This window comes from Janthinobacterium aestuarii, from assembly GCF_051380835.1.
GTDB classification, from domain to species: Bacteria; Pseudomonadota; Gammaproteobacteria; order Burkholderiales; family Burkholderiaceae_D; genus Janthinobacterium; species Janthinobacterium aestuarii.
The window spans coordinates 338,365-396,035 of the sequence record NZ_JBNYXU010000002.1 but is presented as its reverse complement, the minus strand read 5'-3'; the positions used below and the strand labels follow the sequence as shown (position 1 = coordinate 396,035).

Annotated in this window: 44 protein-coding genes (1 of these 44 running past the window's edge); 25 read left to right on the top strand and 19 right to left on the bottom strand. The window is 64.4% G+C overall.

Features of this window, described 5'->3' with window-relative positions; translation table 11 throughout:
* From ACQ4WO_RS07930 to ACQ4WO_RS07920, 3 genes are all read left to right on the top strand, one after another.
* Positions 1-1,252, top strand: partial view of a TonB-dependent receptor gene (locus tag ACQ4WO_RS07930; RefSeq protein WP_436480938.1) — the 3' end only. Its footprint begins 1,790 nt before the window's first position; the window shows 1,252 of its 3,042 coding nt (coding positions 1,791-3,042); its start codon lies off the left edge, out of view; it ends in the stop codon at positions 1,250-1,252.
* Between the two features lie 66 nt (positions 1,253-1,318).
* Positions 1,319-2,710: a Gfo/Idh/MocA family protein gene (locus ACQ4WO_RS07925; protein ID WP_436480937.1), complete on the top strand. Its 1,392-nt coding sequence runs from the start codon at positions 1,319-1,321 to the stop codon at positions 2,708-2,710.
* 129 nt (positions 2,711-2,839) lie between these two features.
* On the top strand, positions 2,840-4,141 hold the full coding sequence (locus ACQ4WO_RS07920) for a DUF3472 domain-containing protein (protein ID WP_436480936.1): 1,302 nt from the start codon (positions 2,840-2,842) through the stop codon (positions 4,139-4,141).
* 10 nt (positions 4,142-4,151) lie between these two features.
* On the opposite strand, the gene ACQ4WO_RS07915 is transcribed toward ACQ4WO_RS07920, so the two are convergent.
* The 3 genes from ACQ4WO_RS07915 to ACQ4WO_RS07905 all read right to left on the bottom strand — a co-directional run bounded on the left by ACQ4WO_RS07915 (position 4,152) and on the right by ACQ4WO_RS07905 (position 5,691).
* Positions 4,152-4,664, bottom strand: coding sequence for a hypothetical protein (locus tag ACQ4WO_RS07915; protein WP_436480935.1), 513 nt, complete (start codon positions 4,662-4,664; stop codon positions 4,152-4,154).
* A 118-nt stretch (positions 4,665-4,782) separates the two neighbouring features.
* Positions 4,783-5,160, bottom strand: a complete 378-nt coding sequence (locus ACQ4WO_RS07910) for a SirB2 family protein (RefSeq protein ID WP_436480934.1) — start codon at positions 5,158-5,160, stop codon at positions 4,783-4,785.
* Positions 5,161-5,244: 84 nt separating this feature from the next.
* A complete protein-coding gene (locus ACQ4WO_RS07905; protein ID WP_436480933.1) occupies positions 5,245-5,691 on the bottom strand; it encodes a GNAT family N-acetyltransferase in 447 nt (148 codons plus the stop codon).
* Between the two features lie 282 nt (positions 5,692-5,973).
* Here ACQ4WO_RS07905 and ACQ4WO_RS07900 point away from each other — a divergent pair, with 282 nt between their 5' ends.
* The 3 genes from ACQ4WO_RS07900 (at position 5,974) to ACQ4WO_RS07890 (ending at position 9,372) form a co-directional block, all read left to right on the top strand.
* A complete protein-coding gene (locus tag ACQ4WO_RS07900; RefSeq protein ID WP_070279442.1) occupies positions 5,974-7,218 on the top strand; it encodes an MFS transporter in 1,245 nt (414 codons plus the stop codon).
* Entirely contained in the window at positions 7,215-8,600 is a 1,386-nt protein-coding gene (locus ACQ4WO_RS07895; protein WP_436480932.1) for a NarK family nitrate/nitrite MFS transporter, read from the top strand. Before ACQ4WO_RS07900 ends, ACQ4WO_RS07895 begins: the two co-directional genes overlap by 4 nt.
* 61 nt (positions 8,601-8,661) lie before the next feature.
* On the top strand, positions 8,662-9,372 hold the full coding sequence (locus tag ACQ4WO_RS07890; RefSeq protein WP_436480931.1) for a carbonic anhydrase: 711 nt from the start codon (positions 8,662-8,664) through the stop codon (positions 9,370-9,372).
* A gap of 107 nt (positions 9,373-9,479) precedes the next feature.
* Here the strand turns inward: ACQ4WO_RS07890 and ACQ4WO_RS07885 are convergent, their stop codons facing one another.
* Complete coding sequence (locus ACQ4WO_RS07885) at positions 9,480-9,851, bottom strand: ribonucleotide reductase subunit alpha (RefSeq protein ID WP_219308833.1); 372 nt, start codon at positions 9,849-9,851, stop codon at positions 9,480-9,482.
* A 233-nt stretch (positions 9,852-10,084) separates the two neighbouring features.
* On the opposite strand from ACQ4WO_RS07885, the gene ACQ4WO_RS07880 reads away from it, so the two are divergent.
* From ACQ4WO_RS07880 to ACQ4WO_RS07840, 9 genes are all read left to right on the top strand, one after another.
* Positions 10,085-13,783, top strand: coding sequence for a nitrate reductase subunit alpha (locus ACQ4WO_RS07880; RefSeq protein ID WP_436480930.1), 3,699 nt, complete (start codon positions 10,085-10,087; stop codon positions 13,781-13,783).
* A 1-nt stretch (position 13,784) separates the two neighbouring features.
* Positions 13,785-15,335, top strand: coding sequence for a nitrate reductase subunit beta (gene narH, locus ACQ4WO_RS07875; protein ID WP_034751243.1), 1,551 nt, complete (start codon positions 13,785-13,787; stop codon positions 15,333-15,335).
* Between the two features lie 21 nt (positions 15,336-15,356).
* Positions 15,357-16,001: a nitrate reductase molybdenum cofactor assembly chaperone gene (gene narJ / locus ACQ4WO_RS07870; RefSeq protein ID WP_436480929.1), complete on the top strand. Its 645-nt coding sequence runs from the start codon at positions 15,357-15,359 to the stop codon at positions 15,999-16,001.
* Positions 16,002-16,028: 27 nt separating this feature from the next.
* On the top strand, positions 16,029-16,715 hold the full coding sequence (narI, locus tag ACQ4WO_RS07865; protein ID WP_046685050.1) for a respiratory nitrate reductase subunit gamma: 687 nt from the start codon (positions 16,029-16,031) through the stop codon (positions 16,713-16,715).
* A 15-nt stretch (positions 16,716-16,730) separates the two neighbouring features.
* Positions 16,731-17,477 carry a peptidylprolyl isomerase gene (locus ACQ4WO_RS07860; RefSeq protein ID WP_436480928.1) on the top strand — a complete coding sequence of 249 codons (747 nt, stop codon included), beginning with the start codon at positions 16,731-16,733 and terminating at the stop codon, positions 17,475-17,477.
* A gap of 102 nt (positions 17,478-17,579) precedes the next feature.
* Entirely contained in the window at positions 17,580-18,566 is a 987-nt protein-coding gene (moaA, locus tag ACQ4WO_RS07855) for a GTP 3',8-cyclase MoaA (RefSeq protein WP_436480927.1), read from the top strand.
* Between the two features lie 45 nt (positions 18,567-18,611).
* Positions 18,612-20,498, top strand: a complete 1,887-nt coding sequence (locus ACQ4WO_RS07850; protein ID WP_436480926.1) for a type IV pili methyl-accepting chemotaxis transducer N-terminal domain-containing protein — start codon at positions 18,612-18,614, stop codon at positions 20,496-20,498.
* A 23-nt stretch (positions 20,499-20,521) separates the two neighbouring features.
* Entirely contained in the window at positions 20,522-21,184 is a 663-nt protein-coding gene (locus ACQ4WO_RS07845) for a response regulator (RefSeq protein WP_034751227.1), read from the top strand.
* 134 nt (positions 21,185-21,318) lie between these two features.
* On the top strand, positions 21,319-22,527 hold the full coding sequence (locus ACQ4WO_RS07840) for an NnrS family protein (RefSeq protein ID WP_436480925.1): 1,209 nt from the start codon (positions 21,319-21,321) through the stop codon (positions 22,525-22,527).
* On the opposite strand, the gene ACQ4WO_RS07835 is transcribed toward ACQ4WO_RS07840, so the two are convergent.
* The 8 genes from ACQ4WO_RS07835 to ACQ4WO_RS07800 form a co-directional block, all read right to left on the bottom strand.
* Positions 22,524-25,967: a response regulator gene (locus tag ACQ4WO_RS07835; protein WP_436480924.1), complete on the bottom strand. Its 3,444-nt coding sequence runs from the start codon at positions 25,965-25,967 to the stop codon at positions 22,524-22,526. The two genes, ACQ4WO_RS07840 and ACQ4WO_RS07835, sit on opposite strands and share 4 nt — an antisense overlap.
* A 57-nt stretch (positions 25,968-26,024) precedes the next feature.
* Complete coding sequence (locus tag ACQ4WO_RS07830) at positions 26,025-27,716, bottom strand: sensor histidine kinase (RefSeq protein ID WP_436480922.1); 1,692 nt, start codon at positions 27,714-27,716, stop codon at positions 26,025-26,027.
* Between the two features lie 120 nt (positions 27,717-27,836).
* A complete protein-coding gene (locus ACQ4WO_RS07825) occupies positions 27,837-29,330 on the bottom strand; it encodes a response regulator (RefSeq protein WP_436480921.1) in 1,494 nt (497 codons plus the stop codon).
* Positions 29,327-29,689 (bottom strand): Hpt domain-containing protein, encoded by a 363-nt coding sequence (locus ACQ4WO_RS07820; protein WP_436480920.1) that lies wholly within the window; start codon positions 29,687-29,689, stop codon positions 29,327-29,329. Before ACQ4WO_RS07820 ends, ACQ4WO_RS07825 begins: the two co-directional genes overlap by 4 nt.
* 34 nt (positions 29,690-29,723) lie before the next feature.
* Positions 29,724-30,350 carry a response regulator gene (locus tag ACQ4WO_RS07815; protein ID WP_436480919.1) on the bottom strand — a complete coding sequence of 209 codons (627 nt, stop codon included), beginning with the start codon at positions 30,348-30,350 and terminating at the stop codon, positions 29,724-29,726.
* 73 nt (positions 30,351-30,423) lie between these two features.
* On the bottom strand, positions 30,424-31,338 hold the full coding sequence (locus ACQ4WO_RS07810; protein ID WP_436480918.1) for an HDOD domain-containing protein: 915 nt from the start codon (positions 31,336-31,338) through the stop codon (positions 30,424-30,426).
* Complete coding sequence (locus tag ACQ4WO_RS07805) at positions 31,335-31,979, bottom strand: hypothetical protein (RefSeq protein WP_436480917.1); 645 nt, start codon at positions 31,977-31,979, stop codon at positions 31,335-31,337. The genes ACQ4WO_RS07810 and ACQ4WO_RS07805 overlap by 4 nt, the downstream gene beginning before the upstream one ends.
* A 49-nt stretch (positions 31,980-32,028) precedes the next feature.
* Complete coding sequence (locus ACQ4WO_RS07800) at positions 32,029-33,708, bottom strand: methyl-accepting chemotaxis protein (RefSeq protein WP_436480916.1); 1,680 nt, start codon at positions 33,706-33,708, stop codon at positions 32,029-32,031.
* A 311-nt stretch (positions 33,709-34,019) separates the two neighbouring features.
* Here ACQ4WO_RS07800 and ACQ4WO_RS07795 point away from each other — a divergent pair, with 311 nt between their 5' ends.
* A complete protein-coding gene (locus tag ACQ4WO_RS07795; protein ID WP_436480915.1) occupies positions 34,020-36,470 on the top strand; it encodes a membrane-bound PQQ-dependent dehydrogenase, glucose/quinate/shikimate family in 2,451 nt (816 codons plus the stop codon).
* Positions 36,471-36,534: 64 nt separating this feature from the next.
* Here ACQ4WO_RS07795 and ACQ4WO_RS07790 read toward each other — a convergent pair whose 3' ends face one another.
* Positions 36,535-37,626 (bottom strand): hypothetical protein, encoded by a 1,092-nt coding sequence (locus tag ACQ4WO_RS07790; RefSeq protein WP_436480914.1) that lies wholly within the window; start codon positions 37,624-37,626, stop codon positions 36,535-36,537.
* A gap of 16 nt (positions 37,627-37,642) precedes the next feature.
* On the bottom strand, positions 37,643-41,113 hold the full coding sequence (locus ACQ4WO_RS07785) for a DUF748 domain-containing protein (RefSeq protein WP_436480913.1): 3,471 nt from the start codon (positions 41,111-41,113) through the stop codon (positions 37,643-37,645).
* A gap of 247 nt (positions 41,114-41,360) precedes the next feature.
* Here ACQ4WO_RS07785 and ACQ4WO_RS07780 point away from each other — a divergent pair, with 247 nt between their 5' ends.
* The 3 genes from ACQ4WO_RS07780 to ACQ4WO_RS07770 all read left to right on the top strand — a co-directional run bounded on the left by ACQ4WO_RS07780 (position 41,361) and on the right by ACQ4WO_RS07770 (position 46,138).
* The gene (locus tag ACQ4WO_RS07780; RefSeq protein WP_436480912.1) at positions 41,361-43,505 is read left to right on the top strand and encodes a TonB-dependent siderophore receptor; all 2,145 of its coding nucleotides are present in this window, start codon (positions 41,361-41,363) and stop codon (positions 43,503-43,505) included.
* 66 nt (positions 43,506-43,571) lie between these two features.
* Positions 43,572-43,967, top strand: coding sequence for a DUF2946 domain-containing protein (locus ACQ4WO_RS07775; protein WP_436480911.1), 396 nt, complete (start codon positions 43,572-43,574; stop codon positions 43,965-43,967).
* A gap of 83 nt (positions 43,968-44,050) precedes the next feature.
* The gene (locus ACQ4WO_RS07770; protein ID WP_436480910.1) at positions 44,051-46,138 is read left to right on the top strand and encodes a TonB-dependent receptor; all 2,088 of its coding nucleotides are present in this window, start codon (positions 44,051-44,053) and stop codon (positions 46,136-46,138) included.
* Between the two features lie 144 nt (positions 46,139-46,282).
* Here the strand turns inward: ACQ4WO_RS07770 and ACQ4WO_RS07765 are convergent, their stop codons facing one another.
* Positions 46,283-46,507 (bottom strand): hypothetical protein, encoded by a 225-nt coding sequence (locus ACQ4WO_RS07765; protein ID WP_436480909.1) that lies wholly within the window; start codon positions 46,505-46,507, stop codon positions 46,283-46,285.
* Between the two features lie 225 nt (positions 46,508-46,732).
* On the opposite strand from ACQ4WO_RS07765, the gene ACQ4WO_RS07760 reads away from it, so the two are divergent.
* From ACQ4WO_RS07760 to ACQ4WO_RS07745, 4 genes are all read left to right on the top strand, one after another.
* Entirely contained in the window at positions 46,733-47,470 is a 738-nt protein-coding gene (locus ACQ4WO_RS07760; protein WP_436480908.1) for an NYN domain-containing protein, read from the top strand.
* A 118-nt stretch (positions 47,471-47,588) separates the two neighbouring features.
* Entirely contained in the window at positions 47,589-48,920 is a 1,332-nt protein-coding gene (gene dsdA, locus ACQ4WO_RS07755; RefSeq protein ID WP_436480907.1) for a D-serine ammonia-lyase, read from the top strand.
* A complete protein-coding gene (gene dsdC / locus ACQ4WO_RS07750) occupies positions 48,920-49,843 on the top strand; it encodes a DNA-binding transcriptional regulator DsdC (RefSeq protein ID WP_436481178.1) in 924 nt (307 codons plus the stop codon). The genes dsdA and dsdC overlap by 1 nt, the downstream gene beginning before the upstream one ends.
* Before the next feature lie 43 nt (positions 49,844-49,886).
* The gene (locus tag ACQ4WO_RS07745) at positions 49,887-50,702 is read left to right on the top strand and encodes a ferritin-like domain-containing protein (protein WP_436480906.1); all 816 of its coding nucleotides are present in this window, start codon (positions 49,887-49,889) and stop codon (positions 50,700-50,702) included.
* A 6-nt stretch (positions 50,703-50,708) separates the two neighbouring features.
* On the opposite strand, the gene ACQ4WO_RS07740 is transcribed toward ACQ4WO_RS07745, so the two are convergent.
* Positions 50,709-54,092 carry a hypothetical protein gene (locus tag ACQ4WO_RS07740; protein WP_436480905.1) on the bottom strand — a complete coding sequence of 1,128 codons (3,384 nt, stop codon included), beginning with the start codon at positions 54,090-54,092 and terminating at the stop codon, positions 50,709-50,711.
* A 265-nt stretch (positions 54,093-54,357) separates the two neighbouring features.
* Here ACQ4WO_RS07740 and ACQ4WO_RS07735 point away from each other — a divergent pair, with 265 nt between their 5' ends.
* The gene (locus ACQ4WO_RS07735) at positions 54,358-54,588 is read left to right on the top strand and encodes a hypothetical protein (protein WP_139091840.1); all 231 of its coding nucleotides are present in this window, start codon (positions 54,358-54,360) and stop codon (positions 54,586-54,588) included.
* On the opposite strand, the gene ACQ4WO_RS07730 is transcribed toward ACQ4WO_RS07735, so the two are convergent.
* Entirely contained in the window at positions 54,542-55,657 is a 1,116-nt protein-coding gene (locus ACQ4WO_RS07730) for a DNA topoisomerase IB (RefSeq protein WP_436480904.1), read from the bottom strand. The two genes, ACQ4WO_RS07735 and ACQ4WO_RS07730, sit on opposite strands and share 47 nt — an antisense overlap.
* 92 nt (positions 55,658-55,749) lie before the next feature.
* On the opposite strand from ACQ4WO_RS07730, the gene ACQ4WO_RS07725 reads away from it, so the two are divergent.
* Complete coding sequence (locus ACQ4WO_RS07725) at positions 55,750-56,133, top strand: YkvA family protein (RefSeq protein WP_046685558.1); 384 nt, start codon at positions 55,750-55,752, stop codon at positions 56,131-56,133.
* Here ACQ4WO_RS07725 and ACQ4WO_RS07720 read toward each other — a convergent pair.
* Positions 56,130-56,300, bottom strand: a complete 171-nt coding sequence (locus ACQ4WO_RS07720; RefSeq protein WP_436480903.1) for a hypothetical protein — start codon at positions 56,298-56,300, stop codon at positions 56,130-56,132. The genes ACQ4WO_RS07725 and ACQ4WO_RS07720 overlap by 4 nt on opposite strands.
* Positions 56,301-56,391: 91 nt before the next feature.
* The gene (locus ACQ4WO_RS07715; RefSeq protein ID WP_436480902.1) at positions 56,392-57,573 is read right to left on the bottom strand and encodes a serine hydrolase domain-containing protein; all 1,182 of its coding nucleotides are present in this window, start codon (positions 57,571-57,573) and stop codon (positions 56,392-56,394) included.
* Positions 57,574-57,671: the final 98 nt, after the last annotated feature.

The following is a 57,671-nucleotide window of genomic DNA, read 5'->3' as shown; positions in this document are numbered from 1 at the left end:
CGAGCAGTTCACCAACTACAGCACCGATGGCGTGGCCTTCATTTCGCAGCGCAACATGATCGCCCCGCGCGTTGGCGCCACCTGGGATTACCTGGGTGACGGCACCCTGAAATTCTTCGCCAACGGCGGCCGCTACCACCTGCCCGTGCCATCGAATTTGTCGAGCAACATGGCCAGCCCCTTCCTGGCCACCAGCGAGATGTACACGTACACGGGCGTCGATCCGGTCACGGGCGCGCCGACGGGCCTGCACGCGATCAGCAAGCCGTATTCGGCCAACAACGCCTATGGCCAGAGCCGCGATGCGCGCGAGGTGACGGCCGTCGGCCTGAAGCCGCTGTCGCAGGATGAATTCTCGCTGGGCTTCGAACGTGCCCTGAGCAAGAAGCTGGTGGTGGGCGCCAGCGTCCTGTACCGCAAGCTGAACGACACCAACGACGACACCTGCGACGCGCGTCCGCTGCAAGCCTGGGCCACGCGCAACAGCGTCGACACGAGCAACTGGGGCGGCTTCCAGTGCGCCATCATCAACCCGGGCCGCGACAACAGCCTGATGGTGGACTTCGACGATGGCAAGGGCTTGCGCCGCGTGGATATTTCGGCGGCGGAGTGGGGCAATCCGAAACCGGCACGCACCTACCGCGCCCTGAATCTGTTCATCGAACACCCGTACACGAATGGCTGGTACGGCAAGCTGACCTACACCTTGTCTGGCCTGAAGGGCAATATGGAAGGCCAGACGGACAGCATCGGCGGCGGCGACGTGGGCCTGACGGTCAGCGACGACCACAAGGAACTGATGTACAACGCGTATGGCTACCTGCCGGGCGACCACCGCCACGCCTTCAAGGCCTACGGCTTCATGCAGGTCATCCCGGACGTGACGGTCGGCGCCAACCTGTCGTTGACCTCGGGTGCGCCGCGCAACTGCATCGGCGCGCTGCCCGACAACCTGAAGTTCGAGAACGACTACGGCGATTCCTACTTCTATTGCGATGGCAAACCGGCGCCGCGCGGCAGCCAGGGCCGCCTGCCATGGCAAGCCCAGCTGGACATGAATCTGGCCTATACTCCCAGCGCCGTCAAGGGCCTGAGCCTGAAAGTGGACGTGTTCAATGTCTTCAACAGCCAGACCGTGACCCGCTATAACGAAACGCGCGAAGACCACGGCGCCATCGCCCGCAGCTATCTGCAGGTGGCCGGCCGCACGACGCCGCGTTCCGTGCGCTTCACGGCGGAATACACCTATTAAACTGCAGCCGGCCTGCCGCGCGGCGGGCCGGCGACGATCATTACCAATGGAAGCGAGAAGAGACCAATGACGACACAAATCAATCGACGCAATTTCCTGTCCGCCAGCGCCGCGCTGGCCGGTGGCGCCATGGCCGGCAGCGCACTGCTGCCTGGCGAGGCCAACGCCGCACCCGCCGCCGGCCGCGACAAGGTCCGCCTGGGCCTGATCGGCACGGGCATGCGCGGCCAGGTGCTGCTGGCCGAACTGGTGCGCCGCGACGACGTGGAAGTGGTTGCGCTGTGCGATATCGAACCGATCATGCTGAAACACGCGTTGGGCCAGGTGGCCAAGGCCGGCAAGCCGCGTCCGCGCACGTATGGCGAAGACCGCGACCAGAAAGCCTACAAGCGCATGCTGGACGCGGGCGGCCTCGATGGCGTGATCATCGCCACGCCGTGGGAATTCCACGCGCCGATGGCGATCGCCGCCATGCAGGCAAAGATCGCCGTCGGTTGCGAAGTGGTGGCCGGCATCACCCTGCAAGACCACTGGGATGTCCTGAATACCCAGCTGAAAACGGGCACGCCGTACATGTTGCTGGAAAACGTGTGCTACCGCCGCGACGTGATGGCCGCGCTGCAAATGGTGCGCGCGGGCCTGTTTGGCGAACTGCTGCACCTGCAGGGCGGCTACCAGCACGATTTGCGCGCCGTGAAATTCAACAGCGGCAATCCGGCCAAGCCATATGGCGGCGGCGTGGAATTCGGCGAGAAGGGCTGGTCGGAAGCCCATTGGCGCACGCAGCACTCGGTCGAGCGCAATGGCGAGCTGTATCCGAGCCACGGCATCGGTCCGTGCGCCATGTACACGAACATCAACCGCGGCAACCGTTTTACGCGCATCAACGCCTTCGCCACCAAGGCGCGCGGCTTGCACGACTACATCGTCAAGCAGCCGGGCGGCGCGCAGCATGCGAACGCCAAGGTGAAATTCAAGTTGGGCGACGTGGTCACCACGACCCTGGCGTGCGAGAACGGCGAAACCATCATCCTGCAGCACGATACGAGTCTGCCGCGCCCGTATTCGCTGGGCTTCCGCGTGCAAGGCACGGACGGCCTGTGGATGGATTTGAACAATTCGATTCATATCGAAGGCGTCAGCAAGCCGCATCAGTGGGACGACTTCAAGGCTTACCAGGACAAGTATGAGCACCCGGTGTGGCGCAAGTACGCGGCGCAAGCGGAAGGCGCGGGCCATGGCGGCATGGACTTCTTCGTCATCCACGCTTTTGTCGAAGCGCTGAAAGCCAACGCGCCGATGCCGATCGATATCTACGATGCCGTGACGTGGAGCGCCATTACGCCGCTGTCCGAGCAATCGATCGCGGCCAACTTCCAGACCCTGGACTTCCCGGACTTCACGGGCGGGCAGTGGAAATCGCGCAAGCCGATCTTCGCCCTCGACGACAAGTACTAAGCCACATTCGCCCGCTACCGAACCAGTTGCCGTAGCGGGTTTTTTCTGTCCCGATCCGTTTTTCAACCGCGGCGCAGGCGCGCAGGCCCGCGTTCGCCCGCCGCCAAGCCTCACCACCAGGAGACGTCGATGAAACACAGAAGTTCATTACTCTATGCCATCCTTCCCGCCATGCCCTTGCTGCTGGCAGCCTGCGGCGGCGCCACCGCCAACGGCAACACGGCCTTGCTGGCCGCCAGTGTGGCGGCGCCCGCCACGACGGCAACCGTGGAGCTGGCCGGCAACGCCTTCATCACCAGCGGGAACGCGGGCGCCGTCATCAACGAGCGCGGCCTGGCTGGCTGGAGCAATCCGGATGCCGTCGCCAGCACGTATTTCCGCGTGGCCGAGGCGGGCTCCGTGCAGGTGGCGCTCGACGCCAGCCTGGCCGATGGCGGCAACAGCACCATCCGCGTGAAGATCAATGGCACGCCGTTCGATGTCAAGCTGGCCGGCAAGGAGCGCAAGACCTATGCCGTCGGCACGGTCAATGTGCCGGCGGCCGGCTATGTGAAGGTCGACATGCAGGGCCTGAAGCGCGTGAAGGGCACGTTTGGCGACGTGGCGGCGCTGAAGGTGACGTCGAACGCCACGCTCAATTACGCGAATGACCCCGCCAATTACTACTGGTCGCGGCGCGGCCCGTCCGTGCACATGGGTTATACGGTGCCGGCCAATACCGAGTATTTCTATAACGAGATGACGATTCCGCAGGGCCAGGACGCCATCGGCTCCTACTTCATGGCCAACGGCTTTGGCCAGGGCTACATGGGCATTCAGGTGAAGTCGCCGAGCGAGCGCTGGATATTGTTCTCCGTGTGGGACGCCGACAATGGCGCCAGGACCACCCTGGTCAGCAAGGGCGCCGGCGTGGTCGATAATGCGTTTGGCGGGGAGGGCACGGGCGGCCAGACCTATCTGTCGTATAACTGGGCGGCCGGCACGACGTACCGCTTCATCACGCGCGCGCGGCCCGACGGCAATGGCGGCAGCGATTACTCGGCCTGGTTCTTCGCGCCCGAGACGGGCAAATGGCGCTACATCGCCACCTGGAAGCGGCCGGCGATTTCCACGTATCTGACGGGCGTGCATTCCTTCCTCGAGAACTTCATCGACACCAAGGGCTACACGGAGCGCCGCGTCCAGTTCGGCAACCAGTGGGCCAGGAACGTTTCCGGTACCTGGTCCGAAGTGACGGCGGGAAGGTTCACGGGCGACGCCACGGCCACGAATGCGCAGCGCATGGATTATGCGGGCGGGCTGGAAAACGGCAAGTTCTACCTGCATAACGGCGGCTTCTTCGCAAATTACGTGCAGACTAGCCAGAACTTCACGCGCCCGGCCACGGGCCAGGCGCCGGCCGTCGATGTGAGCGCCTTGCCGATGCAATAGGCGTTGGCCCTTAGCCCGGCCGCTTGCCCACCATCGCGTCGATGCCGCGATAGTAGGTCAGCGGCCGGCCTATCGTCACGCCCATCAATGCCGCCGCCTGGATGATGTCGTCCGTGTCGCGCCGGTAGACGATCAGCGCATCCATTTCGTCGGAGCCGTTGCCGTCGATCTGGATCAGGTCATAGCCGCCTTCTTCCACGGCGCGCTGCGCCAGTTCCGTATCGAGCCACTCGAAATAGGGCAGCACACTGCCGCCGCTTTCCTTGAGCAGTGCGTACGGGAAGTCGGGGAATTCGTCGAACATGTCCTGTATCTGTTCGTGCAGTTCATCGATCTTGTCGCTCGACGCCATGTAGCCGCCCAGCTGCGAGAGCATTTCCACCGCGTAGGCTTGCGCATCGCTGTCGATCCATTCGTCTCGCGGCGCGGAGGGCGCTTCGGTGATGGCGGCGACGGCGTCGTCGAGTTCCTCGCCTTCCAGGTCACCGCAGGTCAGCTTGGTCAGCAGTTCGGATAGCAGCATGTTTGCCTTTCAGGAGTGGATGCGGGGCCACGGTGGCCCGCTTGTCGATGAAGTTGCAAATACTATCATTGCCTTCCACTTGGGCGCGCCCGGCAGAACTGGCGCGCGCCGCAATCGCTCACAGCGGCCAGGCCTGCTTGGTCACGGCCACGCCGACGATGTAGGCAAATACCAGCACGGCACCCGCGAAGGCGGTGCCGCGCACGGCTGGCGTCTTGCCCCGTTTCAGGGCGATGGTGCCCAGCACGATGTAGGCCACCAGCGCGCACAGCTTGGCGGCCAGCCAGGGCTGGCTGCCCGGCGACTGGCCGCTCCACACGGCCAGGGTGATGGCGCTGGCCAGCAGGGCCGTGTCGACCAGGTGCGGCAGGATTTTTACCCAGCGCTGCTGCAAGGCGGGCGAGGCGCGCAGCATCCATGCGCCGCGAAGCAAAAAGAGGGCACCGCTGGCGGCGGCGCAACCCATGTGGAAATGCTTGAGGCTCAGGTAGTCCATATGTCCCTGCGGTCGTTATTCAAAGTGGCGCCAGCATAGCCGCCTTTGGAGCGCCGCGCCATACGCCGTCGGAAGGACGCGCAATCAGCGGCACCATTTCATGTACACGAGCTCCGGGTCTCCCTCGTCGAGATGGTCGATCTGGCCGCTGCGCACGAAGCCCGCGCTGGCGAACAGCTGTTGCGCGGCGCCGTTGGACTGGTTCGTCGACGTGAAAAGCTTCGCCGTCGTGCACGCGGCTTCGGCTGCCGCCAGCAGGCGCAATCCCACGCTGCGCCGCTGGTGGGCGGGCGAAACCACCACCAGCGAGACAAAGCCGTAATCGAAGAAATCGTCGCGCGTGAGGACATAGCCTGCCACCTGGCCAGCCCGGATGGCTACCTGGCAGCGCCCCTGGCCGACGGCGGCGCGCACGGCCTCGCCCCGGCTGGCGTGCGCCTGCGCATAGGCATCGCAGGCCAGCATGGCGTCCACATCGCCCGGCAGCGCCGCGCGCGTGATGATCCCGTCTGTTTCGTCTCTGTTCTGCATGGTGTTCTTTTTCTCCAGGCGCCGAGTGTGCCAAAAATGCGTCCGTTTGTAAAACACCCGCCATCCAGGCTAGGTCCATACCCCGCCATCTAGTCACTTTTGCCGATACGGCTATCCAGATTGCCTTTCCAGAATCACCCTGTGGCCGATAGTGCCTTTCCCCTCTGCCACGTAAGCTGGTCGGGACGGCTGGCCAGACGGCCAGTGCATTCATGGAGAAACATCGTGGCTACCCTAGATGGCACTAAGAACAACAGTAGTAACAAGGCAGTCGAACCCGGCATGCGGCGCAAGCAGGCGTCCGTGCTGATCAGCAGCACCTTCGCATTTACCATCTGCTTTGCGGTATGGATGATGTTTGCCGTACTGGGCATCCCCATCAAGACCAGCCTGGGCTTGACTGAAACACAATTCGGCCTGCTGGCCGCCATGCCCGTGCTGACGGGCTCCCTCGTGCGCGTGCCCTTGGGCATCTGGACGGACAAATACGGCGGACGCCGCGTCTTCTTCTGGCTGATGCTGGCCAGCGTGGTGCCGATCTACCTGATCTCCTACGCCACCGCCTACTGGCACTTCCTCGTGCTGGGCATGTTCGTGGGCCTGGCGGGCGGCTCGTTTTCCGTCGGCACGCCGTACGTGGCGCGCTGGTATGAAAAGGAGCGCCGCGGCCTGGCGATGGGTATCTTCGGCGCCGGCAACTCCGGTTCCGCGCTGACCAAGTTCGTCGCGCCCGGCATCGTCGCCGCCTTCGGCTGGCAGATGCTGCCCAAGGTGTATGCGGTAGCCATGCTGGCCACGGCCATCATCTTCTGGCTGTTTTCGTACACGGACAAATCGCATCTGGCGCCATCGGGCGAAAGTTTCAGCGCGCAAATGAAGGTGCTGAAGGATCCGCGCGTGTGGCGCTACTGCCAGTACTACTCGGTGGTGTTCGGCGGCTACGTGGCGCTGGCGCTGTGGATGACGAAGTACTACGTGGCCGAATATGGCTTCGATTTGAAACACGCGGCGCTGCTGGCCGCCTGCTTCTCGCTGCCGGGCGGCGTGCTGCGCGCCGTGGGTGGCTGGATCTCCGACAAATACGGCGCCGCGAAAGTCACCTGGGCCGTGATGTGGGTGTGCTGGGTGTGCTTCTTCCTGCTGTCGTATCCGCAAACGCAGATGGTCGTGGAAACCGTCACCGGTCCGCTGGCCTTCCATATCGGCCTGTCGCCGCTGTGGTTCACTGTGCTGCTGTTCATCGTCGGTATCGCCATGGCCGTGGGCAAGGCGTCCGTCTTCAAGTTCATCGGCGATGATTTTTCCGACAACATCGGCGCCGTCTCGGGCGTGGTCGGCCTGGCCGGCGGCTTGGGCGGTTTCATCCTGCCCGTGATGTTCGGCGCTCTGGTGGACTTCACGGGCGTGCGTTCGAGCTCCTTCATGCTCCTCTACGGCACCGTTTGCGTCTCCCTCATCTGGATGCATTTCTCGTTCAAGCCGCTGCGCGCGGCGACTATCAATCAACCTGCAGGAGCTAAAGCATGAGCAGATATATGATCAATACGTGGGAGCCGGAAACCCCGAGCTTCTGGCAAAACACGGGCAAGGCCACGGCCGCGCGCAATCTGTGGATCTCGATTCCCGCGCTGCTGCTGGCATTCGCCGTGTGGATGGTGTGGAGCGTGGTGGTGGTGAACCTGCCCAACATCGGCTTCACCTACAGTAACAACCAGCTGTTCTGGCTGACGGCCTTGCCTGGCCTGTCCGGCGCCACCTTGCGCATCTTTTATTCGTTCATGGTGCCGATCTTCGGCGGGCGCCGCTGGACGGCCATTTCCACGGGTTCCTTGCTGATTCCCGCCATCGGCATCGGCCTGGCCGTGCAGGACGTGAACACCGGTTATCCGACCATGCTGATCCTGGCCTTGCTGTGCGGCTTCGGCGGCGGCAATTTCGCTTCGTCGATGGCCAACATCAGCTTTTTCTATCCGAAGGCCAGCAAGGGCTTCGCGCTGGGCATGAATGCGGGCCTGGGCAACCTGGGCGTGTCGGTGGTGCAGTTCGTCGTGCCGCTGGTGATCACGTTTGCCGTCTTCGGCGCCTGGGGCGGCGATTCGCTCACCTGGGTCAAGAATGGCGTGAGCAAGGACATGTGGCTGCAAAACGCCGGTTTCATCTGGGTGCCGTTCATCGCGCTGTCGACCTTGCTGGCCTGGTTCGGCATGAATGACCTGGCGTCGGCGAAAGCGTCGTTTTCCGAACAGGCCGTGATCTTCAAGCGCAAGCACAACTGGCTCATGTGCTGGCTGTACACGGGTACCTTCGGCTCCTTCATCGGTTATTCGGCCGCGTTTCCGCTGCTGATCAAGATCCAGTTCCCCGACGTGAACCCGCTCGATTACGCCTTCCTCGGCCCTCTCGTCGGTGCACTGGCGCGCGTGGCCGGCGGCGTGATTTCCGACAAATTGGGCGGCGCCCGCGTCACCCTGTGGTCCTTCCTCTTGATGATCGGTGCCGTACTGGGCGTGCTGTACTTCATGCCGCAAGCGGGCGTGGGTGGAAGTTTCAACGGCTTCTTCTGGATGTTCATGCTGCTGTTCGCCGGCACGGGCATCGGCAATGCGTCGACCTTCCGCATGATTCCCGTGATCTTTTTGACGGAACACCAGCGCGCGGCGGCCGGCAAGGGCAAGGCGGTACAGGAGCAAGCCATCGTCGACGCCAACAAGGAAGGCGCGGCCGTCCTGGGCTTCACCTCGGCCGTGGCCGCGTATGGCGCCTTCTTCATCCCGAAAAGCTACGGCACCTCGATCGCGCTGACGGGCAGCCCCGACGCGGCCCTGTGGTGCTTCATCGGCTTTTATGTCAGCTGCATCGCGATCACCTGGTGGTGCTATGCGCGCAAGAACGCGCCGATGCCTTGCTAGTCAGCGTCAGAACGCCGGGCGAGTCCTGCTTGCCTGGCGTTGAACACAGTAAGAGGTAGTCATGGAAGAACTGGAAAAATTCGTCAACGGCTTCAGCCTGTTTCAGCAGCAGTATTTCAGCGAGCCGCAAACCCTGTACGACAGCCTGCGCGACGGGCAGCGGCCCTCGACCTTGCTGATCGGCTGCTGCGATTCGCGCGTCGACCCCATGCTGCTGACGGGCAGCGACCCGGGCGACATGTTCGTCGTGCGCAATATCGCCAACCTGGTGCCGCCGTGTACCCCCGACGCGCCGCCCGGCGTCAGCTCGGCCATCGAGTTCGCCGTCTGCAAGCTCGAAGTGGCCAGGGTCATCGTGCTCGGACATGCGCGCTGCGGCGGCATCCGCGCGCTGCTGGAACCGCAGCCGCGCGCGGAAGGGCAGGAAACGGACTTCGTGGGACAGTGGATGCGCATCGCCGAACCGGTGGCGCAAAGAGTGCGGCGCGAACTGGCGCACCGTTCGTCGGCGGAACAGCACCACGCGTGCGAGCTGGCCAGCATATTGCAGTCGCTGGACAATCTGCTCACCTACCCGTGGCTGAAGCGCCGGGTGGAGCAGGGGGCGTTGAAACTGCATGGATGGTATTTCGATATCGACAGCGGGGCGCTGATGGCGTATTCGGCGCGCCAGCAGCAGTTTTTGCCCCTGGTCTGTCCAATAGAAAGGGCGCGTCATTTGCATGAGCGCCCTTGGCCGGATGCAGGCAGGTCATCCGAAACGTGCCGCTAACAAGGTGTCGGATTACGCGTGGCGTTGCCCCGCTAATCCGACCTACGTCACTCTACATCAATCATGTAGGTCGGATTAGGCCGCAGGCCGTAATCCGACAACTTCCCTCAGCTGAACCGTAACAAATCCCCGCTGCGGTCAAACGCCAGCAGGCTGTCGATGCGGCCTTGCTCGATGGCCGTCACCATGGCGCGCAGGGGCGCCTCGCATTCCTGCGCGGCGGGCGGCTGGCCTTCGCGGCCCGCCAGCCCCGCCACGAAGACCACATCCCAGTGCGTCTGCATTTGTTTCGACTCCTCCTTCAACGTCTCGAAGCTGCCCAGTTCCTCGGGCAGCTTGTCGGCGCACATCACGGGCGTGAGGGACTTGCCCTGGCCGCCAGGCTGGGCCTGAGCCTGGGTAAAGGTGAACAGCAGGCGTTGCGGCTGCTCCTGGTTGCGGGCGCTGCTCAGCAGGCTGGCGTAATCGGTAATCGGCATGATGCTCTTTCTCTGTGTTGAACGATGATGACAGGTATACCGCAGCTCCGCCTTGCCGCCCATAGGCAATAGTGACTACCCGCCTATGCATTCCTGGTGCCGGAAACCGACTTCTTGCCAATACCGCCGGGCACGGCGCATCGATAGACTGTTTGTATCGACGCTTGAGCCATCCTGCTTGCAGCGTTTTTTAAGACCTGGCGCCGCTGTCGGCGGCGCAATGTGGAGGTAGCATGAGTCACTTTCTGGACCGCCTGAAATTTTTTAGCAAGCCCGCCGAGCCGTTTTCAAACGGCCACGGCACCGTGGTCGATGAAGACCGTACCTGGGAAAACGCCTACCGCCAGCGCTGGCAGCACGACAAGATCGTGCGCTCCACGCATGGCGTGAACTGTACCGGCTCGTGCAGCTGGAAGGTGTACGTCAAGAACGGCCTGATCACCTGGGAAACCCAGCAAACCGATTACCCGCGCACGCGGCCCGACCTGCCCAACCACGAACCGCGCGGCTGCCCGCGCGGCGCCAGCTATTCCTGGTACGTGTATTCGGCGCAGCGCGTGAAATACCCGATGGTGCGCGGCCGCCTGATGGAAATGTGGCGCGAAGCGCGCAAGACCATGGACCCCGTCACGGCCTGGGACTGGATCAGCCAGGATCCCGTGCGCTCGCAGCAATACAAATCCATCCGCGGCCTGGGCGGCTTCGTGCGCGCCACGTGGGAAGAATCGAATGAAATCATCGCCGCCGCGAATGCGCTGACGATCAAGAAATACGGCCCGGACCGCATCGTCGGCTTCTCGCCGATTCCCGCCATGTCCATGGTCAGCTATGCTTCCGGCACGCGCTACCTGTCCCTGATCGGCGGCGTGGCCCTGAGCTTCTACGACTGGTACTGCGACTTGCCGCCGGCCAGCCCGCAAGTGTGGGGCGAGCAGACGGACGTGCCGGAATCGGCCGACTGGTACAACTCGACCTACTTGATGGTGTGGGGCTCGAACGTGCCGATGACGCGCACGCCGGACGCCCACTTCTACACGGAAGTGCGCTACAAGGGCACGAAAACCGTCGCCATCTCGCCCGACTACGGCGAAATGGTGAAGTTCGGCGACATCTGGCTGGCGCCGAAGCAGGGCACGGACGCCGCGCTGGCGCTGGCCATGGGCCACGTCATCCTCAAGGAATTCCACTCGGAAGGGCAGAGCGCCTACTTCCGCGACTATGCGCGCCAGTACACGGACTTCCCCATGCTGGTCCTGCTCAAGGAACATAACGGCACCCTCGTGCCCGACTACTTCCTGCGCGCTTCGCACCTGGACAACAACCTCGACGAAACCAACAACCCCGAATGGAAAACCCTCGTCATCGACGAGACCACGGGTGCCATCACCGCGCCGGCCGGCTCCATCGGCTTCCGCTGGGGCGAGTCGGGCAAGTGGAACCTGGAACAGAAAGCGGGCGGCAGCGGCGCGTCGATCGTGCCGATGCTCTCCATGATCAACGACAGCGACGCCGTCACGGAAGTGGGCTTTGCCTACTTCGGCGGCAAGGATGCGTCCGACATGTTGCTGCGCAAGGTGCCGGTGAAAACCATCCGCCTGGCCGACGGCACGACGGGCCTGGTCACCACCGTGTTCGACCTGACCCTGGCCAACTACGGCATCGACCGCGGCCTCGGTGGCGAAAACGTGGCGGAAAGCTATGACGACGACGTGCCGTACACCCCCGCGTGGCAGGAAAAGCACACGGGCGTCAAGCGCGCCGACGTCATCACCGTGGCGCGCCAGTTCGCGGAAAACGCGGACCAGACGCGCGGCAAGAGCATGGTCATCGTGGGCGCCGGCTTGAATCACTGGTACCACATGGACATGACCTACCGCGGCATCATCAACATGCTGATGATGTGCGGCTGTATCGGACAGTCTGGCGGCGGCTGGGCCCATTACGTGGGCCAGGAAAAACTGCGTCCGCAAACGGGCTGGACGCCATTGGCCTTCGCCCAGGACTGGGTACGTCCGATGCGCCAGATGAACGGCACCTCGTTCTTCTATGCCCACACAAGCCAGTGGCGCCACGAAAAGCTGGAAACGGGCGACATCGCCTCGCCGTCGGCGGCCGGCGGCACGGGCGACCTGACCCTGCTCGACTACAACGCCAAGGCCGAGCGCATGGGCTGGCTGCCATCGGCGCCGCAGCTGCAAACCAATCCGCTGGAAGTGGCCAAGGCCGCTGCCGCCGCAGGCCAGAAGCCGGCCGCGTATGCGCTCGACCAGATCAAGGCGGGCCAGCTGCAGTTCTCGTGCGACGATCCGGACAACCCGGCCAACTTCCCGCGCAATATGTTTGTGTGGCGCTCGAATATCCTCGGCAGCTCGGGCAAGGGCCACGAGTACTTCCTGAAATACCTGCTCGGCACGCAAAACGGCTTGCTCAGCGATGAAGAAGACTGCCTCACGCCGAAACAGGTGAAAGTGCGCCCGGCCGTCGAAGGCAAGCTCGATCTGCTCGTGGTGCTGGATTTCCGCATGTCGACCACCTGCCTGTATGGCGACGTGGTGCTGCCGACGGCCACCTGGTATGAAAAAGACGATCTGAACACGTCGGACATGCATCCGTTCATCCACCCGCTGTCGGAAGCCGTGCAGCCGCTGTGGCAATCGAAGTCGGACTGGGAAATCTACAAGGGCCTGGCCGAGAAATTCTCGGAAATCGGCGGCGAGCTGCTGGGCACCCAGCAAGATATCATCCTCACGCCGCTGATGCACGACACGCCGGGAGAACTGGGCCAGCCTTTCGATCCCAAGGACTGGCGCGCGGGCGAATGCGAAGCCATTCCCGGCAAGACCATGCCGAACATGACGGTGGTCGAACGCAATTACCGCGACGTCTACAAGAAGTTCACCTCGATCGGCCCGCTGCTGGAAACCATCGGTAACGGCGGCAAGGGCATTTCCTGGAAAACGGGGCATGAAGTGGACGTCCTGCGCGGTATCAACCGCACGGTGCTGGACGAAGGCGTGTCGCAGGGCCAGCCGCGCCTCGATACGGCCATCGATGCGGCCGAGATGATCCTGTCGCTGGCGCCGGAAACGAATGGCCACGTGGCCGTGAAAGCCTGGGCCGCGCTGTCCTCCATCACGGGACGCGACCATACGCACCTGGCGCTGCCGCGCGAGCATGACAGCATCCGCTTCCGCGATGTGCAGGCGCAGCCGCGCAAGATCATTTCCTCGCCCACTTGGTCGGGCCTGGAAAGCGAAGAAGTCAGCTACACGGCCGGCTATACCAACGTGCATGAACTGATCCCATGGCGCACCCTGACTGGCCGCCAGCAGTTCTACCAGGATCACCTGTGGATGCGCGATTTCGGCGAGGGACTGTGCGTGTACAAGCCGGCCATCAACACGAAGACGACGGAAGCGCTGCTGGGCACCAAGCCGAACGGCAACAAGGAACTGGCGCTGAACTTTTTGACGCCGCACCAGAAGTGGGGCATCCACTCCACGTATTCGGACAACCTGCGCATGCTGACATTGTCGCGCGGCGGACCGCACGTGTGGCTGTCGGAGACGGACGCGCAAGCTGCCGGCATCGTCGACAACGACTGGATCGAAGTCTTCAACGTCAATGGCAGCCTGACGGCGCGCGCCATCGTCAGCCAGCGCATCCCGGCCGGCATGACGATGATGTACCACGCCCAGGAAAAGATCATCAACGTGCCTGGCGCGGAGATGACGGGCAAGCGGGGCGGCATCCATAACTCGGTGACGCGGGCCGTGCCCAAGCCGACGCACATGATCGGCGGCTACGCCCAGCTGGCGTACGGTTTCAATTACTACGGCACGGTGGGCTCCAACCGCGATGAATTCGTATTGGTGCGCAAGATGAACAAGGTCGACTGGCTCGAAGGCCCGTTGCAGGAACAAGGAGCATAGTATGAAAATCAGAGCGCAAATCGGCATGGTGCTGAACCTGGACAAGTGCATCGGCTGTCACACCTGTTCCGTCACCTGCAAGAACGTATGGACCAGCCGCGACGGCGTCGAGTACGCATGGTTCAACAACGTGGAAACCAAGCCCGGCATCGGCTATCCGAAGCAGTGGGAAAACCAGGACAAGTGGAATGGCGGCTGGCGCCGCACGGATGCGGGCAAGATCGAGCCGCGCCAGGGCAGCCGTTTGAAGATTCTGGCGAATATTTTCGCCAACCCGAACCTGCCCGCCATCGACGAGTACTACGAGCCGTTCACCTACGACTACGAGCACCTGCAAAGTGCGCCGCTGTCGCAGACGCCGCCGACGGCCCGTCCGATCTCCGTGCTGACGGGGAAAAAGATGGAAAAAATCGAGTGGGGTCCGAACTGGGAAGATGACTTGGGTGGCGAGTTTGCCCAGCGCAGCAAGGATAAACTGTTCGACAACATGCAGAAGGAGATGTACGGTACGTTCGAAAACACCTTCATGATGTATTTGCCGCGCCTGTGCGAGCATTGCCTCAATCCGACGTGCGTGGCGTCTTGCCCATCCGGCTCCGTGTACAAGCGCGAAGACGACGGCATCGTGCTGATCGACCAGGACAAGTGCCGCGGCTGGCGCATGTGCATCTCCGGTTGCCCGTACAAGAAGATTTACTACAATTGGTCGTCCGGCAAGGCGGAGAAGTGCACGTTCTGCTTCCCCCGCATCGAAGCTGGCCAGCCTACCGTGTGCTCGGAAACGTGCGTGGGCCGCATCCGCTACCTGGGCGTGCTGCTGTACGACGCTGACAAGATCGAGGCTGCCGCCTCCGTGCCGCAGGAGCAGGACCTGTACCAGGCGCAGCTCGACCTGTTCCTCGACCCGCACGACCCGGCCATCATCGCCGAGGCGCGCCGCCAGGGCATCCCCGACCTTTGGCTGGAAGCGGCCGTCAAGTCGCCCGTCTACAAGATGGCCGTCGAGTGGAAAGTGGCGTTCCCGCTGCATCCCGAATACCGCACCCTGCCGATGGTGTGGTACGTGCCGCCGCTGTCGCCGATCCAGGCGGCCGCCGAATCGGGCAAGCTGGGCGTGAACGGCATGCTGCCGGACACCCAAAGCCTGCGCATTCCCGTGCAGTACCTGGCCAATCTGCTGACGGCCGGCGACCAGCCGCCCATCGTCACGGCGCTGGACCGCATGCTGGCCATGCGTGCCTACATGCGCAGCAAGACGGTGGAGAAAGTGGAAAATCTCACGGTCCTGAAACAGGTGGGCTTGAGCAAGGCGCAGGTGGAGGACATGTACCACATCATGGCCATCGCCAATTACGAAGACCGCTTCGTCATCCCCAGCAGCCACAAGGAAATGGCCGAGGACAGCTTCAACGAGAAGGGTTCGTGCGGCTTCAGCTTCGGCAACGGCTGCTCGGACGGCACCAGCGAACCGACCTTGTTCGGCAAGAAAAAACACGGTTCGGCCATCTTCATGCAGATGCCGAAGTCGCGCAAAACGGCGCCAGGCGCTTAAGGAGCTGATATGGAACACGCTATGCATCACTACCAAGTCCTTTCGCGCCTGCTGCTGTATCCGGAGCCCGAGCTGATCGCCCACCTGCCGCAGCTGGACGCCGCGCTGGCGGCCGTGCCGGAACAGCAAGCGCTGTTGCGGCCCTTGCTGGCGCACCTGGAAAGCAGCAGCCTGATCGACCTGCAGCAGCAGTATGTGGCCACGTTCGACCGCAATCCGTCGCACTCGCTGCATCTGTTCGAGCATATCCACGGCGAATCGCGCGACCGGGGCCAGGCCATGGTCGACCTGATGGAGGAATACAAGCGCCACGGCCTGCAAATGGTGGGCGACGACTTGCCCGACTTCGTGCCGCTGTTCCTGGAATTCCTGGCGCAGCTCGACGAGGAAGCTTCGGCGCCGCTGCTGGGCGACGCCGTCCACGTGCTGGCGCACATCGGCCGCAAGCTGACGGTCAACGGCAGCCCGTACGCGCCCGTCTTCACCTTGCTCGAACGTTTGAGCCCCGTGGCGGCGGAAATGCTGGCCGAACCGCCGGTGCGCGACATGGATGAAGCGCTGGAAACCTTCGGTCCCGGTGCGGACGGCGTCGAACCGCTGCTGCGCCAAGCCCCGGGCGGCGTCCATCCCGTGCATTTTCACCCGCAGCCGCGGCGCGCCGCTTGAAGCGCGCCCGCATGAGGAGAGTACATCATGAGTAATTACTTGCATCAATTTGTGTATGGCATTTATCCATACATCGCGCTGGCCATCTTTTTCCTCGGTAGCCTGATCCGTTTCGACCGCGAGCAATACACGTGGAAGTCCGATTCCAGCCAGCTGCTGCACCGCGGCAGCCTGCGCTTGGGCAACATCCTGTTCCACATCGGCATCATCGGCCTGCTGTTCGGCCATGCGGCCGGCTTGCTCACCCCCGTCTGGGTGTGGGATACCCTGGGCGTGTCGCACAGCCTGAAGCAGGGCGTGGCCATGGCGGCCGGCGGCGTGATGGGCGGCCTGTGCCTGGTCGGCATCCTGATCCTGCTGGTGCGCCGCTTCAGTAACGACCGGCTGCGCGCCGTCACCACGGCCGGCGACAAGCTGGTGATGCTGTGGATCCTGCTGACCTTGCTGCTGGGCCTGTCCTCGATCTTCGTCTCGGCTTCGCACATGGATGGCCACATGATGGTCTTGCTGATGAACTGGGCGCAGCACATCGTGACCTTCCGCGGTGACGCCGCCAGCTTCATCGTCGATGCGCCGCTGGTGTTCAAGCTGCACCTGTTCATGGGCATGTCGCTGTTCGTCATCTTCCCGTTCACCCGTCTGGTGCACGTGTGGAGCGGCTTCGGCGCCATCGGCTATCTTGGCCGCGCCTATCAACTGGTTCGCCGCCGCTAAGAAAGGAGTCGCATCATGGGAATCTCCGTCAATGGCATCGATATCGACGATGCCGACATCGCGCAGGAACTGCCGCATCACGACGGCGCCGGCAACCCTTTGAAGCAGGCCGTGCATGAACTGGTGCTGCGCCGGCTGCTGCTGGAGGAAGCCGAGCGCCTCGGCGTGCAGGGCGACAGTATTGATGACCGCATCGAAGCGCTGTTCGCGCAGGAAGTGCGCGTGCCGCCCGCCGACGATGCGGCTTGCCGCACCTTTTATGCGCAGCGCCCGCAGCTGTTTTGCAGCGGGGCGCTGGTCGAGGCGCGCCACATCCTGTTCCAGGTGACGCCCGAGGCGCCCCTGGAGCTGCTGCGCACGACGGCGCAAGCTGTGCTCGAGGCCTTGAAACTGGCGCCCGAACGCTTCGGCGAACTGGCGGCGCAGTATTCGAACTGCCCGTCGGGCGCCCTGGGCGGCAACCTGGGCCAGCTGTCGCCGGGCCAGAGCGTGCCGGAATTCGACGCGCTGCTGTTCCGCCTGGAAGCGGGCGCGCTGGCCGGCCATTTGCTGGAAACGCGCTTCGGCTACCACATCGTGCAAGTGCTGCGCCGGGTCGAAGGCCAGCCCATCGCCTACGAGGCCGTGCAGGCGCAGATCGCCGACCGCCTGTCGCGGGCCGCGTGGCAGCGGGCCGTGCACCAGTATCTGCACTTGCTGGTGGGGCGCGCCGAGATCGCCGGCATTGAGCTCGAAGGCACGGCCAGCCCGCTGGTTCAGTAGGTAGAAATGCGTAGGCCGAAAGGCGTAGGCCGCTAGGCCTTCTGGGGCACAGCCAGATCGTGCCCCAGCCTTTACAATCAAGTAAGAAACAGGAGTAGCGTCATGGGTAGCGTCAAGTTGCAGGACCGTTTTGGCCGTTCGATCGATTATGTGCGGTTGTCCGTCACCGACCGCTGCGACTTGCGCTGCAGTTACTGCATGCCCAAGGGCTTTCGCGGCTTCGAGGAGCCGAAGGACTGGCTGACGTTCGACGAGATCGAACGCCTGCTGGGCATTTTCGTTCGCCTCGGCACGCGCCGCGTGCGCCTGACGGGCGGCGAACCGTTGTTGCGGCGCAATCTGCCGGAACTGGCGCAGCGGCTGACGGCATTGCCTGGTTTGCAGGACTTGTCGCTGTCGACCAACGCCACCCAGTTGGGCAAGCACGCCGTGGCTTTGCGCGTGGCGGGCGTGGACCGTATCAACGTCAGCCTCGATTCGCTCGACCGCGCCTGCATGCAGCAGATCACGGGGCGCGACAGCCTGCAGCCGATTCTCGATGGCCTGATGGCGGGCAAGGCGGCCGGTTTCGACCCGATCAAGATCAATATGGTGGCCATGCGCGGCATCAATGATGGCCAGATCGAGGCCATGGCGGCGTTTTGCATCGAGCAGCAGTTCATCCTGCGCCTGATTGAAGCCATGCCGATGGGCAGCACGGGCCGCAATGCCAGCTATATGCCGCTCGGTCCCGTGCGCGAGCGCCTGGCGGCCCGTTTTGGCCTGGTGCCGCAGGCAACGGAGCTCGGCGGCGGGCCGGCGCGCTACATGGCGACAGCCGATGGCCGCTCGAGCATCGGCTTCATTACGCCCATGTCGCAGCATTTTTGCGCCACTTGCAACCGCGTGCGCCTGTCCGTCGATGGTACCCTGTATTTGTGCCTGGGCCAGGAAGAGAAATTCGCCCTCGGCCCCATGCTGCGCGGCGGGGCCACGGATGCGGAGATCGAGGCGGCGATCCGCGCCGCCATCGAACTGAAGCCGCAGCAGCATGATTTCAATACGCAGCCAGATAAAATTATCCGGTTCATGGCACAGACGGGCGGCTGAGGCAGTTTTGTATTTACACTCAAGGGCGGTATGAAATTCAAGGCGATGTTTTCCTCCTGGCAGAAGCTGTCGACCAAGATCGTCGGCGCGCTGCTGCTCATGCTGGTGCTGGCCTTGAGTGCCATCGGCTGCACCCTGTTTTTGTCGTGGCAGCTCGAAGGCAGTTCGGCCGCCATCAACGAGACGGGCCGGCTGCGCATGCAGACCTACCGCCTGACCCTGCTGCTTGCCAGCGACGCGCGCGAACAGGCGCGCCAGCAAGTGCTGCTGATCGACGAGACCCTGGCCAAGATCGGCCACGGCGACCCGCAGCGCCCCCTGTTCCTGCCCCCCAGCACGGCCATCAAGTCCGAATTCGAACGCATCGGCACGGCCTGGCGCGGCGCCTTGCGCCCGGCCGCCCTGGCCGCCGATTCCACCGCGCGTGCGCGCCGGTTCGAGCATGACGCCGACACCTTCGTCGGCCAGGTCGATCAACTGGTGCGCCTGATCGAGCATGATAGCGAACAGCGCACCTTCTGGCTGCGCGCCTCGCAGCTGATCCTCGTCGGCATGGCCGTCATCGGCACGGTCAGCATGATTTACCTGATGTTCATGCTGATCATCGAACCGGTCACGCGGCTGCGTCTGGGCATGCAGCGCATGAAGGAGCGCGATTTCAGCGTGCGCCTGGCCGTGGAAAGCAATGACGAATTCGGCCAGCTGGCCAGCGGCTTCAACCAGATGGCCGACCGCCTGCAGGCGCTGTACGGCAACCTGGAAGAGGGCGTGCGCAGCAAGACGGCCACCCTGGAATACCGCAATCGCGAACTGGCGCTGCTGTACGAAAGCGCCGCCTTTTTGCAGCGCCCGCAGCCTTTGGCCGACATCTGCGGCGGCTTCATGCAGCGCATCGTCGATTATTTCGAGGCGGACGGCTCCACCGTGCGCGTGCTCGACGCCGAGCGGGGCAACCTGCACATGGTCGTGCATACTGGCCTGTCCGAGGAATTGGTGGCGTCCGAGCATTGCCTGAAGGTGGGCGACTGCCTGTGCGGCACGGCCGTCGAGATGAAGGTGGCGAAGGTGCACGACATGCGCCGCATCGACAAGGCGCACGAACTGCGCTGCCACCGCGAGGGCTTTGCCACCGTCTCCGTCTTCCATATCCATGCGCACGAACAGCACCTGGGCTTCTTCAACCTGCATTTCCGCCATGCGCGCGTGTTTTCCGCGCGCGAGCTGGCCTTGCTGGAAACCCTGGGCCAGCTGCTGGGCATCGCGCTGGAAAACCTGCGCCTGGCCGCGCGCGAACGCGAAATGGCCATTTCCGAAGAGCGCAACCTGGTAGCGCAGGGCCTGCACGACAGCATCGCGCAAAGCCTCAATTTCCTCAACCTGCAGGTGCAGATGCTCGACGACTCCGTGCGCAACGCGCGTTTCGACGAGGTGGCGGGCATCGTGCCGGCCCTGCATGCGGGCGTGAAGGAAAGCTATGAAGACGTGCGCGAATTGCTGGCCAACTTCCGCAGCCGCCTGATGGAGGATGATTTGATCGGCTCCCTGCGCGCGGCCGTGGACAAATTCCGCCGCCAGACGGGTATCGACGCCGAACTGCTGGCCGATGTGGACGGCGCGCCGTTTCCCCGCGAGCAGCAATTGCAGTTATTATTCATCGTGCAGGAAGCGCTGTCGAACATCCGCAAGCACGCCCAGGCCAGCCACGTCGAAGTGCGCCTCGCCGATCACCAGGACTTTACCCTGACGATCAGCGATAATGGCGTCGGCTTCGACGCTGCCGCCGTGCTGGAAAAGGGCGACAGCCATGTCGGCATCCATATCATGCGCGAGCGCGCGCAGCGCATCGACGCCACGTTCGACGTGCATGCCTGCCAGGGCGGCGGCACCACGGTCGAACTGCATCTGTCGCGCGAGCAGCGCCGCGCCGCCTGAGTAACTACCTGAAAGTATAAAAAATGGAGACACCCGATAAACCGATCACCGTCATGCTGGTGGACGACCACGCGCTGTTCCGCAGCGGCATACGCTCGCTGCTGCAGCGGCATACGGATTTTGCCGTCGTGGGCGAGGCGGCCGATGGCGTGGAGGGCATCAAGCGCGCCATCCAGCTGCAGCCCGACGTGGTGCTGCTGGACCTGAACATGGCCGGCATGTCCGGCGTGGAAGCGCTGCAGCTGATGCAGCACGATTGCCCCGATACGGCCATCGTCATGCTCACCGTGTCGGAAGACGCGGAAGACCTGGCCACAGCGCTGCGCGCGGGCGCCTGCGGCTATCTGATCAAGAATATCGACGCCGATTACCTGGTGCGCGCCATCCGCCGCGCTGCCGCCGGCGAAGTCGTCATCGCCGAAGCGATGACGGGCAAGCTGGTGGCGCAGCTGCAGGCGGGCACGCGGCGCGAGGAACCCGTGTCGGAACTCGACAAGCTCACGCCGCGTGAAAAGGAAATCATCGATTGCCTGTCGCGCGGCGAGAGCAACAAGGGCATCGCCCGCACCCTCGACCTGGCTGAAAGCACGGTCAAGATCCACGTGCAGAACGTGCTGAAAAAACTCAACCTCACGAGTCGCGTGCAGGCGGCCGTGTACGCAGTCGAGCACCGGCAGGGCAAGTAGCCGCATAGTTGGGGTCAGGCCCGCCGGGCCGGCCCCATGGCCGCTTCCAACTATTCCTCTAGTCCTTTTTGCCGATGGCCGCCATCGGGCTTTTAAAGTAGTATATTAAATATATCTTTAAAAGAGAGCCCATCATGGCCATCACCCCGATCAGCGAACCATCTTCTCCTCCCGCCGCCAGCGCGTCGCCCTGGCATGCCGGCCACGCCGTCTGGCAACTGGGTTTCCGCCCGTTCTACCTGCTGGCGGCCGTGTTTGCGGCCGTCGGCATTCCCCTGTGGCTGGCCAGTTATGCGGGCTGGCTGACGGGCGGCCTGCAGGTGGGGCTGGGCTGGCACATGCATGAAATGGTGTTCGGTTTCGCGCTGGCTGTCGTCGTCGGTTTCCTTTATACGGCGGGGCGCAACTGGACGGGCTTGCCCACGCCGCACGGCGCCCAGCTGATGGCGCTGGTCGGGCTGTGGCTGGCGGGGCGCGCGGCCATGCTGTGCGGCCCGGGCCTGTTGCCGGCGCTGGTCGACTGGCTGTTCCTGCCGCTGGCCGCCTGGCCTTTGTACCTGGTGCTGCGCCGCTCGGGCAATACGCGCAACTTGTTCCTCGTCGGCTTGCTGGCCTTGCTGGCGCTGGCCAATGGCCTGTTCCACGCGGCCGTGCTGGGCTGGCTGCCGCTGTCGCTGTTTGTGCCCGTGCAGGCGGCCATCTTTATCATCGTGCTGATCGAATCGGTGATCGGCGCGCGCGTGATCCCCATGTTTACGCGCAACGGGGCGCCGGGCAGCACGCCCGTGGCCAGTCCGAAACGGGCGCTGGCGGCCGTGGCCTGCATGGCGGCCGCCGCGATCGCGTGGCTGGCCGGCGCGCCGGCCTGGCTGACGGCGCCGCTGGCCTTCTGCGCCGCCGGCGTGTCGCTGGCCAACCTGCTGGCCTGGCAGCCGCAGCGCACCTTGCGCGTGCCGCTGCTGTGGATATTGCACCTGTCGTATGCGTGGATAGGCATCGGCTTTGCACTGCTGGCGGCCGCCAGCCTGGGCCTGCTGCCGGCCAGCGCCGCCTTGCACGCGCTGACGGTGGGATCGATGGCGGGCCTGATCATCGGCATGATGACGCGCACCACGCTGGGCCACACGGGGCGCCCGCTCAAAGGCGGCAGGGCGGAAGCGGCGATGTACTGGCTGATCCAGCTGGGCGCGCTGGCGCGCCTGCTGGCCGCCGTCGGTCCCGCCGCGCTGTCCATGCCGCTGCTGCTGGCGGCGGGCGCCTGCTGGTCGCTGGCCTTTGGCCTGTATGCCTGCGTGTATGCGCCGTATCTGTGGCGCGCCAGGGTGGATGGCCGCGAAGGCTAGGCTGGCAAGTTTGTCATTGGTACGGTCGCTTGGCCGGGCGGCGTCTGCGCCGTGAATGCGGCTGCGGCCTCGATGGCCTGCGCCAGCGCCTGTTCCAGTGCATCGAGGGCGGCTGACGCATCGTCGCCCGCGTGCAGCAGCTGTTCGGCTTGCTGGGCCGCGTGCACGGTGGCGGGCAGTGCCAGACTGCCGGCCACGCCGGCCAGCTTGTGCGCCAGCGCGGCGGCGTCGCCGCGTGCATCGGCCGCCAGCAGCGCGCGCATGGCGCCCACCGTGTTGCGGTAGGTGCTGCCGAAGTGCGACAGGTGCTGGCGGTAGGGGGCTTCATCGAGCCACTGCTCCATGCCTTGCGCCAGGTCGATCACAGGCGCCGCGCCACCTGCCCGCACGGGCATCGCCGCTTCGGCCACGACGGGCGGCAGGGCCGGCAGCCCTTGCGCATGGCGCCGGTGCGCGCGCGCGATCAGGGCGATGGTCTGCGGCACGTCGAACGGTTTGCTGATGAAATGGTTCACGCCCGCTTCCAGCGCCGCCGCGCGCTGCGTCTGGAAGGCCCCGGCCGTCAGCGCCACCACGGGCAGGTCCTGGAACTGCGGCAGCTGGCGCAGCGCGCGCGTCGCCTGCAAACCATCCATGACGGGCATCTGCACATCCATCAGCACGATGTCGACGTCGGACGGGTGGACCAGCAGCCAGTCCAGCGCCTGCTGGCCGTCGCAGGCGAACGAGGGCAGGGCGCCCTGGTCGCACAGGATATGCTTGACCACGTCGCGGTTGATGTCGCTGTCGTCGACCACCAGCACGCGCACGCCGGCCAGCACGCGCTCGCCCAGCGCCGCATGACCAACGTCCGGGCCGACGTCCAGGCCGGCCGCTTCGGCGCGCCGCTGGCGCGCTTCCATCGTCGCGTTGTACAGGCTGGAAGCCGTCACCGGTTCATTGAGGATGGCATCGGCCGGGTTGGCCGGGTCCGTACGGCGGCGCGCGGGCGCTGTCGCCGGTGCGCCGCTGGCCGCTAGAATTACGATGGGGCAGTCCTGCGGCGGCAGGTGCTCGCGCAGGGCGCGCGCCGTGGTTTCGCCGTCCATGTCGGGCATGCGCGCGGCCAGCACGATGACGCCGGGCCGCGCATCTTCGGCGCAGGCCAGCGCATGCTCGAGCGCCGCCTCACCGCCGGAGACGGCATGCACGCTCCAGCCCAAGCCCTGCGCCACTGCGGCCACGGCGCCGCGCGTGTCGGCCTTGCCATCGGCCAGCAAGACGCGCAAACCCTGCATGTCGGGCGAGGACGGGGCGCTGGCGGCCATCAGCTGCAGCGGCACCGTGAAACTGAAGGTGCTGCCCTGGCCCATGACGCTGGTCAGGCGCATGGAGCCGCCCATCAGGCGCACCAGCTGGCGGCAGATGGTCAGGCCAAGGCCCGTGCCGCCGAAGCGGCGCGTGGTGGACGTGTCGGCCTGGGCGAAGGCGGAAAATATCGTCTCCTGCACTTCGGGAGCGATGCCGATGCCCGTGTCGCGCACGCTGAAACATAGCACCGCGGCGTCGCCGTCGCGGCTTTCCAGTGCGCTCGCCAGCTCGACCGTGCCCTGCGCGGTGAACTTGATGGCATTGCTGGTCAGGTTGACCAGCACCTGTTCCAGCCGCAGCGCGTCGCCCATCACCTGGTCGACGCCCTCGGGCAGCGGCCCGATGCGCACCTCGATCGGCTTGTCGTGCGCGGCAACGCCCATGCTGGCGGCGATCTTCTCGATCACGTCGGCCAGGCGGAACGGCGCCTGTTCGATGGTCATGTGGCCCGCCTCGATTTTCGATACGTCGAGGACGTCGTTGATGATGCCCAGCAGGGACTGGCCCGCGGCGCGGATCTTGCGCGCCATCTGCAGCGCTTCGCCATCGAGGCCGCCGCGTTCCAGCAGCCAGGCCATGCCGAGGATGGCGTTGAGCGGCGAGCGGATTTCATGGCTCATGTTGGCGAGGAATTCCGCCTTGCTGCGGTTGGCCGCTTCGGCCGCGTCGCGCGCCAGCAGCATGGCCTCTTCGGCCTGTTTTTGCGCGCAGATATCCTGGGCAAAGATCAGGGTGGCCGGTCCATCCTTGAGCAGCACGCGCGTGGTGGTCTTGAACATGGGGACGAAAAGGCCCTGCTTGCCCAGGCCGAGGGCCTCGAACACCTGTTCGCTGGGCGAATCGGCCTCGATCAGCGCTTCGTTGGCGGCCAGCGCCGCCAGCGATGGCGGGGAAATCATGGCGGACCAGGGCAGGCCGTTCAGATTGTCTTCCGCCGTGTAGCCGTGCAGCTTGCGGTAGCGGGGATTCGAATAGATGAAGCGGCCGTGGCGCAGGATGGCGATGGCCACGGGCGCATCTTCGATCAGGGTGCGAAAGCGCGTTTCGCTGTCGGACACGGCTTGCATGGCCTGGCGCTCGCTTTCCTGTTCCGCATGCCAGGCTGCCTGCTGCCGCCGCCGCCGCTGGCTCCAGAACAGCAGGCTGGCCGCGGCCAGCGCCAGCACCGCAAAGGACAGGACGTAGCCGAGCGCCTGGCGCCGCAGCGGAGCGGCGATGGCCGCTTCTTCGCGGCTCAGGCCAATGATCAGGGCGCGGTCCATGTGCAGGGCGGTGGGGGCGATGGTCGCCATGGACATGATGCGGGGGGAGGTGTGGGCGCCGGCGCCGGCAATTTCGACGCCGCTCAGGACGCCGGCCTGGTAGCCGCTGTCGCGAAAGCGCCGCAGGAAGCTGCCGGGGACGTCCATATTGCCGCCATTGGCAGTTCTGGCCGGGTAGTTGAGGAACTGCTGGCCGTCGCCATGCAGCACCACGGCCCAGACGTCGGGGGCGTACATGGCGGTGCGGAACTTGGCCGTGAAGTATTCGGGGGCGAAGGTGGCCACCACCACGCCGGCAAAGCGGCCCTGTTTGTCCTGCACCATGCGCGATGCCGTGATGACCAGGTCGCCCTTGAAGGAATGGAAGGGCGCCGAGATGTACAGCATGCGCGCATCGGGGGCGTCGCGCGCCGTCTGGAAGTAGCCGCGGCGCGAAAAATCCTGGTTCGCCAGTTCCGCGATGTTGGTGGCGACCGCCTTGCCTTGCGCATCGATGACGAGCATGGTGCGCACGCCCGGCATGGCGTCGACCAGCGCGGCCAGGCGCCGGGGCAGCGCTTGCCCGGCGTCGGGTGCGGCGCCGGCGGCCAGATAGTCGCGGATCACGCCGCCGAGCACCAGGTTGGTCGCCGCCAGGTCGACTTCGATGTTTTTTGCCAGCAGCGCCGTCAGCACGCTCAGGCGCTCGCGTTCGGCATCGTCATGCCGCGTCGCTTCGGCCAGATGCGCGTAGGCGAGGGCGGCAGCGACGATCAGCAGCCCGAGAAGCAGGAACAGCCACTCGATCCATCGTCTGCGCAACGCCGCCGCCTCTGTGTGATAGCTCATGTGGCGATGCTATACCCGATAGGGATGGAGAACAACTTTTGCGCACAACCGGCGCAACTATGCATGTGATAGTGTGGTCAATTTGCCGCCCAGCGGCAGCCGCAGGCGGAAGACGGCGCCCTGGCCCGGCGCGGACGCGACGCCGATGCTGCCGCCCATCAGCGCGACGAGCTGGCGCGCGATGGCCAGGCCCATGCCGGCGCCGTCATGGGCGCGGCTCGGCGAGTCGTCGGCCTGCGAGAACTTGTCGAAGATGACGCCCTGCTGCGCCTGCGCGATGCCGATGCCCGTATCGCGCACCTCGATCTGCAGGTCCGCGCCGCTGTGCGTGACGTGCACGTCGACCCGCCCCGCAGCCGTGTAGCGGATGGCGTTATCCAGCAGGATATCGAGCACGCGCACGAAGCGGACGCGGTCGCAATCGATGCTGGGCGGCGTGGCGGGCGCCACTTGCGCGGCCAGCTGCAAGCCCTTGTGCGCCGCGCGCGGCCGGTGCGGCGCCAGCGCCAGTTCCAGCAACTGGTGCAATGGCGCGGCGGCGGACTCCAGCCGGACCTGGGCGTGCTCGAGCGCGCTCAATTCCATCGCCGCCTCGACCATGGACAGCAACTGGCGGCCGCTGTCCTGTATCGTTTGCGCGTAGGCGGCCTGTTCCGGCTCGCGCAGCTGCTCTTGCAGCAGCTCGGAGAAGCCGAGGATGCCGTTGAGGGGCGTGCGCAATTCATGCGACATGTTCGACAGGAAGCGCGACTTGGCTTCGCTGGCGGCGATGGCCCTGGCGCGGCTGTCGACCAGGCGGCCGATCAGCAGCACCAGCGCGGCCCACGACAGCACGATCAGCAAGCTCGTGACGGCCGCCATCAGCAAGGCCTGGTTGCGGCGCGAGACGTAGTCGGCCAATACCGTGTCGCGGTCCAGCCCGACCAGCATGTACAGCGGGTAGCCGGCCAGTTTCTCAAACGCGTAAAAGCGCACGATGCCGTCGACGGGGCTGCGTTCGGTGAAGCAGCCCCGCATTTTACCTTGCATCAAGGAAAATACCTTGCTGCCGCCGATATCCTGGCCGATGGTGTCGGCGGCGCCGACCCGGCGCGCGCGCACCACGCCGTCGCTGCCGACAAGCTCGGTGGAGCTGTTGTCGCCGAGGTCGACTTCGTCGTACAGGCGCGTGAAGTAATACGGGTCCATCGAGACCACCACCACGCCCTTGAAGCGGCCATCGGCATGGTTGATGCGGCGCGTCATCTGGATCGACCATTTTTTCGACACGCGGCCCAGCACGGGCTTGCTGATATACAGTTCGCCGCTGTCGCGCTGCATGTGCACGCGGATGTGCTCGCGGTCGGCCAGCCTGGTCGGCTGGAAGGGGCGGCTCGACAGCACCATGTCGCCCTGTTCGTCGACGATGGTAAACAGGTTGTACAGGGGGCCGGGCTTGAGGCCTTGCCGCAGGTCCGCTACGATGTCGAGGCCGCTGCCCAGCGCCTGGTAGCGGCTGCGCAAATACGTGGCCGCCTGGTCCGCCGCCTCGATCGTGCGGATCGCGTGTTCGTCGAAGACGCGCGCCATGCTGCGCGCATCGCGCCCGGCGTCGGCGATGGCAGCGTCGCAGGCGTGCCGCAGTTGCAGCACGGTGATGCTCCACAGCCCCGCCAGCAGGATGGCCATGAAGAGCGACAGCAGGGTGCGCGTATCCCAGCGTTCCCAACGCTGCCAGGCCATGGCCTTCCCGTATCTGTGCTGTTGCATGCTGCCTCCGCAAGGGTTGTCATTCTGCGCGCGATTTATCAATTATATCGAATATAATTGAATTTATCGAATAAAATGATTTTTATGCGGGGAGTGTTGTATTGAGCGCCGGCCGTGCGGCTAGCGTGTCGCCGCCTGGCGCGCCAGCCAGCGCTCGACCATGTCGCGCAACTGGGCGGCCGTAAACGGCTTGGACAGGTAATCGTCCATGCCGGCGGCCACGCAGCGCTGCCGGTCGTCCTCGGTGACGCCGGCCGTGAGGGCGATGACGGGCAGGCGCGGTGCGCCGCTGGCCGCTTCGCGGGCGCGCAGTGCCTCGCACGCCTGGTAGCCGTCCATGACGGGCATCATGCAATCCATCAGCACCAGGTCGTACTGCTGTTCGGCCAGCGCCTGCAGGCCCAGCGCGCCGTTCTCCGCCGTGTCGATGCGGTAACCGCGGGATCCCAGCTGCAGGCACACGAGCTGGCGGTTCAGCGCCGTGTCCTCGACCAGCAGGATGCGCGCGCCCGGTTCCGGGGCGGGTTCCGGCGCGGGTGCGGATGGCGCTGCTGCCTCCGGCTCCGGCGATGTGGCGGCCTGCGTCCGCGGCGCCAGGGCCGCGTCGTGCTCCTGGCGCCGCAGCAGGGACATGATCAGCGCGATGGCCCCTGCCAGCACGAGCAGGCTGACCACGGCCGCGCCGCCCATGGTGCGCAGCATGCGCCGCCAGCCCGCCAGGTAGACCTCGTCCGTCACGGTGACGTTGACGGCCAGCGGATAGTCGCGCACCAGCCGTACGCCGGCCAGGCGCTTGACCGGGCGGCCCTGCTCGGCCGCGCGCGGCGTGTCCACCTGCAGCACGCCGTCGGTCTTGCCCTGTTCCAGCAGGCGGTAGGTGCTGCCCGTCAGGTTGCGCTTGCCCATCATGGCGGGCACGGCCGGCCAGCGGGCCAGCAGCGTGTAGTCGCTGCGGTACAGGGAAAAGGCCGTGTGTTCGCCGATGCTGGTGCTCTGGAAGAATTTGCTGAAGAAATCGCACGACAGGCCGAGCAGCACCACGCCCAGGAAGCGGCCGTCCGGGCCGCTGATGCGCCGGCTGATATAGAAGGTCCAGGCGCCATTGCCCTTGTTTTGCACGGGCGCGCTCACATGCATGCCGCCGTGCGGGTGGCGCCGGTGATATTCGAAGTAGTCGCGCTCGTCGAGGTGGATGGACGGCGCGGGAAAGGCGCGGCTGAAGGCCAGCACGCCGGCATCGCTGCCGACGATGGATACCACGTCCACTTGCGGCACGCCGCCGATCTTGTGCCGCAGCATCTGGTGCATGGCCGGGGTGCCGACGGCGGCGGCCAGCGCCTGCGCGTCCGCAGGGGCGGCGGCTTCGATCTCGTTGCTGACGCTGTCGAGCACCAGGCTGGCCGCCGTCATGCTCTGCGCCGTGTTTTCCGCCAGCAGCAGCGACAGATTGGACAGGTCCTGTTTCCAGTCATCGACGGCTTCGCGGTGCAGCACCACGCCGGAGACGACGATGCGCAGCGCCAGCAGGCCCACCAGCACCAGGCCGACGATGGCCGCCGTGGTGCGCGGCCGATAGTGGTGCACCAGGCGCAGGACGGCCTGGCGCGCGTTCATGCCTGCGCGCCCGTGTATTCGAGCATGCTGCGGCGTACTTCCTGCTCCACTTCGTCGATCAGCGCCGCCGTTTCGGCCAGCCATTCCGGTGCCGCCACGCCCTGATGGCGTACCAGCTGCTCGAGTGCCGCCAGGCGCGCCACGAGGGCGCCGGCGCCCAGCAGGGCCACGGTGCCGCGCAAGGTATGGCAGCTATGCACGATGGCTTGCGCCGCGCCGCCGCGCACGGCCTGCTCGACGCGCGCAAACATGGCCGGCGACGTGTCGAGGTAGGTCTGCGACAGGGCGCGGAACATCTCCAGGTCGTGGCCGGTGGCGTGGAACAGCACGGCAGGATCGATGTGGCGATAGGCTGGCATGGCGGCTCCGTGGCGAGGGGAAAGCGGCGGCGGGTCAGGCGGCCAGGCTGTTGCGCCGCGCGTGGCCGGCGCAGCAGGCGCGCAGATAGCCGCGCAGTTCGTCGTAATTGACGGGCTTGGCAAAGAACACCACGCCGGGCGGCACGCCGCCCCGTTCTTGCAGCTCTTCCTGCGTCAGGCTCGACAGCATGGCGATGTGCATGTCCGCCAGTAGCGGGTCGGCCAGGATGGTGCGGATCACTTCGTAACCGTCGATGCCTTCCATGACGATGTCGGCCAGCAGGATGTCGGGCTGGTCGCGGGCGATTTCCATCAGCGCCTGATAGCCGTTCTCGCAAAAGCGCAAGTCCGCCTGCAAGCCCCATGAGCCGATCTGTTTTTCATACAGCGCGCGCTCGATCGGATTGTCTTCGATCACCAGGATGGACGGCGGGCGGCCCGATGGGGCGGGGCGGCCGGCCCGCGCCGCGCGCTGGTCCTGGCCCGGCTGGCCGGGATTGCCCTTGTAGGCTTCGACGGCCGCGAGGGGAATGCGCCGGTGGCCGCCCTTGGTCTTCCAGGCTTCGATCACGCCGGCCTCGACCAGTTGCTGCACTGAGGTGACCGAGATGCCGAGGATTTCGGCGGCCTTTTGGGTGGTGCAGACGTCTGCAGTGTGCATGATGGGCTTTATGGTCGCGATGAAGTTGAAGGGAATGATACGCAATCGGGCTCAAAAAATCAATTTCAACGAATTAGATGAATTCACTAAAAACCTGGCGTGCGGCTGGCCGGACTCGCGTGCGCGTACGGCAGGGGGCGAGATGGCTGTGCGGTTCCAGGATATCGCGCCATTCGCTCCACTCCGCATTGCTGTGGCGTAGCAGGGTTTCCATGTAGCCTGCGTCCAGGCCCAGTACCCGCGCGGCGGCCAGGGCGGGCTCGCGCGGCCCCGCGCCGTTGCGCAGTATCAGGTCGGCGAAGCTGCTGGCCAGCTTCAGCAGCCAGGCCAGGTCCGTCATGCGCCCGGCCCGCCCGAAGCCGGGCGGCGCGGCATGGCAGAGCACGGCGTCGCACAGGATGTCCGTCATACCCCAGCCCCGCATGAGGATGGCCGACAGGGCCAGCTGGTGGTGGCCGAAGCGCTGCGATTCTTCGCATAGCAGCCGGGCCGTGACGCCATTGCCATACTGGCCCAGCAGTTCTCCATATTCCTGCGGATGCACGGTGGCCAGGGCCAGCTGGCCGCAGTTGGCCAGCAAGCCGCAACTGTACAGCTCATCGGCCGGCGCCAGCTGCAGCGCGTCGCCTGCCACGCGGGCGGCGCACGCCATGGCCAGCGAGTGTGACCAGTAGCGCTGCGCGTCGAAGTGCGCGCACGTGGGCGCTGGCGGGGCCGGGGTGGCGCACGCCTGGCGCAGGGTGGACAGGCCGATGGCCGCCAGCATCGCGGCGCTGACGGCCGCATGCCTGCGTTCGCCCGGCGGCACGCCCGCATTCGCCAGGCCGATGACCTTGCCTGTCATGGCCGGATCGCAGCCCATCTGTTCCGCCAGTTCATCGAGCGCCACCTGCTGCTGGCACAAGGTGGCCAGCCAGTGGCGCCGCCAGGCGGGCGAAGGCAGGACGGTGCCGCCGGGCAGGCGCGCCAGGTCGATGTGCGCGCTCATGGCCGGCTCCCTACGCCGTTGCAGTCATCGGCCTGCGCCGTGCCCGCCGTTTGCAGGGCCGTGACGGCTTGCGACAGCGCATCGAGCGCCATCAGCAGTTCCGCATGCAGGCGGTGCAGGGCGCCGATATCGTTGGAAAAGCCCGCATGCACGGCCTGGCGCGACAGCGCCTGCAATGGGAGCAGGCCCATGGACTGGCTGCCGTCGAGAATTTCCTGTGCCAGCACTCTTGCCGGGGCGGCCCGCTCGCAGCGCAGCGCATGGGCGATGCCGGCGAGGCGGTCGCGCGTCTCGGCCACGAACAGGGCCAGAATCTCGCCCTGCAGGCGCCGGTCGTGGCCGAACATGGCGTCCAGGCGGGCCGCGTCGAACGGCGGCGTGTCCGGTGCTTTGGGCGCTGGCTGCGGCGGCGCCGTCTCCGCCGCCTTGGCCGGCTGGCTGCTCCTGCGCATTTGCAGCAGTGCGTGCAGATCGGACGGCGCCGCGCCGGCGGCCTGCGTGCGGTCGGCCTGGTGCCAGCGGGTGCGGCGCCAGAGCAGGGCGGCCAGCAGCAACAGCAGGCCTGCCAGCGCCAGCGCCGGGCGCATCAGCGAGAGGTCTTCGCAGCGAAGGAAGGGGTGAATGGCGAGAAAGGAGTTCATGGCAGTGCTCCGGTGCGTTCTATGCGAGTGATCCTGCGTGATGGCGGACCTAAAATACGACCCAGTCGCCCGAATCGGCGGCGGCCGGCGCCGCTTTCCTGGCCTGGCCTGCGGGGCGCGTGGCGACCAGCTTGAGCGCCGCCTTGTGCTGTGCGGGCCGCGGGGCGGCAGGCGCGCGCGGCGCCGCGCCGGCCTGTCCCTGCGCCAGCTTGAAGGCGCCCACCACGCCGGCCAGCCTGGCTGCCTGCTCCTGCAGCGATTGCGATGCCGCCGCCGCTTCTTCGACCAGGGCCGCGTTCTGCTGCGTGACTTCATCCATCTGCGTGATGGCGCGGTTGATTTCCTCGATGCCCGTGCTTTGCTCCACGCTGGCGGCCGAGATTTCGCTGACGATGTCGGTAACGCTGCGTACCGTGTCGACCACTTCCGTCATGGCCGCGCCGGCCTGCTGGACCAGCTTGCCGCCTTGTCCCACCTGTTCCACGGAGTCGCTGATGAGTACCTTGATTTCCTTGGCTGCCGCGGCCGAACGGTGCGCCAGGTTGCGCACTTCGGTGGCCACGACGGCGAAGCCGCGCCCCTGTTCCCCGGCGCGCGCCGCTTCCACGGCCGCATTCAGGGCCAGGATATTGGTCTGGAAAGCGATGCCGTCGATGACGCCGATGATGTCGGCGATCTTGTTCGACGAGCTGTCGATCGCTTCCATCGTGCGTATCACGTCGCCCATCACCTGGCCGCCCCGCTGCGCCTTGTCCGAGGCGCTGATGGCCATTTGCTGGGCCTGGCGGGCATTGTCCGCGTTTTGCCGCACGGTGGCCGTCAGCTCTTCCATGGCCGAGGCGGTTTCTTCCAGCGAGCCCGCTTGCTGTTCCGTGCGCGCCGACAGGTCCAGGTTGCCGGATGCGATTTCGCCCGAGGCCGTGCTGATGCTGTCCGTGCCGGAGCGCACTTCGGCCACGATGCGCACCAGGCTCGCGCTCATGTCCGCCATGGCCTGCATCAGCTGGCCCACCTCGTCGTTCGAGGTGGCGCGGACCTGCACGCTGAGGTCGCCGTTCGCGATGGTGCGGGCCACGCCGATGGCGTCGGCCAGCGAGGCGGCGATGCGCCGCGCCAGCAGCAGGCCCATGCTGGCTACGAGCGCCGTCACGGCCAGGGACAGGGTGATGGCAATCCAGCGTGCGCTGGCAGCGGCGGCGGCGCCATCGGCCGCACCTTTGGCAGCCAGGTTTGCGTTGTAGCGGTGGTGGGAGGCGAGGGCGTCGACCAGTTCCTTGATGATGGGCTGGTTTTGCACCAGCAAGTCGCGCGCCGCGTCCAGTTCACCGGCCTTCGACAGCGCCAGCACCTTGTCGCGCACTTCATCGTAGCGCAGCAGCACGGCGCGGTCGGCGGCCAGCAGCGCGCGGTCCTGTTCATCGGTGATATCTTCTTTTTCATATTGGTCGAGCGCCTTGCCGACCGCCGCGCGCGCTTCCCTGATGCCCGCTTCCAGCTTGGCGCGTCCGGCCGCATCCTTGCTGGCCATGTGCTGCCAGACGGCCGTGCGCATCTGCGCGAACGGCACGAAAGCCTCGTTCAAGGTGAGCAGACTGGGTACCGTGTTGACAGTGGCATAGCTGGCCGCCGTGTACACGCGGTCCATCTGGTAGATGCCAAAGCCTGCCAGGGCGGCCAGCCCGAGGACGACGGAGAGGATCAAGGCGTACAGCCGTTTAGCGATGGTCATGATGGGTGCCGCTCCAATGAAGTGAAATTCAAGAAAAATGTTTGGCTTGGGTGGTTTTTTTCATTTTACGATAAAAATTCGTTTTATTCGAGAAATTTGTTGTTGAATTATTTTATTCAATGATTTTCATTGAAAACATATGCTTATAGCGGGCTGGACGGTCAGGCCGTGTATAAAAAGCCACACGGCGTATAACCGGCGTTGTGGCGTGTGGCACGCTTTGCCGATTAGTGAAAAAATGGAATTCCTTGATCGCCATCAAATACGGTGCGCAGGCGCGTGCCGCCGATTGACTCTTGTAAAGGAGCATCATGACTGCCTCTGCCCGGCCTGGACCCTTGCTTGTCATCACCGCAGTCATCTTCATCTTGCTGGGCCTGGCGCTTGCCGGCGGCGGCGCCTGGCTCGTCAACCTGGGCGGTTCCTGGTATTACGTCGTGGCCGGTATTGGCATGCTCGTCGCGGGCGCGCTCGTGTGGAAGGGGCGGCGCAGCGCCCAGCCGTTCCTCGCGCTGCTGCTGTTCGCCACCCTGATCTGGTCCGTGATCGAAGTGAAGTTCGACTGGTGGCAATTGCTGCCGCGCCTCGATATCTGGTTCGCCGCCGCCGTCTGGCTGCTGCTGCCCTTCGTCGACCGCCGCCTCGATCCGCCACTGACGGCTGGAGCGAAACCGCGCGACGCGGGCAAGAGCGCGCTGGTCGCCGCCGTGGTACTGACGGCCGCCGTGGGCGTGTTCTCGTTGTTTCAGGACTACTACACCTTGCATGGCGAAGTGCCGGCCGAGAACATGGCAGCCGCGCCGCAAGGCGATTTCGCGCCCGGCGTGGCGCCCAACGACTGGGCCGCGTATGGCCGTTCCGGCTATGGCGACCGCTATGCGCCGGCCGCGCAGATCACGCCGGCCAACGCGTCGCAGCTGAAACAGGCATGGGTGTACAACACGGGCGACTTCAAGGGCCCGAACGATCCGGGCGAGATCGCCAACGAAGTCACGCCGCTGAAAGTAAACGGCATGCTGTACCTGTGCACGCCGCATAACATCGTCATCGCGCTGGACCCGGACACGGGCAAGGAGATCTGGCGCCACGATCCGAAGATCAACCGCGACGCATCGACCTACCAGCACATGATCTGCCGCGGCGTCGCCTACTGGGACGTCAACGCGGGCCGCGCCAAGGGCGACCCGGCACCCGAGGCGGCCGGCATGGAATGCCCGCGCCGCATCCTCGCGCCCACCATGGATGCGACCCTGATCGCCGTGAACGCGGACACGGGCGAAGCCTGCAAAAGCTTCGGCGAAAACGGCGTGATAGGCCTGTACCACGGCATGGGCATGAAGAAGCGGGGCTTCTTGATGCCGACGTCGCCGCCGGCCGTGGCGCAAAACGTGGTGGTGATGGCCGCCAGCGTCACCGACAACTTTTCCACGGAAGAGCCGTCGGGCGTGATCCGCGGCTACGATCCCGTCACGGGCAAGCTGATGTGGAACTGGGATGCGTCGAACCCCGACGACACGGCGCCGATTGCCGATGGCAAGACCTACACCAACAACTCGCCCAATTCCTGGGGCGTGTCCAGCGTCGATGAAAAGCTGGGCATGGTGTACATCCCGATGGGCAATGAAACACCGGACACGTGGGGCGGCAATCGCAATCCCCATGGCGAGAAATACAATAGCGCCATCGTCGCATTGGACTTGGCGACGGGCAAGGTGCGCTGGGTCTACCAGACCGTGCACCACGATATCTGGGACATGGATATCGGCGGCCAGCCCACCCTGGTCGACATCGACACGCCGAAAGGCAAAGTGCCGTCGGTCGTGGCCACGACGAAACGCGGCGACATCTACGTGATCGACCGGCGCGATGGCAGCCTGGTCGTGCCGGCGCCGGAAAAACCGGTGCCGACGAACAACCCGGCTCCCGGCGACCGCTTGTCGCCCACGCAGCCGTTTTCGGCCCTCACTTTCTTGCCCGAGAAAAACATCAGCGAAACGGATATGTGGGGCACGACGCCGTTCGACCAGCTGGCCTGCCGCATCATCTTCCGCCAGCACCGCTACGAAGGGCCGTTCACGCCGCAAACGGTGGCCGAAGGCAAGATCAAAGGCGCCATCATCTCGCCGGGCCCGCTCGGTATCTTCGAGTGGGGCGGGGCGGCGGTCGATCCGGGCCGGCAATTGCTGCTGGTCAATCCCGACTACATGGGCTTTCTGGAACGCCTGGTGCCGCGCGCGCAAGCCAATGCGAAGGGCGGCACGGGGTCGGAAATGGGCTTGCAGCCGCAGACGGGCGTGCCGTTCGCCGTGGAAATCAAGCCCTTCCTGTCGCCGCTGGGCTTCCCATGCCAGGCGCCGCCGTGGGGCTATATCGCCGCCGTCGACTTGCGCACGATGAAAAAAGTGTGGATGCACAAGAACGGCACCACGCGCGACAGCGCCCCCGTGCCCATCGCCTTGCCGCTGGGTGTGCCCAGCCTGGGCGGCATCAGCACCACGGGCGGCGGCGTGGCCTTCCTCAGCAGCACGCTCGACTACTACATCCGCGGCTACGACGTGCGCAACGGCAAGACCGTATGGAAAGCCCGCCTGCCGGCCGGCGGCCAAGCCACGCCGATGAGCTATGTCTCCGACAAGACGGGCAAGCAATATGTCGTCGTCATGGCCGGCGGCCATGGTTCGCTGGGCACGAAGATGGGCGATAGCCTGGTGGCGTTTGCGTTGCCGGATGAGGCGGTGAAGGGGGCGGAGAAAGCGAAGTAAGCGATGCGCATCCGCGGCATGGTCACGCCATGCCGCGGATGCGCTGCCATCGCGGCGTTCGACCTTACTGCAAGCGGCGATTCAAGACGATGAGTTCCGCATTGTCCGCGATATCGCCTGCCATCGGGTAGAGCACGACCGCATAACCATGCTCGGTGGTCTTGTTGATGCTGGAAATGATCAATTTGTCATGCTGTATGGACAGCACCTCGTTTGTCAGCAAGTTCCTGTAGCCTTGCTCACCTTTGCTATAGAATATTTCCAATAACTCAGCATTTTTCGTGGTCAGCCAGCCGTTTCCAAACTCGCTATTGAAACGCGTGACGAAAGTGTCGTCAGCGATTTTGACTGGCAGCCATGTATTGAACAGCGGATCGGCAAAGTCCACCAATTCAATGATTCCGCTTGTCCCATCCGGATCTATTTTTTCGATAATGATTTTATCTTTTGCTTGTGCCAGAAGATAAGAATCGTGGGCGAAGGATGCGCTTAATATCTGCAAGACATCGATATCATGCGCATCGATTTCCCTCGAGCGCGTGACGCTGCCTTTTTCATCGATCTCCCGGTGCAGGAGAAGGCTGCCGTCATGGGCCAGCAAATGAATCGCCTTGTTGCAAATGGCGATTCTGTTATTTGCGGGTAATGGAATCTTGACATTGTGTTTCTTCTTCAGTTTCCCATTGATAAACTCGATGGCCAGTATTTTATCCGGTTTGTTATCCTCAAAAGGCACATCGTGAAATATCGAATATGCGTCCGTCGTGCCAATGAAGTCTCCCGTACATGGACGGTTGCCCTTTGGCATTTCCACATCTTCACGGTGAAAGATGGGAATGCTGATTTCCAGTTCCTTATCGGGATGATAAGGAACGACGGAGACATAGTTTTCCTGATCGGGGCTGAGGAACAGTGTCGGCAAGATGCCGCCATCCTCGACATAGTTGTCGACACTGCCATCGATCTCGACAGTCGTATAAACCAGCTTGTACGTACCGTTCTTTTCGTACACATAGTTCGATAGCAGCGTCTTTTGGCCACATGAAATACTGTCTTTTGCTGATATTTTTATCTCAGCAAGCAATATTGTCATGGTAGCCAAGCCGCCCTGGGTAATGGACGATGCAAAGGGCGTTACCTTGTCGAGGTTTTTCATGCGTCAGCTAATCTCCTTATTGGGCCGCCAATCCCAGCTTCAAACCCACCAGCTTGCCCGGCGCGGCCTCCGTTTTTTCCGGCGCACCGGCGCTGACCCTGGCCGCCGGCGTGCCGTCCTGTTGCAGGGCGGCCAGAATCGCCGCGCTGCGCTGGGTGCCCAGCTTGCTCAAGGCGTCGGCCGCCAGCGGCTGCTTGGCTTCCAGCTGCTCGCGCAAGCCGTTGTAGAAGGCGCCCGTGTCGGCTACTTGCGGCTCGCCTTCGATCAGCTTGCCCAGGCGTTGGAATACGGGGATTTTTGCCGTCGCCGGAGCGGTGGCGCTGGCAGATGCGGCCGCTGTGGCAGGAGCGGCCGACTCCGCCGCTTTCTTCTGCTTGTCCAGCTCGGCCTTGCCGAAGCGTTCCGCGTACAGGTCGCGCAGGGCGCCCCGTATCTTGCGTTCGCCCAGGTTCAACGGTCCCGGTTCTTCGCCCGCTTCCAGCTTGATGCCGGCCTTGGCGGCGACGGCGCGGCGCACGGCCTGGGCGCGCAGGGCGGCCGCGTCCGTATCGCTGTACTGGCCAGGCACGGCCAGCTTCAGCTGTTCGCGCTTGGCGAGGATTTGCGCCACCTGCTTGAGCTTTTCCCGCTCGGGCGGCAGCAGCACGGCGCTGCCCGCGTCGAAGTCGATCGATTCGAGCTTGTCGGCGCTGATGCCGAGCAAGTTGCCCAGCGCGCGGAATGGGGCCGTGACGATTTTCGTCAGCACATTACCCACGGCTTTCCAGATCAGGGCGCCGTAGCTGAATTGCGGGTCGTTCATGTCGCCCGACACGGGCAAACCCAGGTCGATGCGCCCGTCCGAGTCCTTGAGGATGGCCAGCGCCAGTTCCAGCGGCAGCTTCAAGGCGTCCGGGCTGTCGATGCGCTCGCCCAGGGTCAGTTTGTCGAGCACGATCTGGTTGGTGCCGTCGAGCTGGCGGTTGCGCACCTTGTATTGCAAGTCCAGCGAAATCTTGCCTTCTGCCACCTTGTAGCCGGCGAACTTCATCGTGTACGGCGAAGCGGACACCATGTCGACATTCTTGAAGACGACGTTCAAGTCCGTGTTGTCGGTCGGGGCGAACGGATTTAATTGGCCACGCACGCGGGCCAGGCCGAATTCGTCGATGCGGCCATCGAGTTCGATCTGGCTGCGCGCATCGCGTTTCGTCGACAGGCCCGTGACCACGCCATTGAGTTCATAGATCTTGGCGGCGAACTGGGGCCGCAAGCTGAGGTCGGCAAAGTCCAGCTTGGCGTTTTGCAGGCGCACGCGGCGCACGCGCACGGGGAAGGCGGCGTCGGCTGCCGGCGTGGCGGAGGCCGCAGGAGCGGTGGCCGTTGCCGTGGCAGGCTCGGGAGCCTTGACCAGCAGGCGCTGGGCATTGAGGCTGCGGTCGTTTTCGATGATCAGCTGGGCGTTCGGTTCCACCACGCGCAGTTCGGGGATGTCGACAAAATCGGGCCCCACGCTGGCCGTCAGCTTGTCGGCGCGCACGCTTTTCCACGACGCAAAGCGCTTGCCATCCGTTTCATTGAGCACGAGACCGGCGATATCGACGCCGCCCACATAGCGGACCTTGGGCGCTTTCGGCGCGCCGCCGCCCGTCGTCAGGCGGCCGCTGCCGGACACTGCGCCACCCGCCAGCTTCAGTTTTACGTGCTGCGCCAGCAACGGTTGCACGGGGGCCAGGGCCAGCTGTTTCAAATTCAGCTGCGCATCGACGGCGCCCGTGCCCGGCACGAACTTGCCATTGGCCGTCAATAGGCCGCCTTCGCGCAGGCCCACGCCCAGCTCGAACGGCAGCGCCTGTTTCATCTCGTTGCTGACCTCTTGCAGCGACAAACGCGCATCCTGCACATTGACCTTGATGCCCGTGCCCGCGTCATCGAAACGGGCGCCGAACTTGCTCAGTTCTACCTTGTCTACCTTGGTGGACCAGGGCGCGGATGGCGCGTCCTTGGCAGTGTCGGCTTTGCTGGAGGCAAACACGGGCAGCTTTTGCGCAATCGCAAATTCCCCCTGGCGGTTGCGCGCCAGGTCGATCTGCGCGCCGCTGGCCGTCACGGCGCCCAGGTGCACGGTATGCGCCGCCAGGTCGATCTTGCCGTCGGTAAAGCCCAGTTGGGCCAGCTTGAACGGCGTTTGCGCGCCCCGCTGCATGGTGAGGTCGGCCAGGCCGAAATGTGCGCCGTCGATGATGGCGGCCATGCCCGATGGACCTTGCTGCAAGCCCAGTTGCAAATTCAGCTGCAGCTGTTTGGCGCTCAGCTGCAAGGCTGGCGAGACGGTTTCATCGATGGCGGATACGTCCACATTGGCCAGCGCCAGCTGTTTCAAGTCCACTTTCCACTTGCCGGGCTTGGCTGGTGCGGCGGGCGTGGCGGCGGCAGATGCTGCTGGTGCGGGATTGCCGGGCAGCATCAGGTTCGCCACGTCGATCTCGCCCTTGCTGTCGCGGCGCACGGCGACCTTGCCGCCGACCAGGTTGACCTTGTCGACCGTGACGCTCTGGCGCGCCAGATCCACGTTCACGCCGGCGATACCCAAAGTATTAAGCGACGTAAAGGCGTCGCTCTTGCCACTTTGTACCAGCGCCAGGTTGCGCAAGGCGAGGCCCGCGCCTTTGACGGTCGCTTCCAGCTTGCCGTCCGCATAGGAAAAGGCGTAGGGCAGGCGCGCCGACAGCTTGCCGCTGGCGACAGTCGCGCGCGTATAGGCTTTCAAATACGCGGCCAGGCCGGGCAGGGAAGCGTCGTTCAGTATCAGTTCGCCTTCGCCGCGGATCGGGCTCAGCGAGGCCGTGCCGCGCCAGTGCAGCTTGCCGCCGCGCGCCGCATCGGCGCTCAGGCTGTAGCTGCCGTTGGCGTCGGGCAGGGTGGAAATATTATCGAGCGTAAAGTTGATCGGCGTGAAGTTGTCCGCATAACCGGCCTTCTGGTCTTGCCAGTCCATTTTGCCTTGTTCCAGCGCAAAGTGGGCGATGACGAGGCGCGGCATGCCGCCTTCGCTCTTTTCCGGATGGTTGCGTTGCCAGGTGGCCAGCACTTCGGCCAGGTTGAACTTGCCGTCCGGCGTGATCGTCAGCTGCGCTTGCGGCGCCGTGATGCGGATTTCCGCGAGGCTCCAGGCGCGGCGCACGATGGATTTCCATTCCAGCTGCACGGCCAGGGCGCCGATGGATAGCAGCGGTGCATTGTTTGCGCTGGCCGCTTCCTTGAAAGCAATCTTGTCCGCTTCCAGGCGCAGGGTAAACGGGTTGAAGCGCACGTCGGCGATGCTGGCCTGGCGCGCGAGTTCTTTTTCTGCAAATTTGGGTAACTGGTTTTTGATGACGTAGGGCACCAGCCAGAAGCCGGCCGCGCTGTAGGCGGCCAGGGCGCAGCTCGTGCCCAGGGCCCAGCGCTGCCAGCGTTTCCAGCGAAATGTTTTCGTCTGCACGCTTTTGTTGTCGATTGTGTTCACGAACTTACCTTTTAGTATCTTGTTAGGCGGCACGTCTTGCGCGCCGTGACTGTCAGTATGCCTCTTTGCGGCCTCGTCTGCAAAATCCAAACGTGTTCAAGTGATAACAGGCGCCAGAGGGAGCTAGTTTCTCCTGTAAAACTCACACAAACTCACCTTTTCTTGATAATGATTCTCATTATCGGTATCATGTTCGCTAACCGTAAGTTTCCGCTTATCCCCATTTTCCAATTGAAAGCCCGACGCCATGCCTGTTGCCACTCCCCGCACCCGTTTACTTCCAGTGGCGGCAGCCCTGTCACTGGCCTTCGCTTCCCACGCCGCGCTGGCGGCAAATGCGGCCAGCGGCCAGGACGAGCCGACGGCTGGCGATGAGAAAGTCATGCAAGCCGTGCAGGTGACGGGCGCCCGCGCGCAAGGCCTGGTGCCGCTCACCACGGAGGCGGGCAGCTTTCGGGGCGCCAGCATCATGGACGTGCCGTCGACCGTCAACGTGATCACGCGCGAATTGCTGGAGCAGCAAGCCGTATCCGGCCTGTACGACGCCGTGCGCAATACGGCCGGCGTGACGCGCCAGCAAAACGGGGGCGAGACGTGGGATCAGCTGGTGATACGCGGCATCGCCGTGGAAAACCGCACGAATTACCGCCTCAACGGCTCGCTGCCCATCATGAACTTCTCGCAAGTGCCCATGGAAAACAAGGAAAGGGTGGAAGTGCTGAAGGGCGCCTCGGCCCTGTACTACGGCTTTACGTCGCCGGCCGGCGTCGTCAACTTCGTTACCAAGCGTGCCGGCAGCCAGCCCGTCACCGGCATGGGCCTGAGCGTCGACGACCGCGGCAGTGCCGTGGCGAATGTCGACGTGGCCCGCCGCTTTGGCGCGCAGCAGGAATTCGGCGTGCGCGTCAATGCGGCCGGCGGCACTTTGGGTTCCTACCTCGATCATGTCGGCAATGGCAACCGCCGCTTCCTTTCCACTGCGCTCGACTGGAGAGTCACGAACAAATTGCTGCTCAAGGCCGACCTCGAGTACGAGCGCCGCAGGGTGACGGAGCAGGCGGGCATCGCCTTGCCCACGGCTGTCAAAGGCGTGATCAGCTTGCCGCGCGCCGTCGATCCGCGCAAGCTGATCGGCCCGGACTGGTCGAATTTCGAAGCGCAAACAAAAAATGCGCAATTGCGCGCCGATTACGCCATCGCCGATGGCTGGGCCTTGACGGTGGAGGCGGGCCACGCGGAAACGGCACGCGACCGCCGCCTGGCGATCTTCCGCCTGAACAACGCGGCCGCGCTGGCCACGGGCGCGGGCCGCATCACGGGCAATATCCAGCACAGCGTGATGACGTCGGACTTGCTGCGCGCGGAACTGGCCGGCAATTTCAACACGGGTTCCATCGCTCACGAACTGACCCTGGGCGCCTCGCGCACGGACAAATCGCAAGATCCGATTTATCAGAGCAATTACACGATCGCCTCGCAAAACCTGTACAACCCAGTGCCCGTGACGACTGTCGTGTTCGGCCCCAAGCCAACGGCGCCGACGACGGCCGGGCTCGACACGCGCGACACGGGTTTGTATGCGCTCGACCGCATGGTTTTCAGCCCGCAATGGCAAAGCGTCATCGGCGTGCGCCGCAGCAGCTATCAAAGCGACCAGGGCGCCAGCCACTACGACGTCAGCAAGACGACGCCGATGGCCTCATTGATCTACAAGGCCACGCCCGAGCTGTCGTTCTACGCATCCACGGCGCGGGGGCTGGAAGAGGGTGAAACGGGCCCGACGGGCACGGTCAACCAGGGCGTCAAGATGGCGCCTGGCGTGAGTAAACAAAAGGAACTGGGCGCGCGCTGGCTGACCTCTGGCGGCACCTTGCTGTCTGCGGCCCTGTTCGACATCACGCGCCCCGGCTATTACACGAATACCAGCAATGTGTTCACGTCGGACGGCGAACAGCGCTACCGTGGCCTGGAACTGTCGACCCAGGGCAAGCTGACGCGGCAGTTGTCGTGGCAGACGTCGGCCCAGCTGCTCGACCCCAAGTTTGCCAACATCAACGCGGATTACAACGGCAAGGCGCCGGAGAACGCGTCGAAACGCACGGCCAGCGTCTTCCTCGCCTACGCGTTTGACACCGTGCCGGGCCTGTCCGTCAACGGCGGCGCGTATTACTACAGCGCCCGTCCCGTCAACGACCTGAACCAGGCCTTCCTCGGCGGCGTGAGCCTGTTCAGCGCGGGCGCCCGCTATGCGAGCCGCGTGATGGACAAGGCCGTCGTGTGGCAGCTGAACGTGGAAAATGCAGCCGACAAGCGCTACTGGGCCGGCGCCGGCACGCGTTTGGCGTCCGGTGCGCCGCGCGCCATCAAGCTGTCGATGAAGGTCGACCTGTAAAACCTGAGCTGTGAAGGCTTGACCTGCGGGCTTGGCTGGCGGCAGGGCGGCGGCTATAATGCCTTCATGCCAATTAGTCAACGTCGTGCCGTCGTCGTGCTGTGGATCGCGTGTCTCGCCATCTTCATGGCGGCGCTCGCCCCGACCTTGTCGCGCGCGTTCACCGTGGCCAGCGGCAGGGCCGTGCCCAGCTTCGAGATCTGTTCGGTAGCGGGCGGCATGAACATGCTGCCCGCTACCTTGTCCAAGGATGGGTCCGACACCCCGACGGGTGGCATGCGCGTGGGCGATTGCCCTTGTTGCAGCATGCATGCGGCCACCCTCGACTTTCCCCCCGCGACCCTGGTGCGCGCTTCCGGCGAGCTGATCACGGGCTTGCTGCCCGTGCTGTTCTACCAGTCCGCCACCCCGCTGTTTGCCTGGACGCCCGTCCAGCCCCGCGGACCGCCTGCCGCTTTCTGATTCCTCGCACCTTGTGAACGTCCACGTTGCGCCACGCCGCGCTGGCGGCCGTTCGTCTTGCCTATCCGACAGAAAGCAGCACCATGAAACATTTTTCCTTATTGATTTCCCTCGCCATCGCCATGCCCGCCGTGGCGCAAAGCCGCAGCGACGCCGGCATGCCCGTCCTGCCTGAAGTGAAAGTTATCGTCACGGGCGTCAGGGACGCTTACCGGCCCACCGCCGACGCGGCCTTGATGCTCACCAGCACGCCCGGCTACAGCGTGGCTGCCGGTGGCGGCGTGTCCGGCTTGCCGGTGGTCAATGGCTTTGCCGATGACCGGCTGAAAATACGCATCGACGGCATGGAATTGACGTCGGCCTGCGCCAATCACATGAATGCGCCGCTGTCGTACATCGATCCGCAGCAAGTGCAGCGCATCCGCCTGATCGCGGGCGTGACACCCGTCAGCGCGGGCGGCGACAGCATAGGCGGCACCATCGAAGTGCAGTCGAACGCGCCCGTGTTCGCCCAGCCCGGCGCGGGCCTGCTCACGCAAGGCAGCTTTGCCATGTCGGGACGCAGCGTCAACAACAGCGTGGCGACCAGCGCGAACGCGTCGGCCGCCAGCGACAGCCTGAGCGTCGGCTACAGCGGGGCCTATACGCGCGGTCACAGCTATGAAGATGGCCACGGCAACAAAGTGCTGGCCAGCATGTTTGAAAGCATCAACCAGTCCATCGTGCTGGCGGCGAAGCGCGATGGCCAGCAGCTGACCCTGCGTGCCGGCGTGCAGCACATCCCGTACCAGGGTTTTCCCAACCAGTATATGGACATGACGGACAACCACGGCCAGTTCGCCAACCTGGCCTACCAGGGCACATTTGCCTGGGGCGTGCTCGATGCGCGTGCCTACTGGCAGCAGACGGACCATGAAATGGGTTTCTTTACCCCCGAGCGCAAAGGTTCGATGCCGATGATCACGCACGGGCGCAACACGGGCTATGCGCTGATGGCCAGCTTGCCCATGAGCGCGGGCGAGTTGCGCCTGGGCCAGGAGTGGCATGGCTTCCGCCTTGACGATTACTGGCCGGCCGTGCCCGGTTCCATGATGATGGGGCCGCGCACCTATCTGAACATCAACGACGGCAAGCGCGACCGCACCGTGCTGTTTGGCGAACTGGAAACGCGCCACGATGCGCGCTGGACGAGCGTGCTGGGCTTGCGCGGCGAATCCGTGCGCATGGATACGGGCGACGTGCAATCGTACGGCACCAACATGATGAACATGCCGGACGTGATGGCCGCCAGGGCTTTCAATGCGCGCAGCCGCAGCCAGCGCGACACGAATATCGATGCCTCGGCGCAAGCGACCTTCACGCTAGACGCGGCCAGCAGCTATGAATTCGCGCTGGCGCGCAAGGTGCGTTCGCCCAACCTGTACGAGCGCTACTCGTGGGGGCGCGGCTCGATGGCCATGACCATGACCAACTGGTTTGGCGATGGCAACGGCTATGTGGGCAGTATCGACCTCAAGCCCGAGACGGCTTACACGGCGGCGCTCACGGCCGACTGGCATGGTGGCGGCGAGGAGGGCTGGTTCGTGCGCCTCAACCCATATTACAGCAAGGTCGTCAATTACATCGACGTCGACGTGCTGTCATCTTTCCACCCGTACATGAAAATGGGTGCAAACGGCAATTTGCTGCGCTTTGCCAACCACGACGCCAAGCTGTACGGCGCCAATCTGGCGTGGCAGTTGCCGCTGGCCAGTAGCGCCCGCTGGGGCAGTTTCATGACGACAGGCAACGCCGCATACACGCGGGGCAAGCGCAGCGATGGCGGCGACCTGTACCGCATGATGCCGTTCAACGCCTTGCTGGCCGTCGAGCACAAGCTGGGCGCCTGGAGCAACCGCATCGAAACGAAGATCGTGGCCCGCAAGGACAAGGTCGACGCGCGCCGCTTCGAACCGGAAACAGGCGGCTACGCGCTCGTCAACCTGCGCAGCAGCGTGGCGCTGGGCAAGATGGCCAGCCTGAGTGCCGGCGTGAGCAACCTGTTCAACCGCGCGTATGCGGATCCGCTGGGCGGCGTGTATTTATCGGGCTTGAAGGCGTACGGCGGCGCGCTGCAAGCGTTGCCGGCCGAGGGCAGGTCGATTGATCTGGGGCTGCAGCTGAAGTTCTAAGGCGGGCAATCAGCGGGCGCCTTCCTGCGCCGATGCGGAGGGACGGTGCCTGCTGGCATTGCCGCATCGGCGAGCGCGAGGTGTTCGTGACAATGTGGGTATGCTTTTTTCAGCGTTATTCGCAGGCTATCCGGCACAGCGCCATCAATTTCCAGCACCGCTCTTTTTTCGCCGCGACCCCGTCAGCACGCGCAGCGCGGTGGCGATCGGCACCTTGTTCTTGGCGAGGTAGGCGGCGGCCGTGGCCGTGTCGAGCATTTCCTGGAAAATAATGCCGACTTCGACCTTTTGGGCCGTCAAGTCGTCCTGCCTCGCGCAGTCGAGGATATCCATATTCGTCGCAGTGACTTTGTCGTTCTTGGAGCGCATTTTTGCCTCGGTAGAAAAGAGAAAAAATGTCTCCTTTTATTTGCCTTTAAGATAACTTATTTTTGTGACTTTGTGGAAATTTTTCTTTAATCGATAGTGCATTGAGGAATTAAATTTATCTATCGTCAGAGATAGGGCATCGGTTCCGGTATTGCTTGACGGAACATTTGGCTGCATAGTGGGAACTGCAATCAAACGGCGGTTACCTGATGAGGCCAAAAAAATATGACAAGTAATGCCAAACTGGCCGTCCTGATCGATGCGGACAATGCCCAGGCGTCGATCATCAAGGAGTTGCTGACGGAGGTATCGACTTTTGGTACCGCATCGGTGAAGCGTGCTTATGGAGACTGGACGACACCCAATTTGAAGGGCTGGAAGGAAATCCTGCATTTGATGGCCATTCAGCCGATCCAGCAGTTCAGTTATACGACAGGGAAAAATTCGACGGATTCATCGCTGATCATCGACGCCATGGATTTGCTGCACTCGGAAAAGCTGGACGGCTTTTGCCTTGTATCGTCCGACAGTGATTTCACGCGCCTTGCAACGCGGATTCGCGAATCAGGACTGGCTGTGTATGGTTTTGGTGAAAGAAAGACGCCGCCAGCCTTTGTCGCCGCCTGTGACAAGTTTGTTTATACGGAGATCTTGCGGCCGGTAACACCGCCTCCTTTGGCAGAAAAGCAGCAAAAACCGTTACATGGGCTGGCCCCTGTCTCCCTCGACGCGGATACGCGGGAAGTGCTGCGCAAGGCGATTATCGCCGCAGCGCGCGATGACGGTTTTGCCTCCTTGAGTGGCGTCGGCAGTCTGATCCTGAAAAATAACCCGGCCTTCGATCCGCGCCACTATGGCTGCCAGAAATTGAGTGAGCTGGTGCGCCGCCTTCCTTTCGTTGAAGTCAAAGAAGTTCAAAGCGAAAAGAATCCTGCCATGCATCTGTACATTAAATTGAAATAGGGAAGCAGCCGGGCCATCATGACACATGATCCCCCGTCACCCATTGCCTGATCAACCATCGTTTGCCAGCGGCGCCCGCATGCGGTCTAATCATGGTTTGTTCCTTCTCGAGGTTGACATGCTGCCCACTTCCGCCATCGTCGCGCTGCGCGAAAAATTTCCCCTGATTACAGAACTGATGGCCTTGCAGCCCTTGAGCTGGTTCAATCCCGGCATTGCGCCGGCGGCCGAGGGCCTGAAAGACGCAGGCTTGACGGCTGATGATGTGGCGCAGGCCAGCGCGCGCCTGGAACGTTTTGCGCCCTACCTGGCCAGGGCTTTCCCGGAAACGCAGGCCAGCGGCGGCGTCATCGAGTCGCCCGTCGTGCCGTTGCCGGCCATGCAGGCGGCACCAGGTTTGGCGTTAGACATGACAAGCGGTCAGCTGTGGCTCAAGCAGGATAGCCATCTGCCGATTTCCGGCTCGATCAAGGCGCGCGGCGGCATCTATGAAGTGCTGAAACACGCGGAAATGCTGGCGCTGGACGCCGGCTTGCTGAAGGAGGGCGATGATTACAGCCTGCTGGCCAGCGACGCCGTACGGGCGTTTTTCGGCCAGTATGCGATCGCCGTCGGCTCCACGGGCAACCTGGGTTTGTCGATCGGCATCATGAGCGCGCGCCTTGGCTTTCGCGCCACCGTGCACATGTCGGCCGATGCGCGGCAATGGAAGAAGGACAAATTGCGCAGCCACGGCGTCACCGTCGTCGAGTACGCGACCGACTACAGTGTGGCCGTGGAAGCGGGGCGCAAGCAGGCGGAAAACGATCCCACCTGCCACTTCGTCGACGATGAAAACTCGTATGACCTGTTTCTCGGCTACGCGGTGGCGGGCGAACGCCTGAAGGCCCAGTTCGCCGCAAAGAACGTCACGGTCGATGCGCAGCACCCCTTGTTCGTGTACTTGCCGTGCGGCGTGGGCGGCGGCCCCGGCGGCGTGGCCTTTGGCTTGAAGCTGGCCTTTGGCGACGATGTCCACTGCATCTTCGTCGAGCCGACCCATTCGCCATGCATGCTGCTGGGTGTGTACACGGGCTTGCATGATGGGATCAGCGTGCAGGAGATCGGCATCGACAACCTCACGGCCGCCGATGGTCTGGCCGTGGGTCGCCCGTCGGGCTTCGTCGGACGCGCCATGCAAAGGCTGATCGACGGTTACGCCACCGTCACGGATGAAGAACTGTACCGCTTGCTGGCGACGCTGGAGCAGACGGAGCAGCTGCGCCTGGAACCCTCGGCCGTGGCCGGTTTCGCGGGCATTCCTGCCGTGCTGGCCGCGCCGCAATACCGGCGGCACCTGGAAACGGCCACGCACCTGGTGTGGGGCACGGGCGGCAGCATGGTGCCGGAGCAGGAAATGGCCGCTTACGTGGCGCGCGGCCGCGCCTTGCTGGCGGCTGGCGCCGCTTGATGCCGCCCGGCGCGGCGCGCATGGCGACGCTGACGGCCAGCCAGTTCGCCAACCTGCACACGTTTCTCGTGGCGGCGCGCCATGCCAGCTTCGCATTGGCCGCGCAGGAACTGGCGCTCACGCCCAGCGCCGTCAGCCACCGCATTGCGCGGCTGGAAGCGAGCCTGGGCATGCGCTTGTTCGAGCGTCTGACGCGACAGGTAAAACTGACACAGGACGGCGAGCGCATCTTCGCCGCTCTGCAAATCGGCTGGGATGGCTTGCGTGCGGCGCTGTCCGGCGGCGATGCGCTCACGGGCAGCATCACCGTGCATGCGCGCCCGTCCATCGCCCAATGCTGGCTCGTGCCGCGCCTGGCGGGATTCGCCGCGCAGTATCCGGACGTGTCGATTGATTTGCGTGTGGGGAACGACGCCGTCGACTTTCGCGCGGGACAGGTCGACCTGGCCTTGCATTACGGCGACGGCAACTTTCCCGGCCTGGCATCGCGCAAGCTGATGGGCGAATGGCTGGCGCCCGTCTGCAGTCCGGACTATGCGCGCGACCATGGCTTGCTTGATATGCCGCAACACTTGCGCGACGCGACGGTGCTGCACGACACCCTGGCCTGGCCCGCCTGCGCGCCCGATGCCGAGTGGCGGCTGTGGCTGAACTTGCAGGCGCCCGAGGTGACCTTGCCCGCGCGCAACCTGCGTTTCGACCGCGCCGACCTGTGCGCGCAGGCGGCCATCCACCACGCGGGCGTGGCCATGGGCAGGCGCCAGCTGGTGCAGCTGTGGCTAGATAGCGGCCAGCTGATCCTGCCGTTTGGCGGCTTTGCCTTGCCCAGCCCGCAGGCGTATTACCTCGTGCACAGCGGACGCGCCGCGCTGCCGGCAAGAGTGCAGGCCTTGTTTGATTGGCTGCTGGGGCAGGCGATTTGATACACTGCGCGCCTTGTTCAAGAAAGCGCACGAAGGAAGCACCATGCACGCATCATCCCCACTGACCCCCACGCCGCCACAGGAATTGCGCACGACTGCGCTCGCCTGCCTGCTCGAGCCGGACCCGGCAACGAAGGTGGCGATGGTGGCGGCCATGGCCGAGGCACAGCTTGCGCTCGATGCGCAAGCGACTTTGGCGCCGACCGGCACCGTGCCGGGCCGTCCCGAACGGCCGGAGCTGGTGCCGCCGCGGCTGGTGGGGCGGCGGTCGATGATCACGCCGGAAGGGCGCGCCATGCTCGTGCACGCGCTCGCGCACATCGAGTTCAATGCCATGAATCTGGCGCTCGACGCGCTGTGGCGCTTCCCGGATTTGCCCTTTGACTACTACACGGACTGGCTGCGCGTGGCGAAAGAGGAGGCCACGCACTTTGCCATGCTGCAGGCGCACCTGCAGGTGCTGGGCCACACGTATGGCGATTTTCCCGGCCACGACAGCCTGTGGGAAATGGTCGACAAGACGCGCGGCGACGTGCTGGCGCGCATGGCGCTCGTGCCGCGCACCCTGGAAGCGCGGGGGCTCGATGCGATTCCGCCGCTGCGCGCCAAACTGGCGCAGGCGGGCGACATGGCAGCTGCCGCCATCCTCGACATCATCCTGCGCGATGAAGTGGGGCACGTGGAAATCGGCAACCGCTGGTATGGCTACCTATGCGATCAAAGGGGCCTGGAATTGCGCGCCACCTATGCCGAGCTGGCGCTGCGCTACGAAGCCCCGACCCTGCGCGGCCCGTTCAACCTGGAAGCGCGGCGCCGGGCGGGGTTTTCGGAGCTGGAACTGTCCGATCTGCCCGCCTGACCATGCTTACGGATGGGCCGTGATGCTGATGTGCCAGTGGCTCAGGTGTCCCGCCTCGATGTGCACTTTTGTCGGCTTGGTCCAGGCGCCAGCGCCGGGGATATGGTCGGTAGTGGCGGCGGAAAAACGCCCATCGACGAGGGCCCGCTTGATGAAACTGGGGCCGATGTAGATCACGCGCGTACTGGCCTGCGCCGCTTCCAGGGCCAGCACAGCCCGGTTTGCCGCGATCCACGCCAGCAGGGCTGCCAGTTTCGGCTTTTGCGCGGGGTTGGCCACCACTTCCGCCTTGGCGGCATTGATCAGATTTTGAATGGCTGCGCCATAGTTCTGGCCGCCCAGCGCGTCCGTGTAGCCACCCGCGCCGTCCGCGTAGCGCAAGTCGATCTGCTGGCCGTCGCTGTGGCCGCTGTGGCCGAGGATGGAGCGGCCAGTCGCCGTCTGCGTCACGTGCTGGCCGCTGATGTCGTCGAAACGGTAAGCCTTGCCCGCCAGCCAGGCGATGGCCAGGCGCGTGGCCCACGAATCGCCGCCAGCATCGCGCGTGCCGTAGCGCCGCGCCGCCAGCGTCGCCTCGTTGTTGGCCAGGTACAGAGGAATGTAGGCCGTGTCGCCCTTGAACTCCACTTGCCCCCCTTCGGCGGGGTCGGAGCTGGCATCGACGTTGTCGACGCTGCCCTTCAGGCGCACCGTGACGACCGCCTTCTTGTCGAGTTTGGCGCCGGCAAAGGCAGGCAGCACCAGGCCGGGAAATTTTACGGTGCCGGCAGTCTTGGTATTAGTCTGGGACAATAAATTCTCCGTGCTGAAGGCGGGAGTGCCGCCGCCCGACGATATGCCGATGTTGATTTCCGTAATCTTTGCCGTCGCCGGCGTGTAGTGCAATTCCAGCGGCAGCGTATGCGTGGCCGTGGCCGTTCCTTGCGACACGGATACATACGGCCCCGCCAAATTGCCCGTCAGCTTGATCGGCTGCAGCACGGGGCGGGCGGCCTGGTTCGGCGAGCTGAACTTCGCCTGCGTCACCTTCAAACCCTTGCACGCGAGACTCAGCTCCACCGTCGTCACGGTGGCCAGGGCGCTGTCGCCGATATTCGTGGCGCTGACGTTGCCGCCCAGGCTCAACGCTCCAGTCCGGGTCTGCTTGCTGACGTCGACGCACTCCGTCCTGACGATGGTGCCTTGCGTGAAGTGCGTCTGGTTGACGGCGCCCGTGGCGGCCTGGCTGACGCCGGGCAGCCCCGTCACGGCATACGACCAGGTATCGTTGTACTGGCTTTGCGCCGTCGTGTAGGTGGGATACTCGGCCGTGCTGACGGTGATTTTCACGCCCACGTTTTTCGTGTCCTTGGGCACCGTGAAGGCGATGGACGAGGTGATGGTCTGGTTTTGCGCGGCGGCAATGGCCGTGAACGTCTTGCTGCCCTCGTCATCCTGCGGCGTGGCGTCGCCCTCGGCGCGGGAGCTGATGGGCAGGTCGCGCGCAGGCGGCCCGGCGCCATCTTGCGTGACGCTGCCGGCCGCATAGGTCTGCGCCCCGACGCGCAAGGCCAGGCTTGCTGCATACGGATAGACGATGTCGACATTGACGTTGCTGCTGTTCTCAAAAACGACGGCACTGACGCTGACCACGTTCGGGTGGACCAGGTCGTTCAAGGTCAGCTGGTAGGTATCGGGCAGTACGCCGTCGAAGTGGAAGGCGCCCGTGGCGTCGACCACGGCCACCTGGCGCTGGTGGTTGTTGTAGCCGGCCAATAGCATTTTCTTGCCGGCCAGTCCCGTGGCATTGCCGCCCGCTGGCGTGCGCAGTTGTCCTTGCAGCACGATGCCGGATTTGATGACGATCAAGGCATAGCTGGCCGTGAACTCGCCATCCTGCGAGACGAAATTGAGGTTCAGGTCGTAGCTGCCGTTGGGCAAGGATGCCAGCAGTTGCTGCATGGCCGTGGCGCCGATGCTGAAGGTGCCGCTGGCCGCATCGAACGTCCAGTAGGTCTTGAGGCTGATGGCCACGTCATTCGGGCCGGACAGCAGACCGTCGCTGTCATCCTGCAAGGCCATGGGGACCGCATCGACGAGGCGGAACGCAAGGCCGCCCGGCTGCAGGCGGTTGTTCGGCCCCAGTCCCGCGATGGCCAGCACGGGCGCGGTGGTCGGTACGCTGCCGTCGTCGCGTGGTTCCACATAGGTTTCCACGGCTGTGGGCAGAGCCGTCTGGATCAGCAGGTCCAGGGTCGTGACCTTGCCGCTCTTGCTGAGGGAAAATTGCGCGTGCTGGTCGACACCCGTGTCGCCGGGCGTGGAAAAGCGCAGGCTGCCGTCCTGCAGCAGCACGTCCGTGACGGCGCCGCTGGCCTTGACGCTGTCGGCGCCGTCGGGAAAGCCCAGTTCGGCCAGCGGCAGCACGACCACTTGCGCGGGCCGCACGGGGTCGAGGACGATGCCGTCGCTGGTGCTGAAGGTCCACGTCAGGCCCGTGCTCTGGAAGGCGATGCTGCGCTCGATGCGCACGGTGATGGTGTCGGCGGGCGTGACGGTGGCGCCCGCGCCGATGCTGCCGGCCAGCACGTCGCCATCGATGATGGTGCTGCCTGCAGGCGCGCTGGCCAGCACGGCTTGCACGTTGACGGCCGCTTCGCTGCCATTGTTGCGGATGTGCGCGCGGTAGGTGTAGTCCCAGGCCGTGCGGTTGACGCGCTGCTCGGCCACTTTTTCCAGCAAGGTCACTTCCAGGTCGCCGGCGGCCTGGGTGGTGCCGCTGGTGGTCGCGGCGGCGGCCAGCATGACCTTTGGCGCGGCCGGCTGCGTGGGATCGTTCGGCCCGCCGCAGGCGCACAGGCTCAGAGCCAGCCCCGTGGCCAGCGCGGCGCCCGCCAGCTGCCGGCGCCGCAGGCAGGCCATGGCCAGCATGCCCGCCAGCAGCAGCCATGGCGTGGACGGCAGGGCGACGGCGGCCGGCTGCGTGATGCCCGCCTCGAGCTCGATGAAGGAGGCGGGGTCGAGGATGGAAAACGGCTGGGCGCCGGGGCTGCCCGCGCCCAGGTAATCGAAGGTGACGGAAAAGCCCGTGAGCGTGGCGCCGGGGACGATGCCGCCGACCAGTGCCAGCGCGTCGAGGTAGCCGCTGGCGGGAATGGCGGGATCGGGCTGCACCACCAGCACGTCCCAGCCTGGTAGCGTGAAGCCGCTCTGCAGGTTGGCGTACTGGCCCACGCTGAAGAACAAGGTGAATTCCTCGATGGGCACGGCCAAGGTGGTGTTGCTGACCGTATAGTCGTAGCGCCACTGCGTGCCGCCCAGCGATGTTGCCGTGTAGCCGATGCTGGCGGCGTGCGCGGCGGACATTGCGCACAGCAGCAGCGCCAGCAGCGCCTGTTTGATAAAGCTCATGATCGTTCCCCCATAGACTGGCGCCAAGCGTGCCCAGGCAGGAGGTCAAGCAGGAAGCGTTCCTGTATCAATTGTGCTGTAAAAACAAGGACTTGGAGGAAATGGGACGGAGCAGGTGTCAAATTTTCCGACACGGCACGTTATGGCTGAGCGCTGTCAGCGCTGTCCTACCCATCTTGTCGAAACTGTCTGATTGTATGCCTTGCGGAAACACGCGATGATCGTGTTCATGCTGCAACAGCCAACCAGTCCGACGGAGTATGCGATGCAAAAGCCAGACCAGTCCATCCACGTCAACAAGCCATTCCTGCTGATCTGCCTGTTTACGTTCTCGACTCTGGCCGCCACCTTGATGAATACGGGCGAGGCGCAGCCGGACGATGCCGTGCCGGCACCCGTGGCGCGCGATGCTGGCCACGGCGCCTTGCCCGTCTGCAGCAGCGACGCCCTTACGTTGTCGGCCCAGTGCCAGCCCCAGCCGGCGCGCCAGGCTTGACCGCCGGTTTGTTGCCGGCCTGCGCCTGCAGCCGCTGCCGCAGCAAGGCAAGCACGGCCGCTTCTTCCGGCGCCAGCGCCTGCAAATCGTCCTGCATCCGCTGCCGCGCCCGCGCCCGCATGCCTTCCAGCAGACTTCCATCGAGATACGATTCCAGCACGGCCGGGTGCACATAGCACTTGCGGCATATCGTCGGCGTGTTGCCCAGCTTCTTAGCCACGGACTCGATTGCCTGCACGATGTTTTTCTTCGCTTGCGCATCGGAAGCGACCTGTTCGAACGCCTGCAGGGCCAGCGCGGCCAGCAGGGTGCCGGACCAGGTGCGGAAATCCTTGGCCGTGTAGTCTTCGCCCGTTACCTCGCGCAGATAATCGTTGACGTCGCCTGAATCGACGCCGTGGCGCACGCCATCCTCATCGACATATTGAAACAGTTCCTGTCCCGGCAGTTCGCGCATGCGCTGCAGCACCCTGGCCAGGCGCCGGTCGCTCAGGCGGATATCGTGGCGCACGCCGCTCTTGCCCTTGAAGTGAAAGGCCACGGCGCTGCCGTCGACCTGCACGTGGCGCGTGCGCAGAGTGGTCAGGCCGAATGATTTGTTCGTGCGCGCATATTCTTCGTTGCCGATGCGCATCATCGTCAATTCCAGCAAGTGCACGATGGTGGCCAGCACTTTTTCACGGGGCAAGCCGGGCAACTGCATGCCGCGCGCGACGGCGGCGCGGATGGCGGGCAGGGCGCGGCCAAAGCTGAGCATGCGTTCATATTTCACATCATCACGTACCTGGCGCCAGCGCGCATGGTAGCGGTACTGCTTGCGGCCCCGCGCATCGCGCCCCGTCGCCTGCAAATGGCCATTCGCGTGCGGGCAGATCCACACGTTCGTCCAGGCCGGCGGAATGGCCAGCGCCTTGATGCGCGCCAGGGTGGCGGCATCGCGCACGATCTGGCCATCTGCGTCGCGGTAGCGGAACTTGCCTGACTTGCCAAGGCGGGCGATGCCGCTTTGATGGTCGCCCGTGTAGCGCAGTCCGGCGGCGCGGGCCGTGGTGGTGGCGGATATTTCCATGGATATAGCGTACCTTGTACGCCGCGCACCTGCCGCGCCGTTATGCTAAGGTGCGCATTCGTAACGCCGTGCGCGGCAGACAGGAGCAGCAGATGTTTGGCAGAAAAAAGAATCTGGAAGAAGACCACGCCCCCCAGGCCGACAAGCAGTATGAAAAGAAATACACGGATGACAGCTTCTGGGACAAGGTCGTCAAGTTCGCCAAGACGGCGGGACGCGAAGTCATCGAGAAAGCCCTGTGGCTGTACTACGCGGCCCAGCAGCCGAACACCCCGTTGTGGGCCAAGACGGCCATCTATGGCGCGCTCGGCTATTTCATTTCGCCCATCGATGCGATTCCCGACATCACGCCCGTGGTCGGCTATGCGGATGACCTGGCCGTGCTGGCGGCGGCCGTTGCCACGGTCGCCACCTACATCACGGCCGAGGTCAAGGAACGGGCCGCCGAGAAATTGCGCGGCTGGTTCGGCGCCTAGCTTGCTAGAGCGGGCTGGCCCGGTTGGCCTTTAACGGCGTTGCGGTACTTGGCCCTGGCCTCGGCCTTCTTGACCGCCTCGTTGGCGATGTTCTGTGCCTTGATGCGGGCTTTTTCACTCTTGCTGCGCTGCTGCGCCACGTCCTTGTTGCCGATGCGGTTTGTCATGCCGGTCTCCTTGTTGAGTGTCAAATCTGACCAGCACAGCATACGTTCTTGCCCGGGCGCCACCGTGCGCCCGCTCACACAAGCGGCATGCCTACCGCGCTTGCGCGCCGCTGCCGCCATGGGCCAGCAGGCGCAGCACGACTTCTTTCTGGAATGAACGGAACTCCTTGTCGGCGCTGACGTTGGCGAAGGCCAGCACGGCTGTCTTGCTGGCCCGGTCGACACAGACGACGGACGCGGCGCCCGGGTCGCCGCCGCTGTGCGTGGCCAGCGGCCTGCCGTTGACGTCGCGCAGCAGCCACACCAAAGCCTGGCGCACGGATGAATCGGCAGGCACGACGGGGGCCGCTTGCGGGGCAAAAAATAATTGCAGGGTGGAATCTTGCAGGTAGCGGTGGCCATCGACCCGGCCGCCATTGCTGAAGATGGCCAGGAAACGGGCAAAGTCATGCGCCGAGCTGCGCAGCAGGCCGGCCGGCCAGTCCGGATAGCCGACAGGCGGCAGCGCTTGCAGGCCCGGTTCCTTGTGCGCATACGGCTGGGCAACGACGGTGCGCCGCGGCAAGCCGGCCAGATTCCACGCTGTGCTGTCCATACCCAGCGGTTCGAACAGATGCTCGTGCGTAAAGGCGTCGAGGCCATCGGGGTTCAAACGGCCCACCAGATAGCCGAGCAGGGCGATGCCGACATTGCTGTAGCGCCATTCCGTGCCGGGCCGGGCCGCAAACGACACGTCTGCGTCATACCAGGCGCCGCCGCGCGACAGGTAACCCTTGACGAAGTCGCGCAGCGGTAATCGCGGGTCGCCCTGGACGGTAAACGTCGTCGTCTTTTCGTACACGGCGTCGGAAATGCCCGAGGTGTGGCTGAGCAAATGGCGAAAGGTGATGGGCACATCGGGAAACTTCGGATGCATGAGCGGGAAGTCCAGGTAGGCCGCCACCTTGTCGTCGAGCTGGAAGGCGCCTTGTTCCAGCAGCATCATGACGGCCGTGGCCGTGACGAGCTTGCTGACGGAGGCGACATGGAACACCGTGCTGGCGTCGGCCTTCTTGCCGGCCTGGATGTCGGCCCAGCCATAGCCGCGCGCGAAAATCGTTTGCTCGCCGCGCACCACGGCCACGCTCATGCCCGGCGTTTCCGTGCGGGCCAGGCCATCGCGCATGAAGCCGTCAAAGGCCGTTTCCCACGCCAGTCTGGCCGGATCGGTGGCGCAGCCCGTTTGCAGCAGGGCCATCGAGACGCCCAGTCCCAGCACGCTTCTTCGTTTCATTGCTTCTCTCTTTTGCCATTTTTAATTATCTTAACAATATTTCCGCCCAGCATAGGGGCGATTGACAAAACATTGCTTTGAAGCAGAGACAAATGGCT

Coding starts and splice junctions, on each gene's coding strand:
- ACQ4WO_RS07925 (WP_436480937.1), top strand. CDS start 1,319: ATGACGACACAAATCAATCGACGCAATTTCCTGTCCGCCAGCGCCGCG.
- ACQ4WO_RS07920 (WP_436480936.1), top strand. CDS start 2,840: ATGAAACACAGAAGTTCATTACTCTATGCCATCCTTCCCGCCATGCCC.
- ACQ4WO_RS07915 (WP_436480935.1), bottom strand. CDS start 4,664: ATGCTGCTATCCGAACTGCTGACCAAGCTGACCTGCGGTGACCTGGAA.
- ACQ4WO_RS07910 (WP_436480934.1), bottom strand. CDS start 5,160: ATGGACTACCTGAGCCTCAAGCATTTCCACATGGGTTGCGCCGCCGCC.
- ACQ4WO_RS07905 (WP_436480933.1), bottom strand. CDS start 5,691: ATGCAGAACAGAGACGAAACAGACGGGATCATCACGCGCGCGGCGCTG.
- ACQ4WO_RS07900 (WP_070279442.1), top strand. CDS start 5,974: ATGCGGCGCAAGCAGGCGTCCGTGCTGATCAGCAGCACCTTCGCATTT.
- ACQ4WO_RS07895 (WP_436480932.1), top strand. CDS start 7,215: ATGAGCAGATATATGATCAATACGTGGGAGCCGGAAACCCCGAGCTTC.
- ACQ4WO_RS07890 (WP_436480931.1), top strand. CDS start 8,662: ATGGAAGAACTGGAAAAATTCGTCAACGGCTTCAGCCTGTTTCAGCAG.
- ACQ4WO_RS07885 (WP_219308833.1), bottom strand. CDS start 9,851: ATGCCGATTACCGATTACGCCAGCCTGCTGAGCAGCGCCCGCAACCAG.
- ACQ4WO_RS07880 (WP_436480930.1), top strand. CDS start 10,085: ATGAGTCACTTTCTGGACCGCCTGAAATTTTTTAGCAAGCCCGCCGAG.
- narH (WP_034751243.1), top strand. CDS start 13,785: ATGAAAATCAGAGCGCAAATCGGCATGGTGCTGAACCTGGACAAGTGC.
- narJ (WP_436480929.1), top strand. CDS start 15,357: ATGCATCACTACCAAGTCCTTTCGCGCCTGCTGCTGTATCCGGAGCCC.
- narI (WP_046685050.1), top strand. CDS start 16,029: ATGAGTAATTACTTGCATCAATTTGTGTATGGCATTTATCCATACATC.
- ACQ4WO_RS07860 (WP_436480928.1), top strand. CDS start 16,731: ATGGGAATCTCCGTCAATGGCATCGATATCGACGATGCCGACATCGCG.
- moaA (WP_436480927.1), top strand. CDS start 17,580: ATGGGTAGCGTCAAGTTGCAGGACCGTTTTGGCCGTTCGATCGATTAT.
- ACQ4WO_RS07850 (WP_436480926.1), top strand. CDS start 18,612: ATGTTTTCCTCCTGGCAGAAGCTGTCGACCAAGATCGTCGGCGCGCTG.
- ACQ4WO_RS07845 (WP_034751227.1), top strand. CDS start 20,522: ATGGAGACACCCGATAAACCGATCACCGTCATGCTGGTGGACGACCAC.
- ACQ4WO_RS07840 (WP_436480925.1), top strand. CDS start 21,319: ATGGCCATCACCCCGATCAGCGAACCATCTTCTCCTCCCGCCGCCAGC.
- ACQ4WO_RS07835 (WP_436480924.1), bottom strand. CDS start 25,967: ATGAGCTATCACACAGAGGCGGCGGCGTTGCGCAGACGATGGATCGAG.
- ACQ4WO_RS07830 (WP_436480922.1), bottom strand. CDS start 27,716: ATGCAACAGCACAGATACGGGAAGGCCATGGCCTGGCAGCGTTGGGAA.
- ACQ4WO_RS07825 (WP_436480921.1), bottom strand. CDS start 29,330: ATGAACGCGCGCCAGGCCGTCCTGCGCCTGGTGCACCACTATCGGCCG.
- ACQ4WO_RS07820 (WP_436480920.1), bottom strand. CDS start 29,689: ATGCCAGCCTATCGCCACATCGATCCTGCCGTGCTGTTCCACGCCACC.
- ACQ4WO_RS07815 (WP_436480919.1), bottom strand. CDS start 30,350: ATGCACACTGCAGACGTCTGCACCACCCAAAAGGCCGCCGAAATCCTC.
- ACQ4WO_RS07810 (WP_436480918.1), bottom strand. CDS start 31,338: ATGAGCGCGCACATCGACCTGGCGCGCCTGCCCGGCGGCACCGTCCTG.
- ACQ4WO_RS07805 (WP_436480917.1), bottom strand. CDS start 31,979: ATGAACTCCTTTCTCGCCATTCACCCCTTCCTTCGCTGCGAAGACCTC.
- ACQ4WO_RS07800 (WP_436480916.1), bottom strand. CDS start 33,708: ATGACCATCGCTAAACGGCTGTACGCCTTGATCCTCTCCGTCGTCCTC.
- ACQ4WO_RS07795 (WP_436480915.1), top strand. CDS start 34,020: ATGACTGCCTCTGCCCGGCCTGGACCCTTGCTTGTCATCACCGCAGTC.
- ACQ4WO_RS07790 (WP_436480914.1), bottom strand. CDS start 37,626: ATGAAAAACCTCGACAAGGTAACGCCCTTTGCATCGTCCATTACCCAG.
- ACQ4WO_RS07780 (WP_436480912.1), top strand. CDS start 41,361: ATGCCTGTTGCCACTCCCCGCACCCGTTTACTTCCAGTGGCGGCAGCC.
- ACQ4WO_RS07775 (WP_436480911.1), top strand. CDS start 43,572: ATGCCAATTAGTCAACGTCGTGCCGTCGTCGTGCTGTGGATCGCGTGT.
- ACQ4WO_RS07770 (WP_436480910.1), top strand. CDS start 44,051: ATGAAACATTTTTCCTTATTGATTTCCCTCGCCATCGCCATGCCCGCC.
- ACQ4WO_RS07765 (WP_436480909.1), bottom strand. CDS start 46,507: ATGCGCTCCAAGAACGACAAAGTCACTGCGACGAATATGGATATCCTC.
- ACQ4WO_RS07760 (WP_436480908.1), top strand. CDS start 46,733: ATGACAAGTAATGCCAAACTGGCCGTCCTGATCGATGCGGACAATGCC.
- dsdA (WP_436480907.1), top strand. CDS start 47,589: ATGCTGCCCACTTCCGCCATCGTCGCGCTGCGCGAAAAATTTCCCCTG.
- dsdC (WP_436481178.1), top strand. CDS start 48,920: ATGCCGCCCGGCGCGGCGCGCATGGCGACGCTGACGGCCAGCCAGTTC.
- ACQ4WO_RS07745 (WP_436480906.1), top strand. CDS start 49,887: ATGCACGCATCATCCCCACTGACCCCCACGCCGCCACAGGAATTGCGC.
- ACQ4WO_RS07740 (WP_436480905.1), bottom strand. CDS start 54,092: ATGAGCTTTATCAAACAGGCGCTGCTGGCGCTGCTGCTGTGCGCAATG.
- ACQ4WO_RS07735 (WP_139091840.1), top strand. CDS start 54,358: ATGCAAAAGCCAGACCAGTCCATCCACGTCAACAAGCCATTCCTGCTG.
- ACQ4WO_RS07730 (WP_436480904.1), bottom strand. CDS start 55,657: ATGGAAATATCCGCCACCACCACGGCCCGCGCCGCCGGACTGCGCTAC.
- ACQ4WO_RS07725 (WP_046685558.1), top strand. CDS start 55,750: ATGTTTGGCAGAAAAAAGAATCTGGAAGAAGACCACGCCCCCCAGGCC.
- ACQ4WO_RS07720 (WP_436480903.1), bottom strand. CDS start 56,300: ATGACAAACCGCATCGGCAACAAGGACGTGGCGCAGCAGCGCAGCAAG.
- ACQ4WO_RS07715 (WP_436480902.1), bottom strand. CDS start 57,573: ATGAAACGAAGAAGCGTGCTGGGACTGGGCGTCTCGATGGCCCTGCTG.